Here is a 55,681-nt window from a genome sequence, read left to right as displayed (position 1 = left end):
CCTGAATGTCCGGGTTCATTGGACGCGCGGGCTCCCTGTGGTCAAACGTCGTTTGCCGACAGGCGAGCGGTCGAGAATCGGGGGGTTGTGGCTACTCGGGCAGCGGTCTGTCCTGGACCACGTTCTTCATGACAAGGGTCGAAGTCAGCCGCTGGACGCCGGGCAGCCGGGCGAGCTTCTGGTCGTACAGCTCCTGGAACGCGGCCAGGTCGGCAGTCGCGACGCGCAGGAGATAGTCGGGTTCACCAAAGAGGCGCTGGGCCTGGAGGACGTGGGGGATGGCGGTCACGGCCGTTTCGAAGCTGATGACGGTGTCGGGGTCCTCCCAGCGCAGGGTGGCGAAGACGAGGGCCTCGAAGTTCAGACCGACGGCGGCCGGTTCCACTACCGCCCGGTAGCCGCGGATCGCGCCCTCGCGTTCGAGGTCGCGCAGTCGGCGGTGGCAGGGCGAGACGCTGAGCTGCACGCGGGCGGCCAACTCGGTGACCGTCAGGCGGCCGTCCATCTGCAGCTCGGTAAGAATCTTCCGGTCCAGGGCATCCATGGAGAAGATTCTCCCTCACATCGCGCGATCTTGGAGTAAGGACGCAAACACTTTCGGGCATATCCGGCCTAGCCTTCCCTCTCAGAGCAAGACATGCGAGAGGGAACGAGCGATGGACACGACGACGCTGGCGGCCTTCCTGGCAGTGGATCTGCTGCTCGTCTTCACTCCGGGCGCGGACTGGGCCTATGCGATCTCAGCGGGTCTGCGGGACCGGTCGGTCGTCCCCGCAGTCGCCGGTCTGATCGCTGGACACGCGGCGTACGCGCTCATGGCCGTCGCCGGCCTGGCGGTGATCGTGGCGAACTCACCGACCGTGCTCACGGCACTGACCGTCGCCGGGGCCGGATACCTGCTGTGGCTCGGCTGGGGCGTGCTGAGGCAGCCGGCCACACTGGCGGCCTCCGGGGAGGCCATGGGCTCCTCCCGCATGCAGACCATGCTCAAGGGCGCCGGGATCAGCGGCCTGAACCCCAAGGCGCTGCTGCTGTACTTCTCGCTGTTCCCGCAGTTCCTCGACCCTGCCACGGGGTGGCCGGTCGCCGCGCAGACCGGGCTGCTCAGCACACTGCACCTGACCGCGTGCGCCGTCGTCTACCTCGCCGTCGGCATCCTGGCCGGCACGGTCCTGAAGACCCGGCCCTCGGCCGCCCGGGGCGTCACCCGCATCAGCGGCGCCTTGATGATCGCCATCGGCGCCTTCCTGCTGGTGGAACGCCTGGCCGGCTGAGGAAGCTGCTCCGCTCCACCCGACACGGACCCGAAGGAGAGCACCTACGTGGAAGACCAGACGCAGCGGGAACTGGCGAGCCCCGCGGTGCAGAAGCGCGTCAAGGACAGCTTCGACCGCCAGGGCCTGATGGCCCACCTCGGTGCGCGTCTCGCCCACATCGGACCTGGCCGCGTCCGCATCGTGCTCCCGGCCCGCCCCGAGGTGACCCAGCAGCACGGCTACGTCCACGCGGGCGCCACGAGCGCCATCGCGGACAGCGCCGGCGGCTATGCCACGCTCACGCTCTTCGACGAGGACTGCGAGGTCCTCACCGTCGAGTACAAGATCAACCTGCTCGCCCCGGCCGCGGGCGACTACCTGGAGGCGATCGGCACCGTCCTGAAACCCGGACGCACCCTGACCGTCTGCCAGCTGGAGGTGTACGGCGTCCGGGAGGGTGGCGAGCGGAAGCTCGTCGCCAACGGTCAGCAGACCCTGATCCGCGTGAACAGGCCCGCGCGGTGAGCCTGCAGCCGTCCCTGCCGCCCTGGGCGACGTGGTGGCAGCGGCCGTTTCCCGACGCCAACACCCTGCTCCTACAGGACCGTCGGCCCGCGCTCATCGACAGCGGGTTCGTCGGCCATGCGGAGGAGACCGCCGCCTGGGCCCGAGCGCAGGCCGGGACCCTCGGCCTGGTGGTGAACACCCACTGGCACTCCGATCACGTCGGCGGCAACGCCCTCCTTCAGGCGGGCGGCGCCACCATCGCCGCCGGAGCGCCGGAGGCAGAGGCGATCTTCCGCCGCGATCCGGGCTGCTGCGCGGCCGAGTACCTCAACCAGCCCGTCGCCCCGTACACGGTCGACATCCCGCACGACGACGGGCAGGTACTGCGCCCCGGCGACGCCGACTGGGCGGAAGCGCGGGCTGAAGTTGTAGCCGAGGCCGGTGAGCGCCCTCCCAAGGCGAGGAGCGAGCACGACCCCGCGTGCCGTGCCGCAACCCTGCTCCAGGCGTTCGACAGCGGCGACCACGGCGTAACGCGGCGACTTGAGCCCACACCCTCCGCCTCTCCCCCGGCGGCAATCTCCTGACGCAACGCCCTTGACACGCTCTGGGAAACGAGCCGATAGTACCGTTACTTAAAGCGCTTTAAGTAACGGTCGCCGGGAAGCCCGCCCCCTCCAGAAGCCGCAGGTCACCGGCCCTGCCATCGCCACCTAGTTGCACAGCGAGGTGCACGAACCATGAACCGAACGTCCCCTCCCCGCTCCCGCAGAATCACCCCCGTCGCGGCCACGGCCGCTGTGCTCGCGCTCGCCCTCGCCGGCTGTTCCAGCAGCTCCGGTGGGAAGGGCGCCGAAGAGGAAGCCGCCGGTATCTCCGCGGGCAAGGCCGACACCCCCCGCATGACGATCGCGATGGTCACCCACGCACCGTCCGGCGACACCTTCTGGGACATCATCCGCAAGGGCGCCCAGGCCGCCGCCGCCAAGGACAACGTCAAGCTCATCTACTCCAACGACGAGAACGCCGCCAACCAGGCCAACCTCGTCCAGAACGCGATCGACCAGAAGGTCGACGGCATAGCGGTCACCCTGGCCAAGCCGGACGCCCTGAAGAGCGTGGTGGCCAAGGCGGTGAAGGCGGGCATCCCGGTGGTGGGCTTCAACTCCGGGATGGACCAGTGGAAGGCACAGAACCTGCTGTCGTTCTTCGGCCAGGACGAGGGTGTCGCCGGCGAGGCCTTCGGCGAGAAGCTGAACGAGACCGGCGCGAAGAAGGCCATCTGTGTAGTTCAGGTCCAGGGGCACGTGGGCCTGGAGGCACGCTGTGCCGGGGTGAAGAAGACCTTCAAGGGCAAGACGGAGAACCTGTACGTCAACGGCAACGACATGCCGTCCGTGAAGTCGACCATCACCGCCAAGCTCAAGCAGGACAGCGCCATCGACCAGGTGGTCACGCTCGGCGCCCCGTTCGCGCTGACGGCCGTACAGTCGGCGGCCGAGGCGGGCAGCGAGGCCAAGGTCGCCACCTTCGACCTCAACAAGGACCTGACCGGCGCCATCGAAAAGGGCGACATCGAGTTCGCCGTCGACCAGCAGCCCTACCTCCAGGGCTACCTGTCGATCGACTCCCTGTGGCTCTACAAGAACAACGGCAACTTCCCCGGCGGCGGCGAGCAGCCGGTGCTGACCGGTCCGGCCTTCGTCGACACGTCCAACGTCGAGGCCGTCGCCAAGTTCGCCGCGAAGGGCACCCGGTGATGAGCATGACCCAACAGGCTGCCGGCGCCACGCGCAGCGAAGTCAGCCTGGAAGAGCTCATCAACCACATGGCCGGTGGCGCCGAACTCGCCGCACTCAAGCACGAGTTGGCGCAGGTCCGCGGCGTTGAGGTCGAGGAACTCCCGGAAGAGGAAGACATCACCGCATCTGTGGCGGCCTCGTCCGAGGTCTCATCTCCCTGACAACGGCGTCGCCGCACGCGTACGGCGACAGCGACACTCCGCACCCGCCACCCTGATCCGAAGGCATTTCCCCATGAAGATCGCCCTCGACCCGTACATGATCCGTCACGTGCCCCTGCTCGAACTGCCATCTGTGGTGGCCGAGTTGGGATACGAGTGGATCGAGCTGTCTCCCCGGGAGGACTTCATTCCCTTCTTCCGCCATCCGCGCGTGGACGACGCGACAGTGCGGAAGTTCCGTAAGGCACTGGACGCGGCGGGCGTCGGCATCTCCTCGCTGCTGCCGCTGTTCCGCTGGTCCGGCCCGGACGAGGACGCCCGGCAGGCCGCCGTACGATACTGGAAGCGCTCGATCCAGATCGCCGCCGACCTCGGTGTGGACAGCATGATCTCGGAGTTCAACGGGCGACCGGAGGACCCCGACCGCAGCGAGGCGCAGTTCTGGAAGTCGCTGGACGAGCTGCTGCCGGTGTTCGAGCGCGAGGGCGTCAAGCTGGCGCTGGAGCCGCACCCGGACGACTTCATTGAGAACGGCTACGACGCGATCAACCTGATCCGGGGTATCAACAACCCCAACGTCACGTTCCTCTACTGCGCCCCGCACACCTTTCACATCGGCAACGACGCCCCCGGCATCATCGAGTACGCGGGCGACCTGCTCACCCACGTCCACCTGGCCGACGCCTTCGACCACACGGCGTCCTCGGGCAACCGCTACATCCTCAACCCGCCCGGCACCCCGGCCCGCATCCACCAGCACCTCGACATGGGGCAGGGCGAGGTGGACTTCGACGAGCTCTTCCGTGAGCTGCGCGCGAACGGCTTCGACGGCACGCTGACCGCCTGCGTGTTCGCCTGGGAGGAACGCGCCAAGGAGTCCTCGGTGTTCATGCGCAAGAAGATCGACGAGTACCTGACCACCTGGTCGTGACAAATCGTGAGCCAGTGGCTTGAAGCGCTTCAACTCATCATCCCCGGAGTCTCCGGAGCTGACTCGCCGATCCACGGCCCGGAAGGCCTCCGCTTCTACCCCCGCCCCAAGGCCGTCACCACCCGCTGGACCCAACCCGCCCAGCAACTCACCGCCGGCTTCAACTTCCCCACCTCTCACTGAGAGACGCCCACAGACCGGCACCGGGTACCGGCGGTTCGCCGCCTGGTCATTACTCCTTTGAAAGGCACCGCCATGACCACGTCCGCCAAACCCGTCTCCGTCGCGGTGATCGGGGCCGGCATGGCCGGCCGCAGCCACGCGGCCGGTTACCGCAACGTCAACACGGTCTTCGGTGCCGGTCTGCCGCCGGTCCGGCTGGCCGCGATCGCCGACGCCAATGTCGTACTCGGCGAGGACGCCGCCCGTCGCTACGGGTTCGAGAAGGCGCTGCCGAGCTGGGAGGCCGTCGTCGAGGACCCCACCATCGACGCCGTCAGCATCGTCGTCGGCAATGACCTGCACCGCCCCATCGCGGAAGCTCTCGTCGCCGCGGGCAAGCATGTGCTGTGCGAGAAGCCGCTGGCCGGATCGCTCGAAGACGCCCGCGCCATGGCCGAGTTGGAGCGCGGTGCCGATGTCGTGACCGCCGTCGGGTACTCCTTCCGGCGTTCGCCCGGCATCGCCGCGATCCGTGAGCATGTGCGTGCCGGTGAGCTGGGCGATCTGACGCTGTTCAGCGGCCGGTACTGGTGCGACTACGCCACCGACCCGAACGGCCCGCTGGCCTGGCGGTTCAAGGGCGGCCCGGGCTCCGGTGCACTCGGGGACGTCGGCTCGCACGTCATCGACATCGCCGAGTACGTCGCCGGGCCGATTGCCGCGGTCTCCGGTGCCTCGTTGTCGACGCAGATCCCCAAGCGGCCGCTGCCGCTGGGCGCGGTCGTCGGGCACAACGCCGCTCCCGTCTCCGACGAGTTCGGCGAGGTCGAGAACGAGGACACCGCGTCCTTCACCGCCCGCTTCGAGTCCGGGCTCGTCGGCACCTTCTCGGTGACGCGCACCGGCTTCGGTCTGCCCAACGGGCTCGCCTTCGACGTCCTGGGCCTGGGCGGCCGGGCCGCGTTCGACCAGCACCGGCCCGCCGAGTACCTCTTCGACGACGCCCAGCCGGAGGTCCGTACGCGCGGCGCGCGGCAGGTCATCGCCGGGCCGCAGCTGCCGTACTTCGCGGGCGGGGTCCCGATGGAAGCGCCGGGTGTGGGCGCCAGTAACGCCGACCACTTCACCTACCAGGCCCGCGCCTTCCTCGACCAGGTCGCGAGCGTCGCCGACCCGCAACCGGTCTGCGCCACCTTCGCCAACGCACTGCGAACCATGGAGATCATCCAGGCCGTCGTCCAGTCCTCCCTGGGCGGCGGTGCCGCCGTCACGGTTCCGCCCGCCGCCTGACCTCCGCACGTATCCAAGGAGTACGCACATGGCTCTCAAGCTCGGCGCCTACACCGCCTGCCTGCACGACCGCACCCTCACCGAAGCCCTCGACATCCTCAAGGAGAACGGTCTGACCTCCGTGGAGGTCAACACCGGCGGCTTCATCCCCGCCCCGCACTGCCCCGTCGACCTGCTGTTGTCCTCGGCGAAGGCACGCGAGGAGTACCTGGCGACCTTCGCCGACCGCGGCATGGAGCTGACCGGCCTCAACTGCAACGGCAACCCCCTCAACCCGCTCCCCGGTGTCGGCCCGAAGCACGCCGACGACCTGCGCCGTACGATCCGTCTGGCAGGTCTGCTCGGTGTGAAGCACGTGGTCACCATGTCCGGCACTCCGGGCTCCGACCCGGACGCCAAGTACCCCTCCTGGGTCGTGAATCCGTGGGACGGCGTCTACATGGACGTACTGGACTACCAGTGGGCCGTGGCCGTCGAGTTCTGGAAGGAGACCGACGCGCTGGCCCGGGAGAACGACGTCCGGGTCGCCATCGAGATGCACCCGCACAACGTCGTCTTCTCGCCGGTAACTTTGAAGCGGCTGGTCGACGAGACGGGCGCGACGAACCTCGGCGCCGAGATGGACCCATCCCATCTGATGTGGCAGGGCATGGACGTCGTCGCCTGTATCAAGTGGCTGGGCCCGCTGGTGTTCCACGCCGCCGCCAAGGACGCGACGCTCTGCCCCGGCGCCGACATCCGCGGCGTACTGGACACGTCGTTCACGCGCGTACCCGCGGACGCGCCCGACAAGGTGCCCACGGGCTACGGCTTCTGGTGCAACGCCTGGCCCGAGAACCCCGCGTGGAAGTTCGTCGCGGTCGGCCTCGGAAACGACGTCCCCTACTGGACGGAGTTCCTGCGCGCACTCGCCGAGATCGACCCGGGCATGGCGGTCAACATCGAGCACGAGGACGCCGCCTACTCCCAGGCCGAGGGGCTGGCTCTGGCGGCGAAGAACCTGCATGGTGCGGCGGCGGGGCTGTGAGGCACGCCGGTACGTGGCCCCGGTTGTCGGGCCGCCCCGACCGTGGGGGCACTGGAGTCAGCGTTTGACGCGGTTACGGACGGCCAGGACCGCCAGGCCCAACAGGACCGGCTCGGTCACGCGGGACGCCATCTCGATGTAGGTGCCGGTGGTGGTCAGGTCCTGGCCGGAGGAGCGGAACACCACTGAATTGAGCGTGACGTTCAGGGCCTTCTCGAAGCGCTCGCCGGTGAACCTGTTCCCCGTGGGGTTCTGGGGGTCTGCCTTGTCGATCTCGAAGGTGATCTTGCCGCCGCCGGGCGGCACGGTGCCGGTCGCTTCCTGTTTCGGGGAGTCCTTCGGGAGCCCGAAGCCCATCAGCAGCACGATGGTGATGAGCATGGCGGCAGCGAGCCAGCCCAGGGCGCGGGAGGCGCGCAGGCCGTAGCCGGACAGCATCCAGTAGCCGTGCAGGAGCCCGCGTTCGGCGCGGGAGGTGCCGGTGCGGTCGTGGCGGCGCATCTCCATCTCGCCGTAGTAGAAGTCCGCCGCCCCCGGCTCGTCCTTGCCGTCCTCGAACGCCTTGCGCAGCGCCCGGTACACCGGCGCCAGCTGCGCCGGTCCGACGTGTCCGGCGCCGAACACCGCCACGTTCCAGCCCCGGACTGCTGTCGGCCGGCTCGCGCGCCAGTGGTGTTCTTCGGCGAGGGTGCGGCGCTGGGTGAACCGTACGGGGTGCCAGCGCAGCGTGTTGAGCGGGACCTTGTCGAAGAAGCAGAGGCCCTCCAGGCGCAGCTGGTCCAGATGCACGGTCCCGGTGAACAGGCACCCCGACAGGTCGACGTCGGCGAGGACCAGATGGGCGGCGTCGACGCCACGCAGCGTGGCTATGCGCACCGTGGAGTCGGGTGCGCCTGCAACTGCCTGTTCTGCCACCGTCTGCCCATTGGGGAGCACGAAGGGTTCGGCCTCCGCGGCGATCGTGAGGGGGTATTCGAAGACCGCGTGGGCGAAGTCCACCGTGGCGTAGCGCAGACGCAACTCGGCCGTTGACGACCAGCGGGTCCGCCGACATTCCAGACGGCGCGCGGCGAACGAGAGGGTCACCGGGCTGCTGAACACCGCGCCGGACAGCACCACGTGCCCGGCGCACACCAACGGCCCGAGGCTGACCGACCGCTCGAAAACCGCCTGTTCGAACCAGGCGTTCCCCTGGAAGGTCGCCGACTCGAACCAGGCGCCGCCCTGGAAGGTTGCCGACCAGAACCTGGCCTCACGTTGGAAGGTCGCCGACCCGAACCCGGCGCCGCCCTGGAAGGTCGCCGACCCGAACCCGGCATCGCCCTCGAAAGTCGCCGACCCGAACCCGGCGCCGCCCTGGAAGGTCGCCGACCTGAACCAGGCGTTCCCCTGGAAGGTCGCCGACTCGAACTGGGCGAAGCCGAGGCGCGGGTGTCCGGTGGCCGGGTCGTGTAAGGCGTCGAGAAGGGCGTCCAGAAGCGGTTGGGTGAAGGTGGTGCCGCGGTGGTCGATGACGGCGCCGGGGGTCAGGCCGGCCAGGTAGACGTCGCGGTCGGCGTCGTCCAAGTGGGCGAGGCATGCGGTGTGACCGGGGACGTGGATGCCGCGGCAGCCGACCGGGTCCTCCGTGGTGGTGCCATGGCCACAGTGCGGCCAGATAGGCGGAGTTGGGGCCGGTTCGGGGCTCGGGTGTGACATACCCGAAGGACGATCGAGCACGGCCGGATAGTTGCCGATCCAGCCTCCGAGACCGCACTGAAATCTTCCGTATGTACGGTCCCGACACCAGGACCGGTGCATGGCGTTGGAGCAGACGATTCTGCCCCGATTCCGGAATAGGGTGCCGTCATGCGAGTGCCCGCGATCCTCACAGTGAGCGAAGCCCGAAGTGGCCTGTCACGGATACTCACCGAACTGGCCGAGGCCGGCCCGCAGGCGGAGCCGGTGCTGATTGGCGCCCACCGCAAGGCGCAAGGTGTGCTGCTCTCGATCGAGGCCTACGAAAACCTGACGGGCCGCGTCTCTCGCCGGGAGGCAGCCGAATCCGCCACAGGGTCCCTCGACGCCGAGGGTCTCCGGCCGACCTCTGCCTCCGACCAGGACGCCGAAGCCTACGTACGCGGCACTCTGTCGGCCGAGGAGATGGCTACTCGTGCCCTGGCCCGCCATCGCCCCAAGCCTCCTCACCACGAAGCTGGATGAACGACCCGTACGCCACGTCCTGAGGAACCGCCTCGGTATCACCGAACCAGGTCTCCCGTGAGGGCTGCGCGGGCGCCGTTCTCAGGGAAGGTCGAACTCCGCCCAGATCGTCTTGCCCGGACCGTCCGGGCGCGGGTGCCAGTCCCAGCGGGTGGCGAGGCGGTCAACGAGGAGGAGTCCCCGGCCGGTTTCGTCATCTGCGGGGTCAGGGAGGGCTCCTGGCCGGGGCGGTACGCGTTCGGTGCGGGTGTCGGTGATCTCGACGCGGGCGGTGCCGGTCCGGACCGTGAGACACAGGCAGAGGTGGAAGTCCCGGCCGGGGACGTGGCCGTGCGTCACGGCGTTCGCGCTCAACTCGGCGACGATCAGCACGATCGCGTCGTGGGCTTCGGTGTCGTACGGGATCCCCCACGCGTCCAGCCGGACGGCTGCCAGGCGGCGGGCGAGACGGGCTCCGCGAGGTGTGGAGGTGAACCGCATCTCGAAGGTGCGGTCGCGGGGATCGGGGGCGGAGGTCAAGTCCGAGGTGAGGGCGGTGAGTTGGGTGGTGCCGGTGGGGCTGGCGGGGTTGGTCGTCATGGTCACCACGGTCCTCTTGGTGGCGTAGCGTGACCAGAGGTGACGCACCGACGCGGACCGGCTGTACGCGCTGTGTGTCCACGGGTACGAGGCGCGCGGCGTGACGGCGTCCACTGCGGGGGCGTTGGGCCGGGGAGGAGGCGGTAGTTGATGGCGGAGCGTACGGGTGTGGCGGCGGAAGCCGAGACGGTTCCGGACGGGGGCGGCGGAGCGGTCGTGAGCGTCGGGGACGGCTGGGACAGCGACGACGAGGGCGGGCGGCGGCCGGAGGACGAGGCCGGGAAGGGCGTGGTGGCCGCGTTCGGGCAAACCCTGAAGACGCTGCGACTGCGGGCAGGGATGGAACGGGCGGAGCTCGGGAAGCGGCTCGGGTACTCCGCGTCCACCATCGCCTCGTTCGAGCAGGGGCGGAGAATTCCGTCGCCTCGGACCATCGACCGGGCGGACGAGGTGGTGGAGGCGGGCGGGTTGCTCTGCCTGTGGAAGGAGCAGCTGGAGCGGGCTCAGTATCCGGTGTTCTTCCAGGGGATGGCGGGGCTGGAGAAAGAGGCCATTGAACTGCTCTCGTACAGCACGCTCGTGTTCAACGGCCTGCTGCAGACCGAGGAATACATGCGAGCCGTGCTGGCCATGCGACGCCCGGTCCTCGACCAGGAGACCATTGAGCAGCGGGTTGCCGCACGGCTGGCCCGCCAGGAGATCTTCGAGCGCTGGCCCGCTCCACTGCTGAGCTTCGTGACCGGAGAGGCGGTTCTGCGGCACCGGTACGGCGGAAAGGACGTGCTGCGGGGGCAGTTGGAGCACATTTTGCTGATCGGCCAGAGGCGGAACGTCGAGATCCAGGTCATGCCCCTCGACGGTGAGGACAACGCGGGCGTGGACGGGCCGTTCACCATCGTCACGCGCAAGGACTGCAAGAAGTTCGTGTACGCCGAAGCACAGGGAACCAGCGCCCTTCAGACCGGTCAGGAACAGACAACGCTCGCCGCCGCCCGCTATGGGATCATCCGGTCACAGGCTCTCGGTCCGAGAGAGTCACTGGATTTCGTCGAAGGGTTGCTGGGATCGCTATGAACAACGCTGAGTCCTCGACCACCGCATCCGGTCTCGCCTGGTTCAAGAGCAGCTACAGCGGAGCCGAAGGCGGCGAGTGCGTAGAGGTCGCGGCCAGTACGGCTGCTGTGCACGTCCGGGACTCCAAGGCCCTCGCCGGGCCCGTCGTCACGGTGTCACGTGAGGCGTGGGCGGGACTCGTGGGGCTGGCCTCGTCGGGGCCGGGCGCCTGACGCTCGTACGATCGCGAGAGCCCCGCCGGTCCACGTCCGGATCCACGGGGCTCTCCCGTCCTTCAGCAGCACGGAGCCCACCCTCCTGGGGGAAACAGGGCTCACCGCTCAGTCAGCGGTACCGGCGGGGACGACGCGTCGTACGTCAGGTCGATCTCCCCGCTGTCGATGGCGTCCATGAACGCCATGCGACGGTGCAGCTTGACCGCTTCGTCCATGGCACGTCTGACGGCCGCGGCCTTGCTCTTGACGTTGTAGATCCCCATCAACTCGGCAGTGGCTTCGTCATCGAGGTCAATCACGGTACGGGACATAGCAGATACCCCCTGAGGGCCGGCGTGGACATCGAAACGATGTCACTCACTCCTAGCGGGCACACGTCACGGCGGCGTGCAGCTCCCGCACACTCAGGACTGTGCGGACGCCGTGGACGGCGCGGAAGTGAGCGACGTGGCGGCCTCCCAGGCGAATCCGTCCGGGTCGGTGAAGGAGCCTGCAGTGCTGCCGAGGACGATGCGGTGCGAGCCGGTGCCGTCGGCGGGGACGCCGAGGTCCTTGGCCAGGCCGCGGCGCTTGTACAGCGCCAGCTTGACGGGGCTGGACTCGTCGGAAGCGAACTCGGCGTACTTGCCGCCGAAGCTCCTGGCCACGGTCAGGCCCCGGTCGACGTAGAACCGCTTGCTGGCCTTCACGTCCTCGACGCCGAGCAGGAGGACGATCTCGTCGATCTCGCGGGTGGCCGGGCCGGTGTCCTTCTTCGCCGAGGTCGCGACCTTCCAGATCGTCCCGTCCGGCGCCTGGACGACACCGCCGTAGCCCCACAGCGACTTCGTGGCGGGCTTCAGCACCGTGGCGCCGGCGTCCACGGCGGTGCTGAGGAAGCTGTCGACGGTGGCCGGCCGGGAGACCGTGAGCGCCAGGGTGAAGCCGCGGAATCCGGTGGAGTGCGCCTCGGACGCCCGCAGGCGTATGTGCGTGTCTACTCCCAGGGCGGTGTGGAAGCGGTGGGCGGCCTCAGGGTCGGCCACCTCGACGGTGACGGAGGTAATGGACGCGGTGGTTACGGTGGTTGCCATGGCCATCACGCTATGGGCTGCTCGGCGGCCGTGGCTTCTCGATTCCTGACCGGTCTTGTCACCTGCTTCGCCACACACGTCGGCATCCCCTCCACGGTGAGGTCCTGCACCCGCTCCACCTCCGCGCGGGCGATGAGACCGCCGTACGCCAACGCCTTGAACTCCACGACCGCCCCCTGCTCGTCCGGCGGCGTGCGCTCCAGGCGGGTGAGGAGTCAGGTGTTCCGTTGCTGCCAGGCGCGTACGTAGGCGCGGCCGTAGTCGTTGCCGTGCGGAGTGCGCAGCACGGTGTGGATGTGGAACGGCTTGGGGGTGTCGTAGTCGAGGAAGACGCCGCAGTGGTGGTCGAGTTCGGCGATCAGCACCGGCGACTGGAGGCGGTAGTAGAAGACGTCGCCGGCCTCGTGTCCGCCGATCCAGCTGAACCAGGTCTCGTCGAGGTGGTCGCGGATCTCCCGTATCCGGGCCGCGCGCGGGCCGTCGGGCAGCAGGGACACGAACGACTCGGCGATCTCCAGGAGGGTCTGCCGGGCCCGCTCGGGCATGTCCGCGGCCCGCAGGCCCTCGAGCGGGATCACCCGGTTGTCCTGGAAGGCGCCGGCGAGGTGGCGTTCGTCGCCGGGGTGGATGCGGCCGGGTGGCATGGCGGGGTCGACGATGTGCCGGTACACGGTCGCGGTGGCGCGCTGGTCCGGCGGGAGCGCGGCCATCAGGTCCGTGCCGAGCCGGATTCGGTCGGTGAACGCCGGCCTGCCCGCGTGGGGGCCCTCGTCGATCTCGTTGGGTTCGGCGCCGAGGAAGACGGGGCTGACGACCATGCGGCCCTCGACGACGAGGCAGTGGACGGCGCAGTGGTGGCCGAACAGCTGCCAGCCCCACGGGCTTGTGGAGTCGGGGTTGCCGTAGAGCGCGAAGTTGTAGCTGAACTCGTTGAGGATGCTCTGAAGGCCCACGACCTCGCCGAGGAAGCCGTTGATCAGCATCATGTCGTGCACCAGACGGAAGCCGTCGCGGCTTAGCGACGCCTCGACCAACGCGAGGGCCTTCTTGCGGACCTCGGGCGACTGGAACTCCAGGCGGAGGCCGGTGTCGAACTGCAGGAACTCCGGGTTGGCCCAGGTCTGCCACTCGACCGCGTCAACCGGGTGGAGCAGCTTGCCGCGGGCGTTCTCGTCGAGCGCCGCCAGCAGGTCCCGCGCCGCGGCGACCATGGCGGCGACGGGAGCCTCCTCACCGGGACGGGCCGGCTCCCAGGCGTGCACCTCGGGCCGTAGCGTGCCGTCCTCGGTCACCCCGCGGAACTCGGCGAGCTGGAGGGGTTCCCAGCCCTGGATCAGCCCGCCGGTGAACGAGTCCTTCTTGGCCGCCTCGCGGTATTCGTAGGCGTCCATGCCTCTGATCGAGGACAGGCGCGGCGCATCCGACGGGTAGAGGTACCTGCGGTACTCGGCTGATGGCATGACGGCTCCTGCGTGCTGTGCGTTCAGTCGGTGTGGTTGTGGCGCGCGACGGCCGCGCGGACGGCGTCCTCGTCCCCGGCGGCGATCGCCTCCACCAGGTCGGCGTGGATCCGCAGCCGCGCCGCTCGGTAGGCGTCGGCGTCCCGGTCGGCGGTGCGCGCGGTGGACGACGTGAGGTGGCCGAGCGTGCCGACGTAGACCGCGCGGGCCATCGCGTTCGGGCACAGCTGCGCGATTCGCTCGTGCAGCGCCCAGTTGGCGCGCAGGAAAGCGTCCCAGTCCGGCGCGGCCGCCATGGCGTCCAGGCAGGCCCGCAGCGCCGGGATGTCGTCCTCGCCCGCGCACCGGGCGGCGCCGACGGCGATCAGCTCCTCCAAGTGGTTACGGAGCTCGATGGCGTCCGCGACCGCGCCGGGCTCCCCCGCGACGCTGAGCAGGGTGTGGCGCAGCCGGACCACCGGGCTCTGGTCGGCGACGAACAGTCCGCCGCCGCGACCGGGGCGGATCTCGATCGCCCTTCGGTCGCGCAGGAGCCGAATGGCCTCGCTGACCGTGGCGCGGGCCAGGCCGGACTCCTGCCGGATGTCCTCGATGGTGCCGATCGCGGAGCCGGGACTCAGTTCGCGGATGCGGTCCTCCAGTGCCGCAGCGAGCTGTTCGGCTCGCGTGCCGCCCGGGGCGCTCAGACCTGCCAGCAGGGCGCGTTTCTCGGTGACCATGACTCCATTCAAGCATAAAGGTTGTAACCTTTAGCAGGTATGGCGAGATCGAATCGTCCCAGTCCTGAGGAGTGCGGATGCAGATCGTGGGAGTGGCGGGCGCCGACAAGGTGCAGGCGGCGAACCTGTCGCCCGATGGCGAGAGGCTCACCGTGGTGGCCGGGCTCCGGGAGTTCTGGGCCGACCCCGAAGGATGGCTGGCCCGCCCGTCGGTCGGCGAGACGCTGCCGGCAGGTCAGGCACGCCTGGTGCCGCCGGTGCTGCCGGAGGCACAGATGCTGTGCGTCGGGCTGAACTACCTCGACCACGCCGCCGAAGGGTCCTACCGGGACCAGGAGCTGCCCGAGCACCCCACGCTGTTCGCGCGGTGGACGCGCTCGCTGACGGTCGGCGGAGCCGCCATCCCCGTACCTGCCACCGAGGACGGCCTGGACTGGGAGGGCGAGATCGTGGCCTGGGTGGGCCGCACGCTGGTGGACGCGGACCCCTCCGAGGCACTCGACGCGGTGGTCGGCTACTCGACGTTCAACGACGTCACCGCGCGGCGGGCGCAGAAACTGACCTCACAGTGGATCCTCGGGAAGAACGCCGACCGCTCCGGCCCGCTGGGTCCCATGGTGCCCGCCGGTGAGGTGGGCGACCTGCGGGACGGGCTGCGGGTGCACACCCGGGTCAACGGCACAACCGTCCAGGACGCCTCCACCAGCCAGATGATCCACCGCGTGGGAGAGACGCTGGCCCACATCTCACGCACCCTCACGCTGCACCCCGGTGACCTGCTGGCCACCGGCACCCCGTCCGGTGTCGGCTACGCCCGCACACCGCCCTGGCTGCTGCGGCCCGGCGATGTGGTGGAGGTCGAGGTCGAACGCCTCGGGATCCTGCGCAACACGATCGTGGGCGCGGAGCACCGCCGGAATTCCTCTCTCGGGGATCTGCTCGATGAGGACGCCGGTGTTCCTGCGGTCTTCTCTCGGCAGGAGTAGTCGTCTTCCTCCGACGGGACGGGCGGGTTGGATCCGGTTCCGGACACGGGAAGGCCACTGACCGCGTCCGGAACCGGGGTCGGCCAGTCGATCCCGCAGTCTCCGGGGCACCTGGCCGAGTTCCTGCCCCTGAGCCAGCAGGCCCGCGACCAGGTTCCCCAGCGGGTGAGGTGCATCGTGGGCCGTTGCGGCAAAGGCAGGGTCGTCCGGCCGGTCGGCAGTCGTGGGCGAGCATGACCGTCGCCTCCGTCTCACGGTCGGATCGCCCACCGGCTCACGGCCGGATCTCGTACACCACGTTGAACGGCGTCTGCGCGGCGCGGCGGAACCCGGTGAAACCGGCGTCGGTGATCACCTGGCGGACAGCGGTCTCGCCGGCCTGTGCGCCCAGGGCGTAGCCGCCCGGCTGGGACAGGCTGTTGGGCACGCAGAGGAACGTGGAGCCGCTGTAGTAGAGCCGGCCGACCGGGTTGAAGTTGTCCTCGACCGTGTCGGAGGCGAACGGCTCCACCAGCAGCCAGGTGCCGTCCGGGGCCAGCGCCTCCCGTACCCGCCGGGCGGCGCCGAGCGGATCGCCCATGTCGTGCAGGCAGTCGAACGTCATCACCAGGTCGTAGTCCGTGCCGACGAAGGTCTGCGCGGTGGCCACCTCGAAGGTGACCCGGTCGGTGACCCCGGCCTCGGAGGCCTTCTTACGGGCCAGCTCGATCGACGTGCCGTGGTAGTCCGAGCCCACGACGGTGGTGCGCGGGTAGGCCTCGGCGAGGAGCAGTGACGTGGAGCCGAGACCGCAGCCGATGTCGGCCACGCGCGCGCCGGCGGTCAGTTTCGCGTCGACCCCCTCCAGAGCCGGGATCCAGCTCGGGATCAGCTCGGCCACGTAGCCGGGCCGGTAGAACGCGTCGACCCCGAAGAAGACGTCCTCGTGGTGCTCGTGCCAGCCGACGCCGCCTCCGGTGCGGAACGCTTCGGCGATCCGCGGTTCGGCGCGCAGCATCCCCAGAGCGGCGAGGAAGGCCGCGGGCACGTTGGGGCCGTTCGGGTCGGCCAGACAGAATGCCTGCTCCTCGGTCAGCGCGAACCGACCGGTTTCCGGTTCGTAGTCGGCGTACCCGCCGGCGGCCTGTCCGCGCAGCCACTCGGTGAGGTAGCGCGGGTGGCACCCGGTGCGCTCGGCAAACTCCTCGGGCGTCGCGGGGCGCTCCGCGAGTGCGCGGTAGAGCCCGAGCCGATGGCCGATCGCGACGGATCCGGCGGCTTCGGTCGCCCCCAGGTCGGTCACGAACCGGCCCAGGAACTCGTTGACCTTCTCGTGGTCCATCACAGTTCTCCTTCTTGTCGAACCGGCTCGTTGCCGGTCACGACAGAAAGGATTGGCGCGCGACCTGTCACAGCCCTCGCACGGGCTATCGTCGTGCTAACAGACCCAGTTCGTCCTCGTCGCACGCGCATGCCGGACACGGGGGTTCCCATGGCAGCCGGGCATCTGTCGCCGTCGCCGTTGGTTCGTGTGGAGGTACTCGGGCCGCTGCGGCTGCTCGTCGGCGGTGCCCCCGTCGACGTACCCGGTCCGAAGCGGCGTGCGGTGCTCGCGCTGCTCGCGCTCGCCGAGGGCCGGACCGTGACGGTCGACCATCTCATGGACGCGCTGTGGCCGTCGGAGGTACCTGAATCAGGGCGTCAGGCCCTGCACAACCAGGTGTCCCGGCTGCGCGGACACCTCGGTCCTGCGGTGGCCCGGCTCGAGACGCGGCAGGACGGCTATCGGCTCGCACTCGGACGCGATGAACTGGACGTCGCGCAGGCGCGGGCGTTGCTCGCGACGGCGCGTACGACGGAACAGCGCGACCCGGCCGGCGCGTTCCGCCTGCTTCAAGAGGCGCACGGGCTGTGGCGAGGGCCAGTTCTCGCCGACCTCACCGACATCGTGCCCATCGCCACCGCGGTCGAGGAGTACGCACTGCTGCGCCGCGAGGTGACCGACGCGCTGATCGCCGTCGCCGTCGCCGCGGGACAGGCCGACCGGATCCTTGGCCTCGCTGCCACGTCATCGGCCGCCGACCCACTGCGCGAGCCCGCGGTCCTCCTGCTCATGCGGGCGCTGGCGGCGACCGGGCAGGCGCCGGACGCGCTGCGCGTCGGACGGGAATACCGGCGTCGGCTGGTCGACGAGACCGGCCTCGATCCCTCACCCACGCTGGACGAGCTCGAGCGCGAGATCATCGCAGGCGCCGAGAGTTCGGCGTCCGGCCTGCCCGGGGTGCCGGCCCGGCCGACCACCCGGCTGATCGGCCGTGCGGCGCAAGTCGCGGCCCTGCACCGGCTGTTGGCGGCCGAGCGGCTGGTCACGCTCGTCGGTCCCGGCGGCGTCGGCAAGACCCGGGTCGCTCTGGAGGTCGCGCGGCAGAGCGGCACGGTGACAGTGCTGCTGCTCGCGCCGGTCACCGATCCCGCCGCCATCCCGCACGCGCTGGCGGCGGCCCTGAACCTGAAGGTCGACCGGGGCGACGTTCTGTCCGCCTGCGTCGCCATGCTGAGCGACCGCCCCGGTCTGTTGGTGATCGACAACTGCGAGCACCTGCTCGACGGCGTACGAGACACGGTGGACACGATCCTCTCCACGTGCTCCGGAATTTCCCTGCTGGCCACCAGCCGCGAACCTCTCGGTCTGGCGGCCGAACATGTCTCACGGCTGGCACCGCTGCCACTGCCCCACCCCGATCAGGATCCTTCGCGGGTTCCGTCCGTGGCGCTCTTCCTGGACCGGGCCCGCCGGGTTCGCCCCGGGCCGCCACCGACGCCGGCACAGCTGCGTACGATCGCCGACATCGTGCACCGGCTCGACGGGATGCCGCTGGCCATCGAGCTCGCGGCCGGCCGGCTGTCCACGTTCTCCCTGGCTGATCTGCGGGGCCGCCTCGACCGCTCGCTCGACCTGCTCGGCGGGGGCAGCCCCAGCGCGGATTCCCGGCACCGGACGCTGCGCGCGACCGTCGAGTGGTCGTACCAGCTCCTCACCGAGGACGAACGGCGGCTGTTCCGGCATCTGTCGGTCTTCGTCGACGGTGTCGACCTCGACACCGCGGAGCGGCTCGCCGCCGGCCTGGGCTTGGAGAGCGACCCCGGAAGCACTCTGGCCCGCCTCGTCGACGCCTCCATGGTCGAGGCCTCCTTCGAGGGGGCCACCCGGTTCCGCATGCTGGAGACGTTGCGGGCCTTCGGTCTTGACCGGCTCGCGGCGGCCGGCGAGGACAAGGCCGCGGCCGAGCGCATGCTGCGCTGGGCCGTCGAGCTGACCTCATGGATCGGCACCGTCATGGACACCGAGCGGGAGCCCGAGGCCGACGCCGTCCTGCGCCGCGAACTGCCGAACCTGCGGGCCGCGTGGCGGCTGGTCCGCGGCCAGGGATCTCTGGACGACGCCGTGGCGATGGTCGTCGCGCTGTTCGAGGCGGTCGCCTACCGCGATCTCGTCGAGATTCGCGACTGGGCGGAGGAACTGGCCGACGATCCGGCGCTCGCCGGCCACCCGAGTGCTGTGGCCGTGCTCGGAGTCGCGGCGGAAGCCGCCTACCACCGCGGCGACTACCGCCGGGCCGACCGGCTCTCCCGTACCGGGCTGGAGAAAGCGGCCAACAGCGCCGGATCATGGCACTGCCTGATGGTCCTCTCGGTGGCCGACCTGGCTCGCGGCGCCTACGACGACGTGGTCGAGCACTGCCTCGCCGCGGTCGATCTCGTCGGCCCGCAGCGGGAGAGCCTCGGGATCGCCGCCCTCGCGATGGCCTACGCGGGCGATCTGGAGGAGGCGCGGAGACTGAACGACCGAGGGCTGACCGCCGCGGTGTCGCCCTCGATGCTCTCGTGGGGCGCCTACGTCGCCGGGGAGATCGACAGCCTCGCGGGCCACAGCGAGCCGGCCGAGCGGCACTACCTCCGTGCCATCGACCTGGCCCGCACCTCGGGCGCCACCTTCCTCGTCGGCGTCGCGACCGTCGGGCTCCACTCGGTACGCGCCTGTGCGGGCCGGGTCGACGAGGCGCTGGACGGCTACCGCGACGCCATCGAGTACTTCGCCCGCAACGGCAACTGGACCCACCTGTGGACCGCCCTGCGCAACCTCGCCGACCTGCTGCGCCGGCTCGGCGACGACGAACCGGCGGCCCTGATCGACGCCGCGGCCGACCAGGCCCCCGACGCACCCGCCGTAGAGGGCACCCGCCCCGCCCCAGACCGCTCTCACGGCGCCGAACCCACCGCGCACCCCGCGACCGCCGCAGCGACACCGATCCCCGGCCGGCCGGCCGTCCTCGAAGCGGCACGGCAGGCGATCGAGCGGAACCTCAGACGACCATGACAGCCCTTGAGGGCAGCTCGGCAGCCGCTTACCGCTCTCAGTCCGGGGCGGCTGCTTTTTATGGGCGTCGTTCCACAGGCCGGTGACGGTGTTGCCGTCGTAGTAGTCCATCACCTCGCTACTCGGCGGCAAGCCGTCGATAGGCGCCGATCGACAGGCTGAAGGTTGTGCCGGCGAGCCCGACGATGAACGCGACGCTGATTCCGATGAAGCCCCAGTCGGGGTGGCCGGAGAGGATGGACCGGGTGGCGTCGAGGTACCAGGTCACGGGGTTGAAGCGGGCGACTTGCTCGAAAGACGGGGCGCGGGGTCAGCCGCCGACGTGGATGCCGGGGCGGCGATCGGGGTCGGGTTCATTGCTGCGGATGATCTCGCGGGTGACCGGAGCGGTGTCGCCGCGGCCGAGCAGGAAGTAGCGGAACATGTGCATCAGGGGGCTGCCTTCGGCCCACGCGAAGTAGCAGTGCGGCTGAACACCCGTGGCGTTGCGCAGGGCGAGCAGAATCGCGGCGATGGCGTTCGGCGCGGCCGGTGCCTCGGCGCGCAGGATGCGGTAGCCGTCGACCTCGACTCCGCGTACAGCGAGGACTTCACTGAAGTCGGACGGGTCGACCACATCGATTTCCACGAACAGCACATCGGCCGGGGCGGGCACCGGATTGCTGCCGCGCTGCTCGCGCTCCTTGCCGGAGTACTCGGCGCCATCGCCGGCCTCACGCCGGTTGGCGATGATGTTGATGGAGTTGTCGTGGGCAAGGGTGTCGGTGATGAACCGGCGGGCGGCCTCGTCGAAGACGATGCGGTCGGCGCGCAGTTCGGTGGTGCGTGAGACCCGGGAGATCAGCGACACGGCGATGATGCCGGTGATGAACATGCCGGAGATGGCGATGCCGTCGGGCTTGTCGACGATGTTGGCCATCAGGGCGTAGAGCAGGACCGCGGTGAGCAGTGCGAAGCCTGCGGCGGTCGCGCGCCGGCGGCGGCGTACGACCGAGACGGTGACGGCGAAAGCGCCGGAGACCATCATGGCCAGGATGCCGGTGGCGTAGGCGCCGGCCTGGGCATCGACGTCGGCGTCGAACGCGATGGTGATGAGGACACAGAGAACGGTGTAGACGATCACGACCGGGCGTACCGCGCGTCCCCACTCCGGGGCCATGCCGTAGTCGGGCAGGTACCGCGGGACGATGTTGACCAGCCCCGCCATCGCGGAGGCGCCCGCGAACCACAGGATCAAGATGGTGCTGACGTCGTAGACGGTGCCGAACGCCTCCCCGACGTGCTCGTGGGCCAGCCAGGCCAGGGCCCGGCCGTTGGCCTCGCCGCCGGGCTCGAACTCCTTGTGCGGGATGAGGACGGTGGTCACGAAGCTCGCGGACAGCAGGTAGACGCTCATGATGAGCGCGGCGGTGGTCAGCAGCCTGCGGGTGTTGCGGATACGTGAGCGCAGCCGCTGCTCAGGATCGGCGCCGTCGGCGGACACGAGCGGCATCATGCTCACCCCGGTCTCGAAGCCGGACAGCCCCAGCACCAGCAGCGGAAACGCCACCAGCGCCGGCCCCGCCAGATCGCCGAGTCCGCCTCCGCCCTCGCCAAGCGCGTCCGTCCACGCCGACCACGCCCCCGGATTGGTGAACACGTCCACCAATCCGACGGCGATGACCACCGCGTTGAGGACCAGGAAGACCGCGACCAGCGGGATGGCCACACTGACCGCTTCGCTGAACCCGAGCAGGAACACCCCTCCGAGCACCAGCAACAACGCCACCGTGATGGCGACCTCATGACCGTGCAGGGCATGGGGCAGGTAGGGGTTCTCCACCATGTGGACGGAGGCGTCCGCCGCGGACAAGGTGATCGTGATGATCCACGACGTGGCGACAAAACCCAGCAGGACCAGCACGAACAGCTTGCCCCGCCAAAACGGCAGCAGATCCTCCAACATCGCCACCGACCCGGCTCCATGCGGGCTTTCCCGGGCCACCCGCCGGTACATCGGCAGCATCCCCACCAGCGTCAACGCCACGATCAGCAACGTCGCCAACGGCGACACCGCCCCGGCCGCAAGCGCCGCGATCGCCGGCACATAGGCCAGGCTGGAGAAGTAGTCCACGCCCGTCAGGCACATCACCTTCCACCAGGCGTGTGGCTCGGTATGCCCCTCACTCGCAGCCGGCCCGACCGGCTGCACCCGGTGGCGCAGCAACCACCGCGCCAGGCTGCCGCTCGGCTGCGCCCGAAGAGCGGGACTGTCCACCACTTCCGGCACGGCAAGTTCGTTCGCGTCCTTCATATCCCCCAACAACCCTTCTACCTGCTCAGCCCACCGGTCACAGCAGTCACCGCACTCACGGCACCGCGACGATCACCGAGTATGCGGACCTCTCGGCAGCGCCGACCCACCGGGGGCCACACACCGTCGACCGTGCGCGCCCTCGCGGAGGCTTCCGGCCCCCGCCGCCTGGGACGGTACGAGCGGCGACTACCCGAAGTGCGCCGGTACCACCCACACCAACGTCGGCGGCGCGGCGGTGGAGGACTACAGCCCGCACCACAACGCCTTCGCCTACTACAAGTCGACCGCCGACCCGCACCACCTGGCCCGGAAGAGCATCGCCGAGGTCGGGTACAGCGGGCGGGCCAACCACAACTACGACCTGACCGACTTCGACGCTTCCCTCAAGGCCGGCAGCCTGCCCGCCGTCAGCTTCCTCAAGGCCGGCGAGTCCGGCCCGGACGCCAAGGGCGGCTACGCGGACCACTGCGGCCCCGGCACCCGCCAGCCCCCTCCGGCGACTCGGTGACATCACTCATCGAACCCACCGCCCGAGACCGCGCCCCAGTGCACAACGCGTGCACACTCGCGCGGGAACTCCCGGGAACTCGCAGGTAGAAGCGGGATGTGCCCAGACACGACAAAAGGCTCCGACCAGACCATAAGCCCAGGTCAGAGCCCTACTGGCAGACGAGTCGGGCTGTACGCCGGGAAGAGCCACCACAGCTCTATGACCTGGGCAAACATGTAAAAGGCTCTTGTGTGGCTACCTTGATGGCTACATAAGATGACATCATGCCCTGGAGCGGTCTGAACGGGGGCTTCGTCACTATTGGGGGGTCAGGCGGTCTGCTCGATGCGCTCGAAGACGTCCGAGTCCGTCTCCATGCGGCTGCCTTCGCATACTGCAGGCGAACCCGACGGTGGTCGCGTAGACCGCGAGCCCATCGACGGCTGGGCGGTGCGGCACCTGCGCGGTGTCGGCAGGCGGACGCGATCCGATCCCGACTCGCCGCACGCGGCCTCAAGGCCACCACGGTTGGACACCGCCAACCGCCTCCAGGGCCGCGAGTTCGATGTAACCCTCGTTTGACACTCCTTCTCCGGCCGCCACAATGCCTCCGCCTTGCAGCGGTGACGGAGCAGTTGGGGCGGGCGTAACCCCAACCGTCCGATTGAAGCGGCCTTGGGGGCTTTCCGATTCAGCCGTCGTACTGAAAGCGCGCCGACTCACCGAGCACCGAGGGGGCGCTCTCGAAGTCGGCCAAGCGGGCCGCCACCGTGGCCACGGCGAGGCGTTCCGGGAGAGCGGCGGAGAACTTCAGGCCGCGTACGGCCCGGCGGTCCATGTCAGCCAGGACGAGGTTCTCGCCGACGTTCTCACGGGCCGCACGCCAATCGGCCGGGGTGAGGTTCTCGCGCAGGCGCAGCCAGCTATCGGTGGGCCGTTGCAGGGGGTCGGTGACCGACTGGAGGGTGGCCGCCAAGGTGGCGTTGGCGCGGTAGCCGGCCCAGGTTCACCAACGGACGTCGGGGCCGACGCGCGTGATCAACGTGCCCTCGGGTGGACGGTGCCAGGTGCGTCGGTTTCGCGCTGTTCTGCCAGGCAGGCCTCCGCACGCCGGGTGAGGGAGACGGGCGGGGCTGTGCCCAGCAGCACCTCGCGCATGGCACGCGTCAGGACGACAGTCCGGCGACGCCGCCGTTCATCCACTTGGCGATTCCGCCGCCGTCGGCTGGCTCGACGAAGACTCGTTTGCGCAGCCAGTCGATGTACGTGACCTGCCAACTGCGTCCACCAAGTAGCAACCGCCTGGGGCCGGGGTGTTCCTCCGTGAGCACGCTCGGGCCAGGGCGGCCGATCTCCGTGCGTCCGGACAGGACGGTGAACTGCGGAGGTGCGGTAAAAGAGGCGGTGAGTTCGATGAAGTGCCTTTTGCCGAAGCGGCGTTCCGCCTCGGGGCCGACGAACAGCATCCCACCGTCGCTGTCGAGGAAGCCCTCCTCGGTGAGGAAGCGCAGGATGGGGGCAGCCGACTTGTCGAAGGGGACGACCGGTTCCACCCAGCCCCGCGACCACAGCAGCAACAGGCCCGCCGCCTGCAGCAGCGTGTCCTTGCGGGTGGTGAGGAACAAACAGTTGCGCACAGTGCCGGAACGCCGGCCGGTGCGGCCGATGCGCTGCAGGAACGAGGCAACGGAGGCCGGTGAGTCGATCTGGATGACACGGTCCAGGTCACCGACGTCAATGCCGAGCTCGAGGGTTGACGTGGAGACGATGACGCAATCGCGGGCCTCGGCGAACGCCTGCTCGGAACGGGCGCGTTCATCGACGGAAGGCGAGGCGTGGGAATCGAACTCGGACTCGGTGACCGTGACCCACCGGCCTTCCCGCATGCCTGTTCCCCGCTCCTCGTGCCCCTCGAAGACCACCGTTCCCCATGGTCAGACCCTCGGGGCAGATCCTAGTGGGTGCATGTGACATGAGAAGGGGCGGTGAAGGACGGGATTGCAGGACGAAACAGTCTGCGCGAGCAGAAGAGTGGAGACACAGACGTCCAGTGACTGCGCCTAACGCCTGCACCGTCGCCCCGCGCAATCGAGGCGCACTCGATCGTGTGAGGTGACCCTGATCTGGCCTGTGAGCCGTTGGACTGGCGAGAGCCGATTGCCCCAGGTGTCCGGCCCGGCACGCGGTCGGACCGTCAGACAGCCGTGGCTCCCCGAGCCACTCCCCCGCGGCTCCGGTTCCTCGTGGAGCCTTCTACAGCCCCTGCCCGGGCTGCTGCCCAAGCCCCGCTGGACCGAGACCCCGCCCCCGATCCGCCCACGGCCCCGTCCCCGCCGGACTCCCCAGCCCCAGCCGGTTGAGGAACTGCTGCAGCGTGAAGGCCGCCATACCGAGGGCCACGGCGTTGCCCGGGACCCGGGACGGCTCGACGGTGAGGCCCGGTAGGGAGCCGGGCATGACGTGGTGGGGGAGTTCGTCGCGTACGGCGGGCAGGAGATGGGCGGCCAGGGCCTCGGAGGCCCAGCCGGTGAGGGTGACGGTGGGGACGTTGAGCATGTTGACCAGGTCGCCGAGGGCCGCGGCCAGGTAGTGCGCGGTGCGGTGGGCGAGGTCCTTCAGGGCCGGGTCGCCCTCGGCGAGGCCTTCGGCCACCGCCTCGACGAAGTCACGTTGCCGTGGCTGCCGCAGTGTGCGGTGTTCCGGGTCGATCCCGGCGAGCGTCGTCCGCAGCCCGGGGGCGCCGAGGTACGCCTCGACGCAGCCGCGCCGACCGCAACGGCACGGTCGGCCGTCCAGCTCCAGAAGCGTGTGGCCCCATTCACCGGCGTTGTTGGTGGTGCCACGGACCAGCGCGCCGTCGATGGCGATGCCGGCACCCACCCCGGTACCGAGGTTGACGACGGCCATCGTGTCGACCACGCGCCCGGCGCCGAACCACATCTCCGACAGGACCACCGCCTTGAGCGGATTGTCGACGTACACGGGGACCAGGAGGTGCGCCAGCATCTTCTCGATGTGCACATCGCGCCAGTCCCAGTTCGGCGCGAAGACCGAGACGCCGGCTTCGGGATGGACATGGCCCGGCATGCTGACACTGACGCCGATGATGTGCTCGTGCTCGGCTCCCCCGGCCGCGACGGCCGACTCGATCGCGCGGACGATCCCGTCGGCGACGTAGGACGGGTCGTTCTCGTGCTCGTCCAGCGCGACCTCGCCCTGGCCGAGCGCGCCGAGCGCGAGGTCGTACACCGTGGCGTCGACGTAGGTCTCGGCGACGTCGACGCCGACGATGCGGCCGCGGCCGGGGTCGACGGTGAGCCGCTCCTGCGGCCGTCCCCCGGTGTTGTTCTCCACGGTGGCGATACGCAGGACGCCTTCCGACAGGAACTCGGTGACCAGGGTGGCCACCGTCGCCGGACTGAGTCCGGTGTGCCGGGCGAGTTCCTGGCGGGTCGACGGCCCGAGTTCGAACAAAGCGTGCAGAACCTCGAAACGGTTCTCGCTGCGAAGGTCCCGAGCCGTGCGCCGCGCCACCATGCCCCCCAACTGCTCCCTCAGCCGTCCGGAGACTCCAGCCGCAGTGTACGGAGCTCCGGATCGCCCGGCCCGGCGGCACCCCGCACCAGCAGGGCCAGCCCGGACCAGCCCGCCGGGACCCATATTATGTTCGAGTCCCCGCCGGAGAAGGTCGGCCGGTCACCGTCGCCGGCCCAGACGCGGCCCACGCACTCCCCGGCGGCCCATCCGGTCACGCGGATCTGCGTCCCGTCGAGCCGCACCAGGAAGCCGTCACCGGACGTCGGCAGGTCGACGTCGAGCCACGCCTCCTCTCCCGGTTCCAGGGTCAGCGGCAGCTGGATGTCCTGCCCCTGCGAGGGACCGGTGGCGGCGAAACCGGTCAGCAGGTCGTCGTCCTGTACCGAACACGACCAGTCCGTCACCGGTTCGAGGCCCAGCAACTCGGCGCCGAGGCCGCCGCCGCTGGGGTGGTGCGGCAACGCGACCGAGATCTGGTGGGTTCCCGCGGGCAGCAGGACCCAGGGGTCCTCGGCGGTGACAGTGCGCGGCTCACCGTCGTCCACGCTCACCCGCACCGGCTCGACCACGCCCCGAAGGTGCAGCGCCGAGGCGGTGTCCGACCGGACGTCGCGCGTGTAGGTGACCGGGAGGCCGACGCGGGTGCTGCTCCAGCCGCCGAGCGCGCGCGTGGGCGCCGGCAGGCCCGCCCAGTGGCCGCGCACCGACCACAGCGCCGACACGTCCGTCACGTCCCGGACCGTCCACAGCGTGCCCAGTCCGCGCAGCGCGCCGAGGCGGAGGGCCGGCAGGCGCGCGTCGTCGAAGTTCGCGTGCCCCCAGATCTCCACGACGGCCTCGACGGCGACAGCGCCGGTCGCCTCACGCACGTCGATCCGCCGAGCCGCGCCGAATCCGGTGATCGTCGGGCGCGCCCTGCCGTCGATCGACAGGTCGACGATGTCCGCCGCGCCGACGAGCAGGAGCTCGTCGACATCCGTCAGATCAGCTGTGGTCCGGTACGTTCCGCGCCCCCGGTACACGCCGAGCGACTCCAGCGTGGGCGGCAGTTCGTGGCTTCCGGCCGGCTGCTCCGGAGCACCGGCCGATCGCCGCCGCGCGGCCCGTACGGTGCTGGGCGGCAGCGGCGGCAGTGGCGGCGTGCTCCGCGACGGGGGCGCGTCGGTCAGGTGCGCTGTGCCGTCGGTGTCCGTGGCTCGCAGCCGTGCGGCGTCCGCCGGTGCCAGCGCGACAAGTGTCAGGCCTCCGACGGTCGTTCGCTCGGGCGCGCCTGCCGTGGGCGCCGGAATCTCGCCCCGGGTTTCGCCTACGACGACGGTGACCGGTATCTCGGAGGAGAACGTCAGCACACCGTCCGACGCCGCCACCAGATCCGCCGACGCCAGGGTGAGCGTCCCGTCGTACCCCCACGACCGCAGCGGTACGTCCACCAGCATCAGCGGACACGAGTCCGGGGCGACGGCGACGGGTACGCCGTTCACGACCGCCGTGCCCGGTGCCGTAACCGGCGCCGTGCCTGCGGTATCCGCAGCGCCGAGATGCGGCACGGCGACGAGCCGCCCACCCCCGTCCAGGTCCAGCGCCGACGGCGACGAGCTGGTCGGGAAGTCGGCGGTCACCGGCCCGCCCGGCACGCTCGCCCCGGCGGAAGTGGCGAGCGCCAGTCGCGGCCCCAAGGTGTCGATCACGCGTGCCAGCACCTGGGCCTGGATGTACTCGGGCCGTTCGGTGCCGGTGGACGAGACGTAGCCGCCGAAGTCGTAGCCGTGGCTCATGAAGTTGGCGGGGTCGCCCCAGTTTCCCGTGGACGGCGTGTACCCGAAGTTCCATCCGGACGACTGCAGATAGGGCGCGATCAGCGAGGCGCCGCTCGCCAGGAGCCGCCGCAGGGTGCGGTGCCGCCGGTTCGTCTCGGTGATCAGCAGGGGCAGGCCGCGGTCCGCCAGGAGCTCGGCGTAGCGCCGTACCTCCGGCTCGAGGTCCGGGGAGTCGTCGTCCGGGTAGAAGTTGCAGGCCGGTACGACGCCGGGGACGTTCCCGGTGGCTCCCTCGATGTCGCCCTGTCCGGAGCAGGCGACAAGCGGCACGGTGATGCCGTGGCGGATCGTCTGGTCGCGCAGGGCGGTGAGGTATCCCGCGCGGTCCGCACAGTCGAAGAAGTCCAGCTCGTTCTCCAGCTGCACCATGATGACGGGTCCGCCCGCCGGGTACTGGCGCTCGGCGAGCAAAGGCAGCACCTGGTCGAACCAGGCCGTCACCTGGGCGAGGAAGCGCGGCTCGTTCTGACGGACGCTCAACTCCGGGTCCAGGCCGAGCCATGCGGGCAGCGCGCCGCCGTCCCACTCGGAGCAGATGTACGGGCCGGGTCTGGCTATGACGTACAGCCCGGTCTCCTGTGCGAGGTCCAGGAAGGCGGCGACGTCACGCCGGCCCTCGAAGGACCAGCGGCCGGGCGCCGTCTCGTGGAAGTTCCAGGGCAGGTAGACGTCCACGCAGGTGTACCCCGAGGCACGTACCTGTTCGAGCCGGGCACGCCACTGCTCCCGCGGAAGGCGGAAGTAGAACAGCGACGCGCACAGCACGACGCGCGGACCGCCCTCGATCCGGATGCCCCGGGCGTCGAGTTCGATGGCACCGCTCTCGACGGCGCCGCTCTGGATGGCGCTGCTCTCGACGACTCCGCTGACCACTGTCGTCGGACGACTCACTTGACCCCCGCGCTTCCGCCGCTGATATCCATTTCGTACAGGTACTTCTGACCCAGGTAGTAGACGAGGATCATGGGCAGGGCGAGCAGGATCGAGCCGACCATCACCATGTTCCAGGGCGGGGCCTGGCCCGCCTGCGAGGTGGCGGTGATGTACTGCACGCCCAGGGCGAGCGGCATCTTCGACTCGTCGTTGAGGTAGATCAGGGGGCCCATGAAGTCGCCCCAGGTGTGGGTGAGCGTGAAGATGCCGATGGCGATCAGGACGGGCCTGAGCATCGGGAACATGATCCGCCGGTAGATGCCGAAGAAGCCCAGGCCATCCATCATGGCCGCCTCGTCGAGCTCGCTGGGCAGCCGGGAGACGAACTGCCGTACCAGGAAGACGTTGAAGGCGTTGGAGAAGAAGTTCGGCACGATCAGCGGCAGGAAGGTGTTCACCCAGCCCAGGTCCCGGAACAGGATGAACTGAGGGATCATCGTGATCTGCGTCGGGATCATCATGGTGGCGATGACGATGAGGAACATCGTGTTCTTGCCCGGCGCCCGCAGCCGGGCGAAGGCGTAGCCGACCAGGCCGCTGGAGAGGACCTGCCCCGCCACCGAGAACAGCGAGATGAGCACAGAGTTGAGCAGGAAGGTGCCCACCGGCAGCTCGGTGCCGAACACCCGGGAGAAATTGTCCCAGTGGAACTCGCGCGGGATGATCGTGAACGCGCCGTTGTTCACGGTGGCGTCGCTGGACAGGGCGATCGAGCCGACGAAGACCAGCGGGGTGGTCAGGATCGCCGCGACGATCAGCAGGGTGCCGTAGGTGAAGGGCGTCGCACGGAACGCCCGTACGGCAGGGGCTTGTCGGTCCTCGTGCCCGCGCTTGCGCACAGGGGTCGCCAGGGTCGCCATCACTTCACCTCGGTCTCGTAGAACACCCAGCGCCGGGTGGTGCGGAAGGCGATCACCGTGAACACCAGGATCACCAGGAACAGCAGCCAGGAGATCGCCGAGGCGTAGCCCATGCGGTAGTAGCTGAACGCCTGGTCGAACAGGAGCGGCACCATCGTCTGGGCCGCGTCGTAGCCGGCGGGGTTCTTGCCCTTGGGGATGAGGATGTAGACCTGCGAGAAGATCTGGAACGCGTTGATCAGGCCCATGATCAGGTTGAAGAAGATGATGGGCGTCAGATGCGGCAGCGTGATGCTCCAGAACTGCCGCGTCGCGCTCGCGCCGTCGACCTCGGCCGCCTCGTACAGCTCACGCGGGATGCCCTTCATCGCGGCGAGCAGCAGTACGGTCGCGGCGCCCGCGCCCCACGCCGACATCAGGATCAGGGCGGGCTTGACCCAGGGGCCGTCGAGCAGCCAGTTGGGGCCCGACAGTCCGAACAGGCCGAAGAAGTCGTTGATCGGGCCGTTCGGTGCGAGCACCATCCGGAAGATCATCGCCGTGGCGACCAGCGGGATCAGCGTCGGCAGATAGATCAGAGTGCGGAACAACTTGCGGGCCCTGACCTGCTTGTTGAGCAGGTTCGCCAGCCAGAGTCCGAGGACCAGGCCCAGCGGGACCGAGATCGCCGCGTAGTAGAAGGTGTTCCACAGGGCCTTCCAGAACACCGGGTCGTCGGTGAGGAGCTTGACGTAGTTGTCGAAGCCGACCCACTTCGGCGGGTTGAAGGAGTCCCAGTCGGTCAGGGAGTAGTAGATCGACGCGATCATCGGCCCGAGCAGGAAGACCAGGAAGCCGATCACCCACGGCGAGATGAACAGGTAGAAGGAGAGGGCCTCACGGCGCCGGCGCTTGGAGAACCTCTGTTTCCCCGGTGACGCGGGCTTCTTCGCGGCCGCCGAGGACGCCTCGGGGGTGGGGGCCGTCGTGGTCGCCATCGCCGGTCATCCCGCGGACTTGATGAGGGACTCGAGGTCCTTCTGCACGGCGGTCAGCGCCTTCTTGGCGCTGCGCTCCTTGCCGAGCCAGAAGTCGGCCAGGCCGTTGGAGATCGTGTCGATCATCTCGTTCCACTCGGGGATGAACGGCGCCCGGAAGACGAACTCGCTCGACTCGGCGAACACGCCCATGTCGACGTCCGTCTTCATCCACGACGGCTTGAGGAACGTCTGGCTCTTCTGCACCTCCAGGTTGGCCGGCACGTCCTGGCCGGAGGCGATGATCTGCGCCTGCGCCTCGGTGGAGGTGAGGAAGTCGATCGCCTTGAATGCCTTGTCGCGCTGCTTGGAGGTGCGCGAGATCGCGAGTCCGCTGCCGAACGCCGACACGGCCTGCTTCTTGCCGCGCCACATCGGCGCGATGTCCCAGCCGAACTTCACCTTCGTCAGACCCGACATGACCCAGAAGCCGTTGGCGTGGGTGGCGACCTTCTGGTTGGGGAACGCCTGGTCGCCGCCGATGTCGGGGCCCATGTCGGCGTAGTCCGCCTTGCTCGGCACCACCTTGTGCTTGAAGACCAGGTCGCCCGCCCACTGGAGCGCCTCGACCACCTCGTCGCTGTCGACCGCAGGCCGGCCGTTCGCGTCGATGATGGTGCCGCCGTTCTGGTACGCGAGGCTCCACCACTGCGGGAACCATTCGGCACCGCTGTATCCCCACACCTTGCCGGGGACCGTCAGCTCCTTGAACGCGTCGAGGGCGTCGTCCCAGGTCCACTCCGCGGTGGGGGCCTTGATGCCCTTCTTGTCGAACATGTCCTTGTTGTAGAACACGGTGACCGCGCCGGAACGGTCCGGTATCGCGTAGAGCTTGTCCTGGTACGTGTACAGCGAGCCGACCGGGCCGAACCGCTGCTCGGGGTCGAGCTTCGCCGTCTTGGCGAGGTCGTCGAGCTCCAGCAACTGGTTCTTGCTGGAGTACGTGTTGACGCTCTCGGCGACCTGCATGATGTCCGGCCCGTTGCCGCCGGCGATCATCGTCTGGACCTTCTGCGGGTACGAGTCGCCCGGGATCAGCTGGAGCTTGACCTTGAGGTCGGGGTGCTTCTTGACCAGCAGGTCGATGCGGGCCTGGTACGTCTTGCGGTCGGGGTCGCCGCCCCACACCGTCATCACGAGCGGCTTGTCACTCGAACCCGCGCTGGAGCCGCACGCCGTGAGCGTGATGACGCCCGCCGCGACTCCCAGACCAAGAAAACCCCGACGGGAAAACTGCGCTCTGCCAAGCGTCATGGCATGCCTTTCGATGAAGTGTGCACACGCCCAGGAGGTCACCCGGCGATCAGTCAGACGATCAGGACGGGCTTCGAATGGCCGTTAAATTAACCCTCGTTTTAAGTCCCGACAAGACCTTGTTTCCCACAAGTTTCAGAAGGCGCGACAGGTACACGGGCAGAGGGGCACAAGAGTCCGCATGACATGCGAAAGGACCCCAAGCCGACGGTAAGCACAGGTCAGAGTGGGGGCTGTCCGCCGGAGCAGGAAGCCGAAGCTCGTCCGCCGCCCGCTGTCACCGGGCTGGACGGACACGACGGGCAGCCTGGTGGCCAACGAGGTGCGTGCCGGCCCGCGGCACGTACATCCCCCTCTCCTACGCCCGCGTTCTCCTGGAGGACGACTGCACGCTCGGGCCGAGGGGCGGGCGCATCTTCAGCTACGAGCGGGCGAACCGCTACCTCGTCGGCTCGGAGTTCGCGGAGCTGGTGAAGCTCAGACTGGTCGGGACCGTAGGCACCAGCGTCGAGCAGCTGAGGGACTTCGGGCTGCAGCGAGCGCACGAGGGGTACAGCGTCATGCTGTCGAGGTGGTAGCGGCGCAGCAGGGTCAGTGCGTCGGCGCAGCTGGTCCACGCTTCCGGGCCGGAGGGGTCGCGGTCGAGGCGGGACAGGACGGACTGGGCCGCGGTGAGGGATTCGGCGAGTTCGCGTCGCAGCTCCTCTGCCGCCAACGCAAAGCGCGGCCACAGACGTCCGTACTGTCCTGGTGGCCGCACAAATCCCGCTGATCCCCCTGGATGCGGAATTCTACGGTCAGCGCACCAATGCGTGAAGCGTCAACTACGGAACGATTTTCTCGCTGTTCACGAAGCCTCGGTGTGCCCGGCCCGCAGCTCCCTGAGGAACAGCGACAAGAGCACAACCCACTCCGTCGCCCTGCCACGACCTCGACAGTCCGCCCGTCCGGCGCGGACGTCTGTTTCAGGTACTGGCGCGGCGTTCCACCAGCCGGCAAAGCCGCAGGTGGCGGCAGACGAGTCGGGCTGTACGCCGGATTTTGTCGCCCGGTCGCCTCGCGGCGGCCGGGGAGACGGCCATCCATCTAGGGCCGACGTTGCCGCCGACCTCGTGCGGTCTACCCGCGGACTCGGGCGGGCAGCCCTCGAACGTCCGCGCAGAGCACCTGTTACGGCGGCTCCTTTTGACCTTGCTCCGGGTGGGGTTTACCTAGCTGCCCAGGTCACCCTGGGCACTGGTGGTCTCTTACACCACCGTTTCACCCTTACCGAGGACCGAGGTCCCAGGCGGTCTGTTTTCTGTGGCACTGTCCCGCGGGTCACCCCGGGTGGCCGTTAGCCACCACCCTGCCCTGTGGAGTCCGGACGTTCCTCGGGAAGCCCCCTAGGGGGACTCCACGCGGCCGTCCGCCCGGCTCGTCTGCCGTGTCGACCATGGTACCGGGCGTACGGCCTGCCCTGGTCCGCGCTTCGATCCGGACACCGTCCGCCGGTGGCTCAGAGGAAGTCCGTGGTGTCCAGATCGAAGGAAAGAGGCTCGGGGAGGGCCAACGGATCGCCGAAGGAGCGCTTGGTCCGCTGCCGATAGTCGTCCTTCTCGGGCTCGCTGAACAGCGTCACCATGGAGGCTTCACGGTCGACGAGCAGGTACAGGGGGATGCCCCCGCGGGCGTAACAGCGACGCTTGACCTCACGGTCGGCCTTGGGCTTGGTGGAAGTGACCTCCAGCACCATGGTGACGCCGTCGCACGGCATCCAGGACTCGGCACCCCGGTAGAGCCGTAGCGCCTTGGGTGCGAACGTGCCGTCCGGGATCACATAGTCCTTCGGGCATCCGCCCCCGCTCTTCAGCTTCAGCCCCTTGTTCCCGGAGAATTGCATCTTGGTCCGGGACCGCAGGTACACCTGCTCCACGATCAGCCCGATGTAGTCCTCGTGGTCCCCGTCCGGCGGCGGCGTCACGACGATCTCCCCCTCGACCAGTTCCGCCCGGAAACCCTCCGGGGTGTCCAGGGCAAGAAAGCCCTCCAGCAGAACGTCCGCCTGCGTGAGCGACTCGTGTGCCATGGCAGTCATGTCACGCCCCTCCTTCGGTCGGTCGCCAGACTGGGACATCGAGAGATCACCCGTCCATGAGATCGGGAACTGTTCCCTCGATCGTGGCACACGATCACCGACCCCGTCAGGCACCGCCGGAGGCCACCGCTTGACCCCGCCGCAACGTCAACGTTTCTACTGATCGCATGCGAATCGGAGAGCTGGCCGCGGCCGTCGGCGTCACCACGCGGACCCTGCGGCACTACCACCACCTCGGGCTGTTGCCCGAACCTGAGCGGCGGCCCAACGGCTACCGCGACTACGGGCTGCGGCACGCCGTCGTGCTCGCCCGGATCCGGCGGCTGACCGAGCTGGGGCTCGGGCTCGCCGAGGTGCGGGATGTGCTCGCGGACGATGCGGGGCGCGACCTCGCCGAGGTACTGGCCGAGCTCGATGACGACCTGGCGCGGCAGGAGCAGGCCATCCGGGAGCGGCGGGCTCGGCTGCGGGGGTTGCTGGCCGACGCCGAGGCGGGGCGGTTGCCCGTCGAAGGGCCCGTGTCCCCCGAACTGGCCGCGCTCTTCGCCGACTTGGCGCAGACCTCGATGGGACTGCCCGAGTCCCCCATGGCCGCCAAGGACCGCGAGATCATCGCCCTGCTGGACACCGCCGCACCCCCGGAGGAGCGGGAGCGGCTGCTGTCCGCGCTGGGCAGCTTTGCCGGCGAGCCGGGCGCGGTGGACCGTGCACACGAGGCGTACGCACTGCTCGACGCACTCGTCGACGCCGACCCGGGCGACCCCCGCGTGGACGAGGCCGCCGAACTGCTCGCCTCCTGCCTGCCGGACTCCGCTCTGGACGGGCTCGGCATCGGGAACGTAGGCGAGGAGCACAGCTTTCTGCGGGCCTTCCTTGCCGACTTCGCGCCCGCGCAGGCGGAGGCGATCCGGCGCACGATGCGGCTCCTCGTGCAGCGCCACGCAGGAGGTGCGCGGTGAAGGCCGTCGGACCGGCGCGGCGCCTGGCCGAGCACGAGCTGCGGCTCCTCGTGAGCATCGCCCTCTGGATGGCCCGGCGTCAGCACGGCACCCGGAGCGGGCGAGCCTTCGGGTACGCGCGGGGCCAGGGTGCGCCCATGCTGGGATTCGGCTTCGTGTGCGTGCTCGAGACGATCGCCATGGCGGTGCTTCTGCGGCCCTGGCCCGCCATCGAGCGGTCCGTACTCGTCCTCGACCTCTACGGCGTGCTCCAAGTCGTTGGCATGCACGCGGCCTCCGTGAGCCGCCCACACGTTCTGGACGACACCTCGCTGCGCATCCGCCGGGCCGCCCACGTGGACCTCAGCGTCCCCCTGGACCTCATCGCGTCCGTACGCCGCGAGACGCGCTCCACACACGAGAAGCGCGAGGGCGAGCTCGACCTGGCCATCGGCGCGCAGACCACGATCACCCTCGAACTGACCGAACCCATACGGCACTTCACCTTCCTCGGCCGCCCCAGGAACGTACGCCTGATCCGCTTCCATGCCGACGAACCGGACGTACTCGTTCGGGCGATACGCGAGATGCGTACGCTGGCGCCTGCCCCTCGTACGTACTGAAGGAGAACCACCGTGCTCGTCCTGCTGCCGCCGTCCGAAGGAAAGGCGCCCTCCGGGCGGGGCGCGCCGCTGAAGCCGGAGTCGTTGTCGCTGCCGGGGCTTGCCGAGGCGCGGCAGGCGGTGCTCGACGAGCTGGTCGAGCTGTGTGCGGGCGATGAGGAGAAGGCACGTGAGGTGCTCGGGCTGAGTGAGGGGCTGCGGGGCGAGGTCGCCAAGAACGCGGTGCTGCGGACCGCGGGGGCGCGGCCCGCCGGGGAGATCTACACGGGGGTGCTGTACGACGCCCTTGACCTGGCCTCGCTCGACGCGGCGGCGAAGCGGCGGGCGGCGCGTTCGCTGCTCGTCTTCTCCGGGCTGTGGGGCGCGGTCCGCGTGACGGACCGGATTCCCTCGTACCGCTGCTCGATGGGTGTGAAGCTGCCGGGTCTTGGGGCGCTGGGCGGGCATTGGCGTATGCCGATGGCCGCCGTTCTGCCCGAGGCTGCCGGGAACGGGCTCGTGCTCGATCTACGTTCCTCTGCGTACGCGGCCGCGTGGAAGCCGAAGGGGGAGGTGGCGGGGCGTACGGCGAGTGTGCGGGTGCTGCACGCGCCGACCCGGAAGGTGGTCAGCCACTTCAACAAGGCGACGAAGGGCCGGATCGTACGGAGCCTGCTGCTGGCCGGGGCCGCACCGAAGGGACCGGCGGAGCTGGTGGAGGCATTGCGGGACCTCGGGTACGTGGTGGAGGCGGAGGCGCCGGGGCGGGTGGGGACGGCGTGGGCGCTGGATGTGCTGGTGGACGAGATCCACTGAGCGCTCCGCTGGAAGTGCAGTGATTCGGCTGCGGGCCGGTGGGGGCTGGTCGCGCAGTTCCCCGCGCCCCTGAAGGAAGGCCTGCGGCCTCCTTCAGGGGCGCGGCACTGCACCGGACTTCACCAAGGCCGCCGCACTGAGCACTGAGCGAGCATTGCAGCATGTGCAATGCTCTTTGCGCATGCTGCTCGGCGGCGGCACGATATGGAGCATGGTCGTCTCCGTGCTCGATCTCGCCCCTGTCGTCCCCGTGGTCGTCGTACGGGACGCCGCCGACGCCGTTCCTCTCGCGCGGGCACTCGTCGCAGGCGGCCTGCCCGCGATCGAGGTGACGTTGCGGACGCCGGCCGCGTTGGACGCGATCCGGGCGATCGCCGGTGCGGTGCCGGAGGCGGTGGTCGGGGCGGGGACGGTGCTTACGCCGGGGCAGGTGACGGAGTCGGTGGCTGCCGGAGCGCGGTTTCTGGTGAGCCCGGGCTGGACGGACGTACTGCTGGAGGCGATGCGGGCGTCGGGGGTGCCGTTCCTGCCGGGGGTGTCGACCACGTCGGAGGTGGTGGCGCTCCTTGAACGCGGGGTGCGGGAGATGAAGTTCTTCCCGGCTCAGGCGGCGGGCGGTACGGCCTATCTGAAGTCGCTTGCCGGGCCGTTGCCGCAGGCGCGGTTCTGCCCGACGGGCGGGATCGGGCTCGGGTCGGCTCCCGACTATCTGGCGCTGCCCAACGTCGGCTGTGTCGGCGGGAGTTGGATGCTGCCGGAGGACGCCATCGCCGCGAAGGACTGGGCGCGGATCGAAGCACTGGCCCGCGAGGCTGCGGCGCTCAACGCAGATGAGACATGTCGTTGAGCAGGCGCAGGCTCGCGTTGCCGTCCGCGTAGTACGCCACCTCCGAGAGGGAGGCGGCCGACAGCTCCATGCGGAACAGGGACTCGGACGGGGCGCCGAGAGCCAGCCGTACGAGGGTCTTGATGGGCGTGACGTGGGAGACGACGAGCACCGTACGGCCCGGGTGGGCGGCGAGCAGCTTGTCCCGGGCGGCGGCCACGCGCTCGGCCACCGCCGCGAAGCTCTCGCCCCCGCCGGCCGGCTCGGCATCCGGCGCCGCCAGCCACTCGTCCAACTCCTCCGGATACCGCTCCCGAACCCCCCCGAAGGTCAGCCCTTCCCAGGCCCCGAAGTCGGTCTCCCGCAGCCCGTCCTCGATACGCACGGCAAGGCCGAGCCGCGCGGCGACGATCCCCGCGGTCTCCCGGCACCGGGCAAGGGGCGACGAGACGATCTCCTGAACGCTCTCCCGCCCGGCCAGCGCCTCCGCCACCCGTTCGGCCTGCCCCCGCCCCACCTCCGACAGCCCCGGATCGCTCCCCCCACTCCCGGAGAACCGCTTCTGCGGCGTCAGCGGCGTCTCCCCATGCCGCAGGAGTACGAAGGTGACGGGCGCCCCGAGATCAGCAGGCACGGCGGCCGGGGCGACGCCCCGCGCCGCCCGTACGGACTCACCCACGCGCGGCCCCTACAGCCCCGACTCGGACGTACGGACCAGAATCCGGCGGCAGTTCTCGCAGCGCAGCACCGCGTCCCGTGCCGCCGCCTTCACCTCGTTCACCTCGGTGATGTTGAGCTCCAGGCGGCAGCCCTCGCAGCGGCGCTGGTAGAGGCGGGCCGCGCCGACGCCGCCCTGCTGCGCGCGGAGCTTGTCGTAGAGCTTCAGCAGGTCGGCGGGGACCGAGGCCGCGATGACCTCGCGTTCCTTCGTCGCCGTCGCGATCTCGCTGTCGAGGGACTCCGTGGCCGCGTCCCGCCGCGCCATCGCGTCGTCGGTCTTCGACTGGACGGAGGTGACCCGCCCGGTCAGCTCGGCCACCCGCTCCTGCGCGGACTCGCGGCGCTCCATGATCTCCAGGACCACGTCCTCCAGGTCGCCCTGCCGCTTGGCGAGCGAGGCGATCTCGTGCTGGAGGTTCTCCAGGTCCTTGGGGGACGTGACGGCGCCGGAGTCCAGGCGCTGCTGGTCGCGGGCGGCGCGCTGGCGCACCTGGTCGACGTCCTGCTCGGCCTTCGTCTGCTCGCGGGTGCAGTCGCTCTCCTCGGTCTGCGCGGCGACGAGCAGGTCACGCAGCTGGGTGAGGTCCTTGTTCAGCGATTCGATCTCGGCGTGCTCGGGCAGCGACTTCCGCTTGTGCGCCAGCTGCTGAAGGCGTACGTCGAGGGCCTGGACGTCGAGAAGTCGGATCTGGTCGGCGGGCTCGGCGTTCAGTTGGGGGCTCCAGGGGTGTTCGTCGGGTTGGACGCCGCGTGGGTCGTCCAGGGGTCGGTGACCGTCTTGGATACGTGGACACGAAGTCCCCATCCGTTCCGGTCGGAAATCTCGTCGAGCTGGGAGGCGGCCAGCTCGCACCAGGGCCATTCGGTGGCCCAGTGCGCCGCGTCGAGCAGCGCGAGAGGACTGTGGGCGCGGGCCTCTGACGCCGGGTGGTGGCGCAGGTCCGCGGTGAGGAAGGCGTCGGCACCGGCGGCGCGTACGTCGTCGAAGAGGCTGTCTCCGGATCCGCCGCTCACCGCCACGGTCCGTACGAGCGCCTCCGCGTCGCCCGCGACCCGGATGCCCTGCGCCGTGGCGGGCAGCCGCTCGGCGGCGCGCGCGGCGAGTTCGCGGACGGTCAGCGGATGGTCCAGCTCGCAGACCCTGCCGAGGCCCCGGCGGCCCTCGGGGTCGGTCGGGTCCGGCACGAGGGGCCGTACGACCCGGATGTCCAGCGCACCCGCGAGAGCGTCGCTGACGCCCGGATCCGCACGGTCGGCGTTCGTGTGGGCGACGTGCAGCGCGATGTCGTTCTTGATGAGGGTGTGGACCACGCGGCCCTTGAAGGTCGAGGCCGCCACCGTCGTCGTACCGCGCAGGTAGAGCGGATGGTGGGTGACCAGCAGGTCAGCGCCCAGCTTCACAGCCTCGTCCACGATCTCCTGGACCGGGTCGACGGCGAACAGTACGCGCGTGACCTCGCCGTCCGGGTCTCCGCAGACCGTGCCGACCGCGTCCCAGTCCTCTGCCCTCTCGGGGGGCCAGAGGGATTCGAGCGCGGCGATGACTTCAGACAGACGGGGCACGTAAGAAAGGCTACTCGCCTCTCCCGCGTGCCCCGTCGGCGCCGGCTCACTTCACGAGGTAACCGCGCAGGTCGTCCAGTACCTTGTCCGCCGCGGTGCCCCCGAGCCCGAGGTCATGTTCAGGTGAGCCTCACCTTGAACCGTCGGATCCCGGCCAGCACACCTGCCCCCGTTTCATCAGGCGAATCGCGACATTGCCACCCGTATGTGTGAAGCGTCCGCCAGTCGATGCTCCGTCTGTACGTACGAAAACTACCTTCATGGCCGGAGGTGACCCAGACGATGACGGCCTGTGCCATCGAATCCGCCGCTGAGAACGAGACGCGGGCAGGATGCGTGATCACCACTGACGGGTCCTACGCGGCCCGCCTCGCCCCGCGCGGCGACTCCTGGTTCCCGGAGCGCTGGACCCTGGACGGCCCCGAGCCGTACGCCGTGCCGCTGCCGGGCGAGCGGCCGGAGAAGCCCGGCACGGAGGTGCAGCCGATGGCGGACGGGCGGGTGCTCATCCACCGGGTGCCTCAGGGGCGGCACACGTTCGCGCTGCTGTATCCCACAGGGCCGGGGACGGGCGAGGTGCCGCTGGGCGCGGTGGAATGCCGGGACGGGACAACGGAGTTGCGGTTGCTGCCACCCGCACCGGGCGGCCTTCGGGCGTACGCCGTTGCCGTGGGCCTCGGTTCCACCTCCGTGTGGCTGGTGGCGGGCGGCGCCTTCGGGCCCGAGCGTCTCGCCACGGTGCCGGGTCGCTGCTCGGGCGGGGTGTGGCTGTCCGGCGGGGACCGACTGCTCGCCCTGGACCGGGAGTTGGACGGCCGGACCAAGACGGTGGTGGTCGACCTGGAGCGTGGCGGCGAGGTGTCGCCGCTTCTCCAGATCGCTGAGGAGAGCAACGACCGGTTGCTGCTCGCGGACGCCGACAGCGGGCTGCTGCTGATCCGCTCGGACGCGGCGTCGCCGGGGCGGGATCGGCTTGGGTGGGGCGTGTTGGGGAGCACGCTGCCGGTGCGCTTTCCGGACTCGCTGCGGTTGGCCGGCCACACGGCGACGCCTTTCGCCATCCAGCCGGGGCAGATGCTGATGCCGGAGTACTGCGCGGTGGCGTTGCGGATCGATGGCGGGGGCGGGCGCGGGGGCAGTTGGCTGGGGGTGTGGCGGCCCGTTGAGCGACAGGTGCACCAACTGGCCGCGCCCGTAGGGTGGTTGACGGGGGCCGGGCTGTGGACCAGGGATGGGGTGCTTCGGCTGCCGTACGCGACGGGGACGTTGCCGTGTGGGGTTTCGCGGGTGGTGGCGCCTGTGGAGGCGGAACCTGACGACGGGTTGCCCTCGTCGGGGCGTCCTGTGCCCTTGCAACAGGCGCCGTTGAGCGTGCGGAAGCTTTCTAGTGCTTTTGCCGGGCGACGTGCTGCCTCCGGCGGTTGAGCAGGGGTGCCTACGGGGGTGGTGGGTTCAGTCCGTTGGCGACTGCGGGCCGTCTGTGGCTGGTCGCGCAGTTCCCCGCGCCCCTAAAAGCAAAAGCCTGCGCCTTCCCTCGCCCCGGGGAAGCCCGTACCCCCAACGACCCGCAGCCTCCCTCCGGCGGGAGGGGTCGTGGGCCGGTGCGTCGTATGCCCGTCGCTTAGCTCCGGTCTCGGAGAACCCGCACCCTGTACCAGCCCAGGGCCGTATGCCCGCCCTGCGACGGGCTGACGCACCGGCCCACAACCCCGCACCCACCACCCACCCAAGGGGCGCGGGGAACGGCGCGACCAGCCACCCACACACCCGCACCCAAAAACGAACCCACCCGCCCAACCGCCGGAGGCATCAGGTGAGCGTTTCGTGCTTGAGGCCCAGTACCTCCGTTGCTGCGAACGTTTCGTTCGGGGGGCGTTCCGCGTAGTGCGGGGTGAGGTGCGTGTCCAGTTCGTCGTAGGTGAAAGCGTCCTGTTTGGTGTCGAACTTGGCTGACACTTGGGGGCGTTCGACTATTGCGACCATGCCGCCGTGGACTACGAGGAGTTGGCCGTTGATGCGTGCGGCGGCGGGTGAGGCCAGGTAGCCGACCAGTGGGGCGACATGCTCGGGGGCGAGCGGGTCGAGGCCGTCGGTCGACTCCCCGGAACCGGCGAAGACGTCCGCTGTCATCCGGGTGCGGGCGCGCGGACAGATCACGTTCGCGGTGACGCCGTACTTTGCGAGGGCCAGTGCCGTGGAAGTGGTGAGGCCAACGATTCCGCCTTTGGCCGCCGCGTAGTTGGGCTGGCCTGCGGAGCCCGCGAGGAAGGCCTCGGAGGAGGTGTTGACGATGCGTCCGTACACCGGCGCGCCCGTCGCCTTGGAGCGGTTGCGCCAGTGCGCGGAAGCGAAGTGGGTCGTGTTGAAGTGGCCCTTCAGGTGGACGCGGATGACGGAGTCCCACTCCTCCTCGGACATCGAGAAGACCATCTTGTCGCGCAGGATGCCCGCGTTGTTGACGAGGATGTCCAGCTGCCCGAACGTGGCGACCGCCAACTCGATCAGTCCCTGGGCCTGTTGGTGGTCGGCCACGTCACCGGTGTGGGCGACCGCTCGGCCGCCGGTCTGACGGATCTCGTCCGCGACCTCCTCGGCGGGCCCGGCCGAGGCGTCGCCGGAACCGTCCCGCCCCGGCTGGCCGAAGTCGTTGACGACGACGGCGGCGCCGGGGCGGGCGAGTTCCAGCGCCTCCGCCCGGCCGAGCCCGCGGCCCGCACCGGTGACGATCGCGGCTCGCCCTTCAAGTGGCAGTGACATCAAGGCCCCTTCAGCCATCGGTATCGGTGATCGGTCGGCGGAATGTGACACATCGACCCCGATGTGTCACATTTCCGCGAATACACCTGGGTCAGATCTCGATGCACGTGCGGAGCGCGACCCCCGTACGCATCTGGTCCAGCGCCTCGTTGATCTCGCTCAGCGGCACCCGGTGGGTGATCAGCCCCTCCAGGTCGATGCGTCCGGCACGCCACAGCGCGATGGTCCGCTCGTACGAACGCAGGACGTCCCCGCCGCCGTACATGCTCGGCAGGATCCGCTTCTCGTCGAAGAACAGCTCGAACATGCTGAGCTGCAGGAAGTCGTCCATGGCGCCTGCGCCGACGACGACCAGCGTGCCGCCGCGGCGGGTGTTCTCGTACGCGGTGCGGGCTGTGGCGGACTTGCCGACCACCTCGAAGACGTAGTCGAAGCCCTCGCCCGCGGTCAACGACTGCTTGGTGTCGGGGAGTTCGTCCGGTGATACGGCCCTGGTGGCGCCGAACTTCAGCGCGGACTCGCGGCGTGAGGCCACCGGGTCGACGGCGACGATCTCGGCGGCGCCCTTGAGCCGAGCGCCCTGGATCGCGGAGATGCCGACGCCGCCGCAGCCGATGACCACGACCGACGAACCGGCTTCCACATCGGCGGTGTTGAGGGCGGCGCCGAGTCCCGTGGTGACCCCGCAGCCGATGAGGGCCGCGATGTCGAAGGGCACGTCGTCCGGGATGGGCACGGCGCAGCCCGCGTCGACCACGACCTCCTCGGTGAAGGTGCCGGTGCCCGCCATGCCGAAGACATCTCCTGCGGGGCGCTTGAAGTTGGGCGTGCCCGCGTTCATGAACCCGGCCAGGCACAGCTCGGTCTGGCCGCGCTTGCAGGCGGGGCAGGCGCCGCAGGCGGGCAGCCAGCAGACGACGACGCGGTCGCCGGGTTTGACGTTCGTGACGCCTTCGCCGACGTCGAGGATCTCGCCCGCCCCCTCGTGCCCGGGCACGAACGGCCCCGGCTGCGGCAGGACCCCGGACATCGCCGAGAGGTCCGAGTGACACAGTCCGGTGGCCCGTACCCGGATCTTCACCCGGCCGGGGCCGAAGCCTGCCACCTCGATGTCGTCGAGGACCTCCAGCTTGTCCTGGCCGATCTCGTGCAGTACGGCTGCCCGCATGGTGCGGCTCCCCTCAGGAGTTCAAGAGTGTTCGACGATGGTGTCGGCCAGCACCGGCGCGTCGTCACGCTCGACCGCCGTCACCGTCACCCGGACCCTGCCGTCCTGGCCGCCTTGGCCGTCCTGCCACATGCGGATGCGGAGGGTCTCACCGGGGAAGACGACCCCGGCGAAGCGCGTGCTGTAGGAGCGGACCCGTGCCACATCGCCGCCGAGCAGCGTGTCGACGACCGCCTTGAGCGTGATCCCGTACGTGCACAGCCCGTGCAGGATCGGCCGGTCGAACCCGGCGCGCTTGGCGAACTCCGGGTCGGCGTGCAGCGGGTTCCAGTCGCCGGAGAGGCGGTAGAGCAGGGCCTGGTCCTCGCGGACGTGACGCTCGACTTCCCGGCTCGGGTCGCCTGTCGGCGGGTCGAGGCGGGTGGAGGGGCCTCGTTCGCCGCCGAAGCCGCCTTCCCCGCGTACGAAGATCTGGGCGTCGTTCGTCCACAACGGGCCCTCGTCGTCGGCGACTTCGGTGCGCATGACGAGGATGGCGGCCTTGCCCTTGTCGTACACGGCCGCGATCCGTGCGGTGGCAACAGCCTTGCCCTCGGCGGGAATCGGGCGGTGCAGCTCGATGCTCTGGCCGCCGTGCAGCACGTGTGCGAGGTCGACCTCGACGCCCGGCATGGACAGTCCGCCGATCACGCCCGGGGAGCCCGCGCCCGCGACGGTCGCGAAGCTCGGCAGGACGTGCAGCCTGGACTCGAGGGTGTAGCGCAGCTCGTCGGGGTCGGTCGCCGGGACGCCCGCGCCGATTCCCAGGTGGTAGAGCTGGACGTCCTTGTGGTTCCAGGTGATCTCGCCGGTCCGGGGCTCGGCGGCGAGGGCCTTGGCGGGGTCGATGGGCATGCGGCTCCTGACTGCTGGCGGATCTTCGGCGGAGAAGACCTCGGTGCGGCCGTCCGCACCGTCGGACGCACCGAGGTCGACCTCGGGCCGCGGAACCCGCCCGTTCTAGAACGCGTTCCAGTACGGCGACCCTCTGTATAGCCCAGCTCCCAGCACTTGTGAAGACTCCTGACGCTATGTCAGATGAGCTGCCCAGGGCTATGGGCTATGGGCTATGGGGCCGTGGGGAGCGGGCAGTGACATTTGTCCCGCTCGAGTGCGTACAAGCGCATCTGCCGCGTCCGGCCCCCGGATTCGTAGCGTCGTACTCATGAAGAAAACGACTGGGACGACGCATCAAGCCGTGTCCTTCACGGGGGCGGTCAAGACCTTCGGCTCGGTACGCGCCGTGGACGGGATCGATCTGGAGATGGCGGGCGGCGAGACCGTCGCGCTGCTCGGCCGCAACGGCGCCGGAAAGTCCACCGCGATCTCGCTGCTCCTCGGCCTGAACGAGCCCGACGAGGGTGTCGTACGGCTCTTCGGCGCGGCGCCGGAAGAGGCCGCACGCGCGGGCCGGGTGGGCGCCATGCTGCAGGACGGCCGGCCGGTACCGCGGGTGACCGTGGGCGAGCTGGTCGGATTCGTCGCCCGTACGTATCCGGCGCCGATGCCTGTCGCCGAGGCACTGGAGCTCGCGGGCATCGCCGAGCTGGCCGGGCGGCGCGTCGACAGGCTCTCCGGGGGCCAGACGCAGCGGGTGCGGTTCGCGGTCGCGCTCATCGGGAACCCCGCGCTGATCGTGCTCGACGAACCCACCGCCGCCCTCGATGTCGAGGCGCGGTACGCCTTCTGGGACTCGATGCGGGCGTACGCGCGGCGCGGCCACACCGTCCTGTTCTCCACCCACTATCTGGAGGAGGCGGACGCAAATGCCGACCGGATCGTGGTCATCGACCGGGGCCGCATCGTCGCCGACGGCAGCGGTGAGCAGCTCAGGCGGTCGGCGGGCGGCAACCTGGTCGTCTTCGACCTGGCGGGCCGCTCCACGGAGGGCCTGACCCTGCTGCCCGGTGTGGTGTCGGTGGAGGTGCGCGGGGACCGGGCGCGGCTGCGTACGGAGGACTCGGACGCGACGGTGATCGCGCTCGCCGGGATGGGTGCCGTACGGGGCCTGGAGGTGGCGCCCGCGTCGCTGGACGACGCGTTCCTGGCGCTGACGTCGGGCTCGTCGAACGTACTGGAAAGGGTGTGATGGCGGTGACTGGCGTGGTGTGGGAGTACCTGCGGCTCGAAGTACGCCGGACGCTGCGCGACACCGGTTTCGTGATCGGTGGCGTCGCCATGCCGGTGGCGATGTACCTGCTGTTCACCAACCTCGGTGACGGCGACGACAGCGGCTGGAAGACCGCCTCGATGGTCGGCATGGCCGCGTACGGGGCGATGAACTCGGCCCTGAACACCGGTGCTGGCGTCGCCGAGGACAGGTCGACCGGCTGGCTGCGGCAGCTGCGGATCACGCCGATGACTCCGCGCCAGGTCGTGATCGGCCGGGCGCTGACCGGGGCGGTGACGGTGCTGCCCGCACTCGTCGCGGTGCTGGCGGCGGGCGGGCTCGTCAACGGCGTACGGCTGGATCTGTGGAAGTGGGCGGCGATCGCGCTGCTGCTGTGGCTGGGCTCGATCCCGTTCACGCTGCTCGGTCTGGGCAACGGCTACCGGCTGACCGCGCAGACGACCGGGGTCGCGAACATGGCCTGCAACCTGGTGCTGGCCGTCGTCGGCGGCCTGTGGTTCCCGCTCGCTCTCTTCCCGGAGTGGCTGCGCTCGCTGTCCGCGTACACACCGACGAACCGGTTCGCGCAGCTCGGCACGGCGGTCGCCGACGGGCATGCGCCGACCCTGGGGACGGTACTGGTGCTGAGCCTCTGGCTGCTGGCCTTCGGCTCGTACGCTGTTACTTCGTACCGCAGGACCGCGCGAACCGTCTGAATCTGTCTGGAACCGTTTGAGCGGGGGCAGGGCATGTCCTGGATGACCAGGGTCAATTACTGGCTGGCCTTGCGGCACGCCGAGGGCTGTGAGCGGGCCCGGGCCCAGAAGAAGACCGACCGGAAGAAGACCGGCCGGCCGCCGGAGGAACTAGGCCCGCCGCCCAGCGGCTTCGCCCTCCTCCCCTGGCTCCTGATGGGCCTGGGCTCCTTCTCCAACCTGTTCCAGGGCAAGACCCCGAACCCCTGGATCGGCGGCATCGGCCTGGTGGCCTTCAACTCCCTCTACATCGCGCTGGTGTTCCGCGCCTTCTCGAAGGAGGCACGCGAGGCCCGCTCCACCCGCCTGATGCTGATCGCGCTGGGCGTGGTGACCTGCACGCTGGCCATCGTCTACGGCGGCAGTTGGCTGCTCTTCTTCCCGCTGCTCGGCCTGGCGACGGGCGCGATCGTACGGGGCCCGTGGCTCGGCAGGGTCGGCGTCGGCCTGACCCTGCTCGCGGGGGCCACGGCCGCGGTCCGGGACGGCTGGGGTGCGGTGAACGTCGCGTACGGCACCTTCCTCTCCACCATGGTGACCGCGGCGATCCTCTCCCTCTCCGAGGCCGTACGTGAACTCCGCGCCGCCCGCGAGGAGTTGGCCCGCCGCGCGGTCGAGGAGGAACGGCTCCGCTTCTCCCGCGACCTGCACGATCTGCTCGGCCACACCCTCTCCGTGATCGTGGTGAAGTCGGAGGCGGTCCGTCGTCTGATCCACCGCGACCTGGACGCGGCGCTGGTCCAGGTCGGGGACATCGAGTCGGTGGGCCGCCAGGCGCTCACGGAGATCCGCGAGGCGGTGACCGGCTACCGCGAGGGCAGCCTGGCCACCGAACTCGACCGGGCCCGCTCGGCGTTGCAGGCGGCCGGTATCGAACCGGTCGTACGCCAGTCGGGCCCGCCGCTCGCCGCCCAGACGGAAGCGCTGCTGGGCTGGGTGATCCGCGAGGCCGTCACCAACGCCGTACGCCACAGTGGCGCGACCCGCTGCGAGATCGCGGTCGAGGTCGCCGCGGAACGCGTCCGCGTCCGCATCTCGGACGACGGCCGCGGTGCGCTTCCCGCGTCCGACCCGCCCCCGTCGATCCCCGGCATCGGCGGCACCGGGCTCAAGGGCCTCACGGAACGCCTCGCGGTGGCGGGCGGCTCACTGGAGGCGGGGCCCGGTCCGCGGGGCGGCTTCGTGGTGACGGCGGAACTGCCGGTGGAGACGGCGGAGTTGGGTGAGGCGGGGGTCCCGGCGGACGTTTCGGAGGGGGCGCGTGTGCTGAAGCTGCCGGGGACGGCGGCCTGAAGGGCCCTGATCGGAGTGCGTCCGCCCGGCCTACGCTTGGGCCGTGAACGAGATGCCCCGGGACCACCGTCCCGCCAAGTCCATCCGCGTGCTGCTCGCCGAGGACCAGGGGATGATGCGGGGCGCCCTCGCTTTACTGCTCGGGCTTGAGGACGACATCGAGGTGGTCGCGCAGGTGGCGGCGGGTGACGTGATCGTGGACGCGGCGCTGGAGTCGCGGCCCGATGTCGCGTTGCTGGACATCGAGTTGCCGGGGATCAGCGGGCTCGACGCCGCCGCGCGGTTGCGGGACGAGGTCCCCGACTGCCGGGTGCTGATCCTCACCACCTTCGGCCGCCCCGGGTATCTGCGGCGGGCCATGGAGGCGGGCGCCGCGGGGTTCCTGGTGAAGGACGGGCCCGTGGAGGAGCTGGCCGCCTCCATCCGACGGGTACTGACCGGCGAGACGGTGATCGATCCGGCGCTCGCCGCGGCCGCGTTGAGCGCGGGACCGAGTCCGCTCACGGCTCGCGAATGCGACGTACTGAAGGCCTCCGCCGACGGCTCGACCGTCGCCGACATCGCCACCAGACTCCACCTCTCCGAGTCCACGGTCCGCAACTACCTCTCCTCCGCGATCGGCAAAACGGGCACCCGCAACCGCATGGAGGCGATGCGGGAGGCACGCCAGCAGGGCTGGCTCTGAGACCCCGCGCCCCGAGGAGGCCGCAGGCCTCTAAGGGGCGCAGGGCTGTATCGATGTGCGGCTCCGCCACGCGGGCGCGACCAGCGCCCCGAAGGAGGCCGCAGGCCTCTAAGGGGCGCGGGGAACTGCGCGACCAGCCACAACGCGCCCGCAGCCGCGAAACGACTGTCACCCCCCACCCCCTGGCCGGGTTAGGGCCGCGGGCACAACGAACCCGCAGCTTTCGAACCACCTAACCAGCGGAGCGCCGTGGCAGCCACAGCAGCATCAGTACCGCGCCGCCGAGCAGCAACCCCATCCCCGTACGGAAGGCCAGCGCGTACCCCTCCGTCAGTGCCGGGGCCGACGTGTCGGCCCCGGTCCGCGCCGCCGCGATCGTCGACATCACCGAGAGGCCGAGCGAACCGCCCATCGTGCGCGAGGTGTTGACGAGGCCCGAGACCAGTCCGGCGTCCCCCGGCGCCGCCCCCGACGTGGCCAGCGAGCCGAGCGGCGTCGCCGCCAGTCCGGCGCCGAGCATCATCAGGATCCCGGGGAACATGATCGCGGTGAGGTACGTACCGTCCGCGCTCATCGTCGACTGCCAGCCGAACCCGACGGCGGCCACCAGGGTCCCGAACACCGCGACATGGCGCGCCCCGACGACCCGCATGAGACGCGGCGCAAGCTTCGCGCCCAGCACCACCGCGAGCGAGCTGGGCATCAGCGCGAGGCCGGCCTCCAGAGGCGTATAGCCGAGCACGTTCTGGGCGTACAGCGTCATGAAGAACCACATGCAGAACATGGCCGCGCCGCACAGGAACATCGCCACGTTCGCCGACGACACCGACCGTATACGGAACAGCTTCAGCGGCATCAGCGGCGCCTTCGTCCGCGCCTCGACCAGCAGGAACAGCCCGATCAGCGCGACCCCGGCAAGCAGCGGGGCGACGGCCGCGGACGAGGTCCAGCCCTCGGCCTCCGTCTGCACGATTCCGTACGCGAGGGTCGCGAGGCCAGCCGTGACCAGCAGCGCCCCCGGCAGATCCAGCCGCCGCCCGTCACCGGCCCGGCTCTCGGGGAGCCACCGCAGGGCGCCGGCCAGGACGACGGCGCCGACGGGCACGTTGATCAGCAGCACCCATCGCCAGGACAGCCCCTCGACCAGCAACCCACCGACGAGCCCGCCCGCCGCGCCGCCGCCCGCGCCGACAGCCGTCCAGGTCGCGATGGCACGGGCGCGTGCCGCCCCTTCCGGTACGGCCGACGTCAGGATCGTCAGCGTCGAGGGCGCGAGTACCGCCGCGCCCAGCCCCTGCACGGCCCGCGCGAGCAGCAGCTGCCACTCCGCCTGGGCGAGCCCGCCGCCGAGCGAGGCGAGCGTGAAGAGGGCGAGCCCGATCAGGAACATCCGCTTGCGCCCGTACAGGTCCCCGGCCCGCCCGCCGAGCAGCATGAATCCGGCGAAGGCGATCGTGTACGCGTTGACGACCCACTGGAGTCCCGTCGCGCTCAGCGCCAGGTCGGCCCGCATCGAGGGCAGGGCCACGTTGACCACGGAGATGTCGAGCACGACGAGGAACTGGCCCGCGCAGGCGAGCGCCACCACCACCCAGGCGGGCGGCGCGGAACGACGGGACACGGGTCTCTCTACGGCGGCTCTGAGCATGGCAGTCATGCTCTCAACCGGCCCGCGCCCCGTACATGGGATTTACGTCCCAGGGGCCCTCGGCCATGAGACCTACAACCGCACCAGTACGGCAGAAAAACGTGACGCCTCCGGCCGCCGGACCGGAGGCGTCACGCCCCACACACATGTGCGAGTGGATCAGTCGGTCACGTCCGTGACCCTCCAGCGCTGGTTGGAGCCGGAGTTGGGCGTCCACAGCGTCACGGCCGCGCCCTCGTTGGTGGCCTGTCCGCCGACCTCCAGGAGGCGGCCGGTGGCTGCGTTGACGAGGGTGAAGGTGCCGTCACCGGTCGTGGACATGATCCACTGGGTGGCCTTGTCACGTCCGCCCTTGTCGGGCTCCACGATCGGGGCGCCGTCACGGACGGCGAGGCGCTTGCCCTCCACGGGGTTGGTGAACACGTACCGCTGCCGGTTGTCCGTGTCACCGCTGATCTGCTGCAGCTGCCACTGCTGGCCGGCGTTGGCCGTGCCCGTGGCGGCCGACCTGATGACCAGGTTGGTGCCGTTGCCGGCGACGGTCAGTGCCTTGTTGCTCTGCACGCCGGTCAGCTTGTAGGTGTGGCCCTTCTGGAGCAGCGCGGCGTCCTTGGCGACACCGGACACGCCCTTGATGACGAAGGAGGTCACCGACTGGGCGGGCACGGTGAAGGTGGCCTTGCCGTCGCTGACCTTGATGCGCTTGTGCCGCTCGAGCTTGTTGTCGGCGCTGGTCACCACGGGGGTGACGCTGGCGTGGCGGCTGATCTTGCCGAACTTCGACAGGTCGACGGTGACCGTACGGGCGCCGGTGGTGCTGTTGACGTGGACGACGCTCGCCCTGTCGCCCTTCTTGGAGACGGCGGCGGCGCTGGAGGTGTCGTTCACCTGGATCAGCCGGTCACCGGGCTTGATGTAGTGCGTGAAGTTCCGGGCGGTGTCGAACTTCGTGTTGGTGTAGATCGGGCACGACTCGAGGGTGTCCTCGGAGGTGCAGCTGAACGGGAGCTGGATGGAGCCCCAGTTGCCGCCCTTCGCGGACTCGCCGCCGGGCTTCATGTTGTCGTAGTCCTCGACCGGCTGCCAGAACACCCAGGCGCTGGGCTCCAGTTCACGCAGGTCGTCGACGATGCGCTGGGCCAGGCCCAGGCCCGGACGCATGTCCGTGAAGCTCTGGCCGTCGCCCCAGTCGCCCTCGACCTCGCTCATCCACAGCGGCTTGTCCTCGGCCTTGGCGAGGTCGCGCGCGCTGGTGCGGCCGCCGGTGCCGTAGGTGTGGACGTTCATCTGGTCGACGAGGTCGCGCACCTCCTGCGGGTAGCTGAGCCAGTTCTGCGTGAAGGTGCTCGGGTTGGTCTCGTCCATCGCGGAGATCTCCGCGTCGGTACGGGACTTGTCCAGGACCGGGGCCAGCGCGCGGAGCACCTTCTGCTGGAGTTCGGGGCCCATGTGGGCGCCTTCCTGACGGCCGCCTACGGGCTCGCCGTCGGGTCCCAGCTTGGTGCCCCAGTAGTCGGTGTTCGGCTCGTTGAACGGGTCGAGGGTGTCGACGTCGATCTTGTGGGCCTTCTCGAGGCGCTCGGTGGCGCCCACCAGGTACTTGGCGAAGTCGTCGATCGACTCGGGCTTCAGCTGGTCGGTCTTGGAGTCGAAGCCGCCGGAGACGTAGCCGCTCTCGGTCATGAACCAGGGCGGCGAGTTGCTGAACGTCTCCCAGTGGGTGATGTCCTTCTTGATCCGGTCCACCCACCAGCGCTGGGTGGCGTCGGCCTTCGGGTTCCAGTCGTTCTTGTCCTCGGCGCTCCACCAGTCGGTGTCCTCGCGGGTGGTGCCCGCCGGGGCCTTCCACCAGCCCTCCACGGCACCGCCGGCGCGCAGGTAGTCCTTGACGTCCGGGGCGTTGCCGCCGCCGATGTTGTAGCGCGCGATGTTCAGCGCGAGACCGGAGTCGTCGAAGAGAAGCTTCGCCAGCTTCTCCCGTACCGCCGGCGGATAGTCGCCGGTGGCGTTCGCGAACCAGACCAGGCTGGTGCCCCAGCCCTCGAACTTGTCGTGCTTGTAGGACGGGTCGGGCCGGACGGTGACGGAGGGGGTGTCCGCCTCCGGGACCTGTGCCGTGGACGACGGGGCGGAGAGCAGGGCGGCCCCGGTGGCCAGGGCGGTGAGGCCGGCGGCTCCGAGGAGCCGTCTGTTGCGGGTGCGGCGTGCCATCGTGTCGTGTGCTCCCAACTGCGGTGGTGGTAGCTGCGGTTGACCTCCCACCCGTCGGGCAGGAGGGATGGCCCTCGGACGGGTGCGGTGCTGTCCGAGGAAGTCCAAGTGCGGGGGTCAGGTGGTGGGTTGCCGTAGTACGGCGACGCCCCTGGGTTCCAGTACGAGATCGCCGTCGGCGTCGGTGGTGCCGTGCAGGACCTCTCCGGTGAGGCCGGTCAGCGGCACTGCCGAGTCGGTCCGGTTGACCAGGAACAGGAAGCGGGCGTCGGTGCCGCGGCGTACGGTCTGCTCGACCGACCCGCGTGCGGCGGCGGGCAGTTCGCTCTCGACGCCGGCCGGGGCGAGCAGCCGCGGCAGCAGGGCGGTGAGCCCTTCGACACCGAGCCGGGTGGAGACGTACACGGCCGAACCGCTGCCCGTGGACCGGCGGGTCACAGCGGGCCGGTCGGCATACGCACCCGTGCGGTAGTGGGCCAGGACCTCCGCCTCCGGGTCGGTGACGGTGATCCGGTCGGTCCACAGGGAGCCCGTGCCGACGCCGTCCAGGTCTACGGTCTCGCCTTCGAGCAGGGGCCCGAACTCCTCGATGCGGATGCCGAGCAGCTCGCGCAGGGCGCCCGGGTAGCCGCCGAGCCAGATGTGGTCGTTCTCGTCGACGACTCCGGAGAAGTACGTGGTGACCAGGTGGCCGCCGCTCTCGACGTACCGCGTGAGCTCCTTGGCGAGTTCGGCGGGGACGACGTGGAGCACCGGCGCGATCAGCACCCGGTGGCGGTCGAGGTCGGTGCGGCTGGTGATGAGGTCGGCACGGATGCCGAGGGCGAGGAGCGCGGAGTACCAGTCGAGCGCTTCCTGGCGGTAGTCGAGCAGGGAGGTGGGGTGGGAGTCCTGTTCGCTCGCCCACCACGAGTCCCAGTCGAAGAGGATGCCCACCGGGGCAGGTTCGCGCTCGCTCCCGGCGACGGGGGCCAGGGTCTTGAGGGTGTCGCCGAGGGCCACCACCGCGCGGAAGAGGTCACTGTCCTCACCGGCGTGCGGCACCATCGCGGAGTGGTACTTCTCGGCGCCGGCCGCCGACTGCCGCCACTGGAAGTAGCAGACGGCGTCGGCGCCGTGCGCGACGTGCAGCAGCGAGTCGCGGGCCAGGTCACCGGGGCGCTTCGCGACGTTGACGGGCTGCCAGTTGACGGCGCTGGTGGAGTGCTCCATGAGGAACCAGGGGCGTCCGCCCGCGATGCCGCCGGTCAGGTTGGCGGAGAAGGACAGCTCGTCGCGGTCCTGGGGGCCGGGGTGGACGTAGTGGTCGTTGGAGACGAAGTCGATCTCGCCCGCCCAGTCCGGGTAGTTCATGCCCTTGGTGCCGTTCATCACCATGAAGTTGGTGGTGATGGGCACGTCGGGGGTGATCTCCCGCAGTACGTCCCGTTCCGCGCGCAGATACTCCTTCAGCGCGTCGGAGGAGAAGCGCTTGAAGTCCAGCTGCTGGGTCGGGTTCGGGTGGGAGGCGGTCAGCCGGGGCGGCAGGATCTGCTCCCACTCGCTGTAGCGCTGGGACCAGAAGGCCGTACCCCAGGCGTGGTTGAGGGCGTCGAGCGTGGTGTAGCGGGCGCGCAGCCAGTCGCGGAAGGCACGGGCGGCGTCGTCCGAGTAGTCGTAGATGTTGTGGCAGCCCAGCTCGTTGGAGATGTGCCAGGCCACCAGGGCGGGATGGCCGACGTAACGCTCGGCCATCTTCCGCACCAGGTGAAGTGCGTACTTCCGGAACACCGGCGAGGTGGGCCGCCAGTGCTGCCGCGCCCCCGGCCACACCGTCTCACCGGAGGCGGTCACCGGAAGGATCTCCGGGTGCGCCGTGGTGAGCCAGGGCGGCGGGGACGCGGTGGCGGTGGCGAGGTCGACCCCGATGCCGCCCGCGTGCAGCAGGTCCATGATCTCGTCGAGCCACCCGAAGTCCCACTCGTCCTGGGCCGGCTGGATGCGGGCCCAGGAGAAGATCCCCACGGAGACCAGGTTGACGCCGGCCTCACGCATCAGCCGTACGTCCTCCTCCCACACCTCACGAGGCCACTGCTCGGGGTTGTAGTCGGCGCCGTACACGAGGCGTGGGGTGGGGTCACCGTCCGGCCCGTGCAGCTGGGACAGGAGGGTGGAGATCATGGCGGTCCTTCCGGTGTGTCGCACGGGGCGGCGGGGGGGCGTACCTCGGCTGAGCAGCCTTGGTGAAGTCCGGTGCGTACCGCGCCCCTAAGGAGGCCGCAGGCCTTCCTTTAGGGGCGCGGGGAACTGCGCGACCAGCCCCCACCGACCCGCAGCCGAATCACTGCACCCTCAGCGGAGCGCTGTCGCACGGGCGGCGACGTGAGGGCGTACCTCGACTACTCGACGGTGAAGCCCTGCTCCTTGCCGTACTTGATGGAGGCGTCCTGCCAGGTCTTCAGGCCCTCGGAGAGCTTGGTGTCCGAGACGTACGCCTTGCCGACGGTGTCGTTGAAGATCGAGTTGGCGTACTGCTGGAAGGGCAGGTACGACCAGTCGTCGGCCACGTTGGCCGCGGACTCGGCGAAGATCTCGTTGGCCTTCTGACCGCCGAAGTACTCGAACTCCTTGCTCTGGAACTCCGGGGACTCCAGCTCCGCCTTGGTCGCCGGGAAGGCGCCCTCGTCGATGCGGGTCTGCACGCCGTCGCCGGAGTTCGCGTACTCGGCGAAGGCGTAGGCGAGTTCCTTGTTCTTGCCCAGCGTGGGCAGGGCCAGGGAGCTGCCGCCGTTCTCCGCGCTGGCCTTGTCGCCCTTGGTCCAGGCAGGCATCGGGGCCGCGCGCCAGTCGCCGGAGGCCTGCGGCACGCCGGTGACGAAGTTGGCGGGCATCCAGGCGCCGGTGACCAGGGTGGCGAGGGTGCCGTCGCCCAGGCCCTTGTACCAGTCGTCGGTCCAGCCGGCGATGGGCGCGACGAGCTTCTCGTCGATGAGCGGCTGCCAGGTGTCGGTGTACTTCTTGGCCTTGGCGTCGGAGAAGTCGACCTTCACATTGGTGCCGTCGACCTTGTAGGGACGCGAACCGGCCTGCCACAGCGCGCTGGTGGTGAAGCCCGCGTCACCGGCGTCGGCGGCGATGAAGACCTTCGGGTCGGCCTTGTGCAGCTTGCGGGCCGCGTCCACGTACTCGTCCCAGGTGGTCGGGACCGCGACCTTGTGCTTGTCGAAGACCGCCTTGTTGTAGAACATCGCCATGGGGCCGGAGTCCATCGGCAGGCCGTAGACGGCGTCACCCTCGTTCACGGCGTTCCACGGGCCGGGGGTGTACTTGTCCTTGAGCTTGTCGGCGCCGAAGGGGGCCAGGTCGGAGAGGCCCTTGGTGAGGGCGTACTGGCTCAGCGCGAAGTACTCGACCTGCGCGACGTCGGGGACGCCCTTCTCGGCCGAGATGGCGTTCGTCAGGGCGGTGTAGTGCTTGTCGCCGGACCGCT

The 55,681-nt window shown here is 69.8% G+C and carries 50 protein-coding genes, 1 other RNA gene and 4 pseudogenes (2 of these 55 cut by a window edge); 25 read left to right on the top strand and 30 right to left on the bottom strand.

All coding sequences use genetic code 11. From position 1 onward, the window contains the following. Together IEZ21_RS07255 and IEZ21_RS07250 are read right to left on the bottom strand one after the other, a co-directional pair. Positions 1-19 carry the 5' end (the start) of a hypothetical protein gene (locus tag IEZ21_RS07255; RefSeq protein WP_246567368.1) on the bottom strand. The gene continues 242 nt to the left of window position 1, outside the view, so only the first 19 of its 261 coding nucleotides appear in the window; its start codon is at positions 17-19; its stop codon lies off the left edge, out of view. A gap of 72 nt (positions 20-91) precedes the next feature. Next, positions 92-544, bottom strand: coding sequence for an Lrp/AsnC family transcriptional regulator (locus tag IEZ21_RS07250; RefSeq protein ID WP_189321046.1), 453 nt, complete (start codon positions 542-544; stop codon positions 92-94). A gap of 112 nt (positions 545-656) precedes the next feature. Between IEZ21_RS07250 and IEZ21_RS07245 the strand changes: the two genes are divergently transcribed. From IEZ21_RS07245 to IEZ21_RS07205, 9 genes and pseudogenes are all read left to right on the top strand, one after another. Beyond that, positions 657-1,274, top strand: a complete 618-nt coding sequence (locus tag IEZ21_RS07245) for a LysE family translocator (RefSeq protein ID WP_189321045.1) — start codon at positions 657-659, stop codon at positions 1,272-1,274. 48 nt (positions 1,275-1,322) lie between these two features. Then, positions 1,323-1,781: a PaaI family thioesterase gene (locus IEZ21_RS07240; RefSeq protein WP_189321044.1), complete on the top strand. Its 459-nt coding sequence runs from the start codon at positions 1,323-1,325 to the stop codon at positions 1,779-1,781. Next, on the top strand, positions 1,778-2,350 hold the full coding sequence (locus tag IEZ21_RS07235; RefSeq protein WP_246567367.1) for an MBL fold metallo-hydrolase: 573 nt from the start codon (positions 1,778-1,780) through the stop codon (positions 2,348-2,350). The genes IEZ21_RS07240 and IEZ21_RS07235 overlap by 4 nt, the downstream gene beginning before the upstream one ends. A 153-nt stretch (positions 2,351-2,503) precedes the next feature. After that, positions 2,504-3,523, top strand: a complete 1,020-nt coding sequence (locus IEZ21_RS07230; protein ID WP_189321043.1) for a sugar ABC transporter substrate-binding protein — start codon at positions 2,504-2,506, stop codon at positions 3,521-3,523. A gap of 26 nt (positions 3,524-3,549) precedes the next feature. Then, a pseudogene (locus IEZ21_RS07225) lies at positions 3,550-3,726 on the top strand (ABC transporter ATP-binding protein); the annotation flags it as partial. Positions 3,727-3,799: 73 nt separating this feature from the next. Further along, positions 3,800-4,657, top strand: a complete 858-nt coding sequence (locus IEZ21_RS07220; RefSeq protein ID WP_189321042.1) for a sugar phosphate isomerase/epimerase family protein — start codon at positions 3,800-3,802, stop codon at positions 4,655-4,657. Between the two features lie 6 nt (positions 4,658-4,663). Further along, on the top strand, positions 4,664-4,840 hold the full coding sequence (locus IEZ21_RS07215; protein WP_189321413.1) for a hypothetical protein: 177 nt from the start codon (positions 4,664-4,666) through the stop codon (positions 4,838-4,840). 72 nt (positions 4,841-4,912) lie between these two features. Next, positions 4,913-6,109: a Gfo/Idh/MocA family protein gene (locus tag IEZ21_RS07210; protein ID WP_189321041.1), complete on the top strand. Its 1,197-nt coding sequence runs from the start codon at positions 4,913-4,915 to the stop codon at positions 6,107-6,109. 28 nt (positions 6,110-6,137) lie between these two features. Further along, positions 6,138-7,136, top strand: coding sequence for a sugar phosphate isomerase/epimerase family protein (locus IEZ21_RS07205; RefSeq protein WP_189321040.1), 999 nt, complete (start codon positions 6,138-6,140; stop codon positions 7,134-7,136). 57 nt (positions 7,137-7,193) lie between these two features. Here IEZ21_RS07205 and IEZ21_RS07200 read toward each other — a convergent pair whose 3' ends face one another. Next, the gene (locus IEZ21_RS07200; RefSeq protein WP_189321039.1) at positions 7,194-8,834 is read right to left on the bottom strand and encodes a pentapeptide repeat-containing protein; all 1,641 of its coding nucleotides are present in this window, start codon (positions 8,832-8,834) and stop codon (positions 7,194-7,196) included. 150 nt (positions 8,835-8,984) lie between these two features. Here IEZ21_RS07200 and IEZ21_RS07195 point away from each other — a divergent pair, with 150 nt between their 5' ends. Further along, entirely contained in the window at positions 8,985-9,338 is a 354-nt protein-coding gene (locus tag IEZ21_RS07195; protein WP_189321038.1) for an antitoxin VbhA family protein, read from the top strand. Between the two features lie 81 nt (positions 9,339-9,419). Here IEZ21_RS07195 and IEZ21_RS07190 read toward each other — a convergent pair whose 3' ends face one another. Beyond that, complete coding sequence (locus IEZ21_RS07190) at positions 9,420-9,917, bottom strand: ATP-binding protein (protein WP_189321037.1); 498 nt, start codon at positions 9,915-9,917, stop codon at positions 9,420-9,422. A gap of 150 nt (positions 9,918-10,067) precedes the next feature. Between IEZ21_RS07190 and IEZ21_RS07185 the strand changes: the two genes are divergently transcribed. After that, on the top strand, positions 10,068-10,991 hold the full coding sequence (locus IEZ21_RS07185; protein WP_189321036.1) for a helix-turn-helix domain-containing protein: 924 nt from the start codon (positions 10,068-10,070) through the stop codon (positions 10,989-10,991). Next, the gene (locus IEZ21_RS07180) at positions 10,988-11,203 is read left to right on the top strand and encodes a DUF397 domain-containing protein (protein WP_189321035.1); all 216 of its coding nucleotides are present in this window, start codon (positions 10,988-10,990) and stop codon (positions 11,201-11,203) included. Before IEZ21_RS07185 ends, IEZ21_RS07180 begins: the two co-directional genes overlap by 4 nt. A 101-nt stretch (positions 11,204-11,304) precedes the next feature. Here IEZ21_RS07180 and IEZ21_RS07175 read toward each other — a convergent pair whose 3' ends face one another. The 5 genes and pseudogenes from IEZ21_RS07175 to IEZ21_RS07155 all read right to left on the bottom strand — a co-directional run bounded on the left by IEZ21_RS07175 (position 11,305) and on the right by IEZ21_RS07155 (position 14,458). Beyond that, positions 11,305-11,505: a type II toxin-antitoxin system VapB family antitoxin gene (locus IEZ21_RS07175; RefSeq protein ID WP_246567363.1), complete on the bottom strand. Its 201-nt coding sequence runs from the start codon at positions 11,503-11,505 to the stop codon at positions 11,305-11,307. Positions 11,506-11,610: 105 nt separating this feature from the next. Further along, the gene (locus tag IEZ21_RS07170) at positions 11,611-12,279 is read right to left on the bottom strand and encodes a glyoxalase (protein ID WP_373302187.1); all 669 of its coding nucleotides are present in this window, start codon (positions 12,277-12,279) and stop codon (positions 11,611-11,613) included. A 5-nt stretch (positions 12,280-12,284) separates the two neighbouring features. Further along, positions 12,285-12,368: pseudogene (locus tag IEZ21_RS48755) on the bottom strand (AraC family transcriptional regulator); the annotation flags it as partial. A gap of 126 nt (positions 12,369-12,494) precedes the next feature. After that, complete coding sequence (locus tag IEZ21_RS07160; protein WP_189321032.1) at positions 12,495-13,739, bottom strand: DUF3500 domain-containing protein; 1,245 nt, start codon at positions 13,737-13,739, stop codon at positions 12,495-12,497. 23 nt (positions 13,740-13,762) lie between these two features. Continuing rightward, positions 13,763-14,458, bottom strand: a complete 696-nt coding sequence (locus IEZ21_RS07155; RefSeq protein ID WP_189321031.1) for a FadR/GntR family transcriptional regulator — start codon at positions 14,456-14,458, stop codon at positions 13,763-13,765. Between the two features lie 77 nt (positions 14,459-14,535). Between IEZ21_RS07155 and IEZ21_RS07150 the strand changes: the two genes are divergently transcribed. Beyond that, complete coding sequence (locus IEZ21_RS07150; RefSeq protein ID WP_189321030.1) at positions 14,536-15,444, top strand: fumarylacetoacetate hydrolase family protein; 909 nt, start codon at positions 14,536-14,538, stop codon at positions 15,442-15,444. Between the two features lie 274 nt (positions 15,445-15,718). Here IEZ21_RS07150 and IEZ21_RS07145 read toward each other — a convergent pair whose 3' ends face one another. Beyond that, on the bottom strand, positions 15,719-16,765 hold the full coding sequence (locus tag IEZ21_RS07145) for a methyltransferase domain-containing protein (protein ID WP_189321029.1): 1,047 nt from the start codon (positions 16,763-16,765) through the stop codon (positions 15,719-15,721). A gap of 150 nt (positions 16,766-16,915) precedes the next feature. On the opposite strand from IEZ21_RS07145, the gene IEZ21_RS07140 reads away from it, so the two are divergent. Further along, positions 16,916-19,801 (top strand): AfsR/SARP family transcriptional regulator, encoded by a 2,886-nt coding sequence (locus tag IEZ21_RS07140; RefSeq protein WP_189321028.1) that lies wholly within the window; start codon positions 16,916-16,918, stop codon positions 19,799-19,801. A gap of 118 nt (positions 19,802-19,919) precedes the next feature. Here the strand turns inward: IEZ21_RS07140 and IEZ21_RS07135 are convergent, their stop codons facing one another. Both IEZ21_RS07135 and IEZ21_RS07130 read right to left on the bottom strand, forming a co-directional pair. Then, on the bottom strand, positions 19,920-20,069 hold the full coding sequence (locus IEZ21_RS07135; protein WP_189321027.1) for a hypothetical protein: 150 nt from the start codon (positions 20,067-20,069) through the stop codon (positions 19,920-19,922). A gap of 42 nt (positions 20,070-20,111) precedes the next feature. After that, a complete protein-coding gene (locus tag IEZ21_RS07130) occupies positions 20,112-22,094 on the bottom strand; it encodes an APC family permease (RefSeq protein ID WP_189321026.1) in 1,983 nt (660 codons plus the stop codon). Positions 22,095-22,237: 143 nt separating this feature from the next. On the opposite strand from IEZ21_RS07130, the pseudogene IEZ21_RS07125 reads away from it, so the two are divergent. Next, positions 22,238-22,560, top strand: a pseudogene (locus tag IEZ21_RS07125) (phospholipase); the annotation flags it as partial. A 718-nt stretch (positions 22,561-23,278) separates the two neighbouring features. Here the strand turns inward: IEZ21_RS07125 and IEZ21_RS07120 are convergent. The 6 genes and pseudogenes from IEZ21_RS07120 to IEZ21_RS07095 form a co-directional block, all read right to left on the bottom strand. After that, positions 23,279-24,464, bottom strand: a pseudogene (locus IEZ21_RS07120) (helicase-related protein); the annotation flags it as partial. 376 nt (positions 24,465-24,840) lie between these two features. Beyond that, positions 24,841-26,124 (bottom strand): ROK family transcriptional regulator, encoded by a 1,284-nt coding sequence (locus IEZ21_RS07115; protein WP_189321025.1) that lies wholly within the window; start codon positions 26,122-26,124, stop codon positions 24,841-24,843. Positions 26,125-26,141: 17 nt separating this feature from the next. Further along, the gene (locus IEZ21_RS07110) at positions 26,142-28,832 is read right to left on the bottom strand and encodes a beta-galactosidase (RefSeq protein ID WP_246567357.1); all 2,691 of its coding nucleotides are present in this window, start codon (positions 28,830-28,832) and stop codon (positions 26,142-26,144) included. Next, positions 28,829-29,734: a carbohydrate ABC transporter permease gene (locus tag IEZ21_RS07105; RefSeq protein ID WP_189321024.1), complete on the bottom strand. Its 906-nt coding sequence runs from the start codon at positions 29,732-29,734 to the stop codon at positions 28,829-28,831. Before IEZ21_RS07105 ends, IEZ21_RS07110 begins: the two co-directional genes overlap by 4 nt. Further along, positions 29,734-30,711, bottom strand: coding sequence for a carbohydrate ABC transporter permease (locus IEZ21_RS07100; RefSeq protein WP_189321023.1), 978 nt, complete (start codon positions 30,709-30,711; stop codon positions 29,734-29,736). Before IEZ21_RS07100 ends, IEZ21_RS07105 begins: the two co-directional genes overlap by 1 nt. Positions 30,712-30,717: 6 nt before the next feature. Beyond that, entirely contained in the window at positions 30,718-32,004 is a 1,287-nt protein-coding gene (locus IEZ21_RS07095) for an ABC transporter substrate-binding protein (RefSeq protein ID WP_189321022.1), read from the bottom strand. 326 nt (positions 32,005-32,330) lie between these two features. On the opposite strand from IEZ21_RS07095, the gene IEZ21_RS07090 reads away from it, so the two are divergent. Continuing rightward, positions 32,331-32,582, top strand: coding sequence for a hypothetical protein (locus IEZ21_RS07090; RefSeq protein WP_189321021.1), 252 nt, complete (start codon positions 32,331-32,333; stop codon positions 32,580-32,582). 436 nt (positions 32,583-33,018) lie between these two features. Here the strand turns inward: IEZ21_RS07090 and rnpB are convergent. Together rnpB and IEZ21_RS07080 are read right to left on the bottom strand one after the other, a co-directional pair. Continuing rightward, positions 33,019-33,424, bottom strand: an RNA gene (gene rnpB / locus IEZ21_RS07085) — RNase P RNA component class A. A 78-nt stretch (positions 33,425-33,502) separates the two neighbouring features. Further along, complete coding sequence (locus tag IEZ21_RS07080; protein WP_189321020.1) at positions 33,503-34,081, bottom strand: Uma2 family endonuclease; 579 nt, start codon at positions 34,079-34,081, stop codon at positions 33,503-33,505. Between the two features lie 167 nt (positions 34,082-34,248). On the opposite strand from IEZ21_RS07080, the gene IEZ21_RS07075 reads away from it, so the two are divergent. The 4 genes from IEZ21_RS07075 (at position 34,249) to eda (ending at position 37,284) form a co-directional block, all read left to right on the top strand. Further along, positions 34,249-35,040, top strand: a complete 792-nt coding sequence (locus IEZ21_RS07075; protein ID WP_189321019.1) for a MerR family transcriptional regulator — start codon at positions 34,249-34,251, stop codon at positions 35,038-35,040. Next, entirely contained in the window at positions 35,037-35,642 is a 606-nt protein-coding gene (locus IEZ21_RS07070) for a hypothetical protein (protein WP_189321018.1), read from the top strand. The genes IEZ21_RS07075 and IEZ21_RS07070 overlap by 4 nt, the downstream gene beginning before the upstream one ends. Positions 35,643-35,654: 12 nt before the next feature. Continuing rightward, positions 35,655-36,437 (top strand): peroxide stress protein YaaA, encoded by a 783-nt coding sequence (gene yaaA / locus IEZ21_RS07065; protein WP_189321017.1) that lies wholly within the window; start codon positions 35,655-35,657, stop codon positions 36,435-36,437. 211 nt (positions 36,438-36,648) lie between these two features. Next, complete coding sequence (eda, locus tag IEZ21_RS07060; protein WP_189321016.1) at positions 36,649-37,284, top strand: bifunctional 4-hydroxy-2-oxoglutarate aldolase/2-dehydro-3-deoxy-phosphogluconate aldolase; 636 nt, start codon at positions 36,649-36,651, stop codon at positions 37,282-37,284. Here the strand turns inward: eda and IEZ21_RS07055 are convergent. Genes IEZ21_RS07055 through IEZ21_RS07045 form a run of 3 tightly spaced genes read right to left on the bottom strand, consistent with a single transcriptional unit; the run spans position 37,259 to position 39,546 of the window. Continuing rightward, entirely contained in the window at positions 37,259-37,942 is a 684-nt protein-coding gene (locus IEZ21_RS07055) for a histidine phosphatase family protein (protein WP_189321015.1), read from the bottom strand. The genes eda and IEZ21_RS07055 overlap by 26 nt on opposite strands. Before the next feature lie 9 nt (positions 37,943-37,951). Then, entirely contained in the window at positions 37,952-38,695 is a 744-nt protein-coding gene (locus tag IEZ21_RS07050) for a zinc ribbon domain-containing protein (protein ID WP_189321384.1), read from the bottom strand. Beyond that, entirely contained in the window at positions 38,692-39,546 is an 855-nt protein-coding gene (locus IEZ21_RS07045) for a Nif3-like dinuclear metal center hexameric protein (RefSeq protein ID WP_189321014.1), read from the bottom strand. The genes IEZ21_RS07050 and IEZ21_RS07045 overlap by 4 nt, the downstream gene beginning before the upstream one ends. A 282-nt stretch (positions 39,547-39,828) precedes the next feature. On the opposite strand from IEZ21_RS07045, the gene IEZ21_RS07040 reads away from it, so the two are divergent. Beyond that, positions 39,829-40,971, top strand: a complete 1,143-nt coding sequence (locus IEZ21_RS07040; RefSeq protein ID WP_189321013.1) for a hypothetical protein — start codon at positions 39,829-39,831, stop codon at positions 40,969-40,971. 384 nt (positions 40,972-41,355) lie between these two features. On the opposite strand, the gene IEZ21_RS07035 is transcribed toward IEZ21_RS07040, so the two are convergent. The 3 genes from IEZ21_RS07035 to chsH3 form a co-directional block, all read right to left on the bottom strand. Then, positions 41,356-42,303, bottom strand: coding sequence for a 3-oxoacyl-ACP reductase (locus tag IEZ21_RS07035; RefSeq protein ID WP_189321012.1), 948 nt, complete (start codon positions 42,301-42,303; stop codon positions 41,356-41,358). A 91-nt stretch (positions 42,304-42,394) separates the two neighbouring features. Beyond that, positions 42,395-43,471: a Zn-dependent alcohol dehydrogenase gene (locus IEZ21_RS07030; RefSeq protein ID WP_189321011.1), complete on the bottom strand. Its 1,077-nt coding sequence runs from the start codon at positions 43,469-43,471 to the stop codon at positions 42,395-42,397. A gap of 21 nt (positions 43,472-43,492) precedes the next feature. Next, positions 43,493-44,365, bottom strand: a complete 873-nt coding sequence (gene chsH3 / locus IEZ21_RS07025) for an enoyl-CoA hydratase ChsH3 (RefSeq protein ID WP_189321010.1) — start codon at positions 44,363-44,365, stop codon at positions 43,493-43,495. A 310-nt stretch (positions 44,366-44,675) separates the two neighbouring features. On the opposite strand from chsH3, the gene IEZ21_RS07020 reads away from it, so the two are divergent. The 4 genes from IEZ21_RS07020 to IEZ21_RS07005 are packed head-to-tail and all read left to right on the top strand — an operon-like array spanning position 44,676 to position 48,353. Next, a complete protein-coding gene (locus IEZ21_RS07020) occupies positions 44,676-45,599 on the top strand; it encodes an ABC transporter ATP-binding protein (RefSeq protein ID WP_189321009.1) in 924 nt (307 codons plus the stop codon). A gap of 17 nt (positions 45,600-45,616) precedes the next feature. Beyond that, positions 45,617-46,336 (top strand): ABC transporter permease, encoded by a 720-nt coding sequence (locus IEZ21_RS07015; protein ID WP_189321383.1) that lies wholly within the window; start codon positions 45,617-45,619, stop codon positions 46,334-46,336. 33 nt (positions 46,337-46,369) lie between these two features. After that, complete coding sequence (locus tag IEZ21_RS07010; protein ID WP_189321008.1) at positions 46,370-47,668, top strand: sensor histidine kinase; 1,299 nt, start codon at positions 46,370-46,372, stop codon at positions 47,666-47,668. A gap of 52 nt (positions 47,669-47,720) precedes the next feature. Next, positions 47,721-48,353, top strand: a complete 633-nt coding sequence (locus IEZ21_RS07005; protein ID WP_033324582.1) for a response regulator transcription factor — start codon at positions 47,721-47,723, stop codon at positions 48,351-48,353. A 232-nt stretch (positions 48,354-48,585) separates the two neighbouring features. On the opposite strand, the gene IEZ21_RS07000 is transcribed toward IEZ21_RS07005, so the two are convergent. From IEZ21_RS07000 to IEZ21_RS06985, 4 genes are all read right to left on the bottom strand, one after another. Then, complete coding sequence (locus IEZ21_RS07000; protein WP_189321007.1) at positions 48,586-50,010, bottom strand: DHA2 family efflux MFS transporter permease subunit; 1,425 nt, start codon at positions 50,008-50,010, stop codon at positions 48,586-48,588. A gap of 150 nt (positions 50,011-50,160) precedes the next feature. After that, a complete protein-coding gene (locus IEZ21_RS06995) occupies positions 50,161-52,212 on the bottom strand; it encodes an RICIN domain-containing protein (RefSeq protein ID WP_189321006.1) in 2,052 nt (683 codons plus the stop codon). Between the two features lie 117 nt (positions 52,213-52,329). Then, positions 52,330-54,372 carry a beta-galactosidase gene (locus IEZ21_RS06990; RefSeq protein ID WP_189321005.1) on the bottom strand — a complete coding sequence of 681 codons (2,043 nt, stop codon included), beginning with the start codon at positions 54,370-54,372 and terminating at the stop codon, positions 52,330-52,332. Positions 54,373-54,590: 218 nt separating this feature from the next. After that, a protein-coding gene (locus tag IEZ21_RS06985) for an ABC transporter substrate-binding protein (RefSeq protein WP_189321004.1) crosses the window boundary here: on the bottom strand, positions 54,591-55,681 show its 3' portion. It continues 244 nt past the right edge of the window; only the last 1,091 of its 1,335 coding nucleotides appear in the window; the start codon falls outside the window, past its right edge; its stop codon occupies positions 54,591-54,593.

The organism is Streptomyces flaveus (assembly GCF_014647675.1).
GTDB classification, from domain to species: Bacteria; Actinomycetota; Actinomycetes; order Streptomycetales; family Streptomycetaceae; genus Streptomyces; species Streptomyces flaveus.
This window is presented reverse-complemented; position numbering and strand designations above follow the sequence as displayed.

Excerpts from the sequence above, each read along its gene's own strand:
- IEZ21_RS07250 (WP_189321046.1), bottom strand. The coding sequence starts at position 544 with ATGGATGCCCTGGACCGGAAGATTCTTACCGAGCTGCAGATGGACGGC.
- IEZ21_RS07245 (WP_189321045.1), top strand. The coding sequence starts at position 657 with ATGGACACGACGACGCTGGCGGCCTTCCTGGCAGTGGATCTGCTGCTC.
- IEZ21_RS07230 (WP_189321043.1), top strand. The coding sequence starts at position 2,504 with ATGAACCGAACGTCCCCTCCCCGCTCCCGCAGAATCACCCCCGTCGCG.
- IEZ21_RS07220 (WP_189321042.1), top strand. The coding sequence starts at position 3,800 with ATGAAGATCGCCCTCGACCCGTACATGATCCGTCACGTGCCCCTGCTC.
- IEZ21_RS07210 (WP_189321041.1), top strand. The coding sequence starts at position 4,913 with ATGACCACGTCCGCCAAACCCGTCTCCGTCGCGGTGATCGGGGCCGGC.
- IEZ21_RS07205 (WP_189321040.1), top strand. The coding sequence starts at position 6,138 with ATGGCTCTCAAGCTCGGCGCCTACACCGCCTGCCTGCACGACCGCACC.
- IEZ21_RS07200 (WP_189321039.1), bottom strand. The coding sequence starts at position 8,834 with ATGTCACACCCGAGCCCCGAACCGGCCCCAACTCCGCCTATCTGGCCG.
- IEZ21_RS07195 (WP_189321038.1), top strand. The coding sequence starts at position 8,985 with ATGCGAGTGCCCGCGATCCTCACAGTGAGCGAAGCCCGAAGTGGCCTG.
- IEZ21_RS07190 (WP_189321037.1), bottom strand. The coding sequence starts at position 9,917 with ATGACGACCAACCCCGCCAGCCCCACCGGCACCACCCAACTCACCGCC.
- IEZ21_RS07185 (WP_189321036.1), top strand. The coding sequence starts at position 10,068 with ATGGCGGAGCGTACGGGTGTGGCGGCGGAAGCCGAGACGGTTCCGGAC.
- IEZ21_RS07180 (WP_189321035.1), top strand. The coding sequence starts at position 10,988 with ATGAACAACGCTGAGTCCTCGACCACCGCATCCGGTCTCGCCTGGTTC.
- IEZ21_RS07170 (WP_373302187.1), bottom strand. The coding sequence starts at position 12,279 with ATGGCAACCACCGTAACCACCGCGTCCATTACCTCCGTCACCGTCGAG.
- IEZ21_RS07160 (WP_189321032.1), bottom strand. The coding sequence starts at position 13,739 with ATGCCATCAGCCGAGTACCGCAGGTACCTCTACCCGTCGGATGCGCCG.
- IEZ21_RS07155 (WP_189321031.1), bottom strand. The coding sequence starts at position 14,458 with ATGGTCACCGAGAAACGCGCCCTGCTGGCAGGTCTGAGCGCCCCGGGC.
- IEZ21_RS07150 (WP_189321030.1), top strand. The coding sequence starts at position 14,536 with ATGCAGATCGTGGGAGTGGCGGGCGCCGACAAGGTGCAGGCGGCGAAC.
- IEZ21_RS07145 (WP_189321029.1), bottom strand. The coding sequence starts at position 16,765 with ATGGACCACGAGAAGGTCAACGAGTTCCTGGGCCGGTTCGTGACCGAC.
- IEZ21_RS07140 (WP_189321028.1), top strand. The coding sequence starts at position 16,916 with ATGGCAGCCGGGCATCTGTCGCCGTCGCCGTTGGTTCGTGTGGAGGTA.
- IEZ21_RS07130 (WP_189321026.1), bottom strand. The coding sequence starts at position 22,094 with ATGAAGGACGCGAACGAACTTGCCGTGCCGGAAGTGGTGGACAGTCCC.
- IEZ21_RS07115 (WP_189321025.1), bottom strand. The coding sequence starts at position 26,124 with ATGGTGGCGCGGCGCACGGCTCGGGACCTTCGCAGCGAGAACCGTTTC.
- IEZ21_RS07105 (WP_189321024.1), bottom strand. The coding sequence starts at position 29,734 with ATGGCGACCCTGGCGACCCCTGTGCGCAAGCGCGGGCACGAGGACCGA.
- IEZ21_RS07100 (WP_189321023.1), bottom strand. The coding sequence starts at position 30,711 with ATGGCGACCACGACGGCCCCCACCCCCGAGGCGTCCTCGGCGGCCGCG.
- IEZ21_RS07095 (WP_189321022.1), bottom strand. The coding sequence starts at position 32,004 with ATGACGCTTGGCAGAGCGCAGTTTTCCCGTCGGGGTTTTCTTGGTCTG.
- IEZ21_RS07080 (WP_189321020.1), bottom strand. The coding sequence starts at position 34,081 with ATGACTGCCATGGCACACGAGTCGCTCACGCAGGCGGACGTTCTGCTG.
- IEZ21_RS07075 (WP_189321019.1), top strand. The coding sequence starts at position 34,249 with ATGCGAATCGGAGAGCTGGCCGCGGCCGTCGGCGTCACCACGCGGACC.
- eda (WP_189321016.1), top strand. The coding sequence starts at position 36,649 with ATGGTCGTCTCCGTGCTCGATCTCGCCCCTGTCGTCCCCGTGGTCGTC.
- IEZ21_RS07040 (WP_189321013.1), top strand. The coding sequence starts at position 39,829 with ATGACGGCCTGTGCCATCGAATCCGCCGCTGAGAACGAGACGCGGGCA.
- IEZ21_RS07035 (WP_189321012.1), bottom strand. The coding sequence starts at position 42,303 with ATGTCACTGCCACTTGAAGGGCGAGCCGCGATCGTCACCGGTGCGGGC.
- IEZ21_RS07030 (WP_189321011.1), bottom strand. The coding sequence starts at position 43,471 with ATGCGGGCAGCCGTACTGCACGAGATCGGCCAGGACAAGCTGGAGGTC.
- chsH3 (WP_189321010.1), bottom strand. The coding sequence starts at position 44,365 with ATGCCCATCGACCCCGCCAAGGCCCTCGCCGCCGAGCCCCGGACCGGC.
- IEZ21_RS07020 (WP_189321009.1), top strand. The coding sequence starts at position 44,676 with ATGAAGAAAACGACTGGGACGACGCATCAAGCCGTGTCCTTCACGGGG.
- IEZ21_RS07010 (WP_189321008.1), top strand. The coding sequence starts at position 46,370 with ATGTCCTGGATGACCAGGGTCAATTACTGGCTGGCCTTGCGGCACGCC.
- IEZ21_RS07005 (WP_033324582.1), top strand. The coding sequence starts at position 47,721 with ATGCCCCGGGACCACCGTCCCGCCAAGTCCATCCGCGTGCTGCTCGCC.
- IEZ21_RS07000 (WP_189321007.1), bottom strand. The coding sequence starts at position 50,010 with ATGACTGCCATGCTCAGAGCCGCCGTAGAGAGACCCGTGTCCCGTCGT.
- IEZ21_RS06995 (WP_189321006.1), bottom strand. The coding sequence starts at position 52,212 with ATGGCACGCCGCACCCGCAACAGACGGCTCCTCGGAGCCGCCGGCCTC.
- IEZ21_RS06990 (WP_189321005.1), bottom strand. The coding sequence starts at position 54,372 with ATGATCTCCACCCTCCTGTCCCAGCTGCACGGGCCGGACGGTGACCCC.